The organism is Vibrio scophthalmi, from assembly GCF_040869025.1.
GTDB classification, from domain to species: domain Bacteria; phylum Pseudomonadota; class Gammaproteobacteria; order Enterobacterales; family Vibrionaceae; genus Vibrio; species Vibrio scophthalmi.
In genome coordinates this window covers 3,170,385-3,228,055 of the sequence record NZ_CP134271.1, presented here as the reverse complement: position 1 = coordinate 3,228,055, position 57,671 = coordinate 3,170,385, and the positions used below count along the sequence as shown (strand labels likewise).

Below are 57,671 nucleotides of genomic sequence, written 5' to 3'. Positions count from 1 at the left end.
AGAGATGAATACGTCGCTTGTTTGAAAACACGTTTGAAGTCAGGTGGTCGTATTTTGTTGGTGAGCCTTGATTACCCGCAAGAAGAAATGGTGGGTCCTCCGTTCTCAGTACCGGAGCAAGAAGTGCTGCGTCACTTTAGTGAATTTAAAGTCACTAAGCTGTATCGCGATGAAGCAGGTGATAATCACCCTAAAAGAGCTCAAAAAGGCTTGTCTCGTTTTGCTGAGGAAGTCTTTTTAATCGAGAGTTGATTTCGGGTTGGATTAAAATGAATAACGCTTGCCACTCGGCAAGCGTTTTTTGTTTAAATCGTGGATGGGTGATGAATTAGTAGATCACCTTAACTTTACTGGCTGCCTCAACCGCATCTTCGATCGCTTGCTCGATACTATCACGACGCGTAATCGCCACACCTAAACGGCGGCGGCCGTCGATATCAGGCTTACCAAACAGGCGCAGTTGCGTTTGCGGGGCAGAAAGTGCATCAGCCATGCCTTCAAAACGGAGGTTGTTTGACGTACCTTGACCAAGGATTACCGCAGAAGCAGCTGGGCCTAATTGAGCGATGGTTGAAATCGGCATACCCGTAAAGGCGCGTACATGTAGGGCAAATTCAGACATTTCTTGCGACATCAATGTGACTAAGCCTGTGTCGTGCGGGCGAGGAGAGACTTCATTAAAGATCACCGTATCGCCTTTGATAAACAGTTCAACACCAAAAATACCGTATCCGCCTAAAGCATCGACGACTTTACCTGCTGCATGTTGCGCTGCATTTAATGCCGCAATCGACATCAATTGTGGTTGCCAGGATTCACGGTAATCGCCATCTTCTTGGCGATGACCTATCGGTGCACAAAAATGAATGCCATCAACAGCGCGAACCGTTAAAAGGGTGATTTCATAGTCAAAGTCGATAAAGCCTTCCACGATGACACGGCCAGCACCAGTGCGGCCACCTTCTTGGGCGTAATGCCATGCGGTTTCAACATCTGCGACCGTTTTAATAACGCTCTGGCCTTTGCCTGATGAACTCATTACGGGTTTGCAAACACACGGAATCCCAACCGCTTCAATTGCCGCCACGAAATCATCATAGTTATCAGCAAAACGATAAGGAGATGTGGTCAGTTGTAGCTCTTCAGCGGCAAGACGACGAATGCCTTCGCGGTTCATGGTCAGCTTGGTTGCCTTCGCCGTCGGTACCACGTTAAGACCTTGCGCTTCCAGTTCAACCAGTTTGTCAGTCGCAATGGCTTCAATTTCTGGAACGACATAAGCAGGTTGTTCTTTGGCAATAATCTCAGCCAGCGCGTCGCCATCCAGCATATCCAGCACATAACTACGATGAGCTACCTGCATCGCAGGGGCATTAGGGTAGCGATCACAGGCGATCACTTCTAATCCTAAACGGTGACATTCGATAGCGACTTCTTTACCTAGTTCACCAGAACCAAGCAGAAGAACACGGGTAGAGTTTTCACAAGTAGCGGTGCCAAACATACATAACCTTTCATCTAAAGATATCGAGAACTGGCACGAATCATACTGGATTAAACACAAAAAGCAAACGTTTGCTTTTTGTTGATTACACGGCTAATTACTTGTAAAACAAGACATGAAGCACAGTTTTATGAGTAGGGTATTTTTGAATGAATATTCATTGATCTAAAGCTACGTTTCGCTGCAAAAACAAGCGGATGATACGGGTTCACTATTAAAATCTCAGGAAGAGTTGTGACGTTATGCGTTCTTATTTTAAATATATAATCCCGGTGGTGATCCCACTGTTGATTCTTTTAATGCCGTTAAGTGCGTTCCCGTTTGAAGGGATTACTATTCTCCAGCAGCGCGTGATTGCCATTTTCTTACTCGCAGCTTTATGTTGGGTATTAGAACCCATTCCAATCTATGCCACGTCAGTGCTGATTATTGTGCTTGAGCTATTGATGCTATCGGATAAAGGTTTAATCTTTTTCCGCCTTGCCCAAGACGACCCCCAGTTTGGTGAACTGCTTAAATACAATGAAATAATGGCCACCTTTGCTAGCCCAATTATCATGCTATTTTTAGGTGGTTTTTTCCTTGCAATGGCGGCGACAAAATATCGTCTAGACGTCAACTTAGCACGTGTTCTTCTCAAACCATTTGGTCGTGACCCAAAATACGTCATGCTGGGCTTGATGCTCATCACCGCCATTTTCTCGATGTTTATGTCTAACACGGCAACGACGGCGATGATGCTCTCTATCTTAACGCCGGTGATTGCGGTTTTCGGCCCTAAAGATCCAGGAAGAGTTGCATTTGCATTATGTATTCCAGTTGCCGCAAACATTGGTGGTATCGGTACACCAATCGGCACGCCACCCAATGCGATTGCGCTGAAATACTTGGTCGGAGAGAACTACATTTCGTTCGGAGAATGGATGGCCTTTGGTGTGCCATTTGTGGTCGTGATGATGGCGCTGGCTTGGTTCCTGATTAATCATCTTTACAGTGCGGAACAAAAGACGATTGATCTTGATATTAAAGGTAAATTCCTAAAAACGCCGAAAGCAATCGTGGTTTACATAACCTTCGGCCTAACGATTTTGTTGTGGCTGATGGGATCAAGTCATGGCATGAACTCTTATACAGTGGCGCTAATTCCGGTTGCGGTGTTCTCATTGACGGGCATTATTAATAAAGAAGATTTGAAAAAAATATCGTGGGATGTGTTGTGGCTCGTTTCAGGCGGTATTGCTTTGGGTCTTGCGCTCGATAAAACCGGTCTTGCCCGTGAAGTGGTGCATAGCATCCCATTCGATGAATACTCGCCATATGTTGTGCTATTTGGTGCAGCCTTCTTGTGTTTGTTGATGGCAAACTTTATGTCCCACACTGCAACGGCCAACTTGCTGATGCCGATCATGGCAGCACTTGGTGCTTCAATGACCTCTTTGGCACCACTTGGTGGCGAAGTTACTCTAATTCTTGTGGTGACTTTTGCCGCATCATTAGGGATGTCGTTGCCAATCAGTACACCACCAAATGCTTTGGCTCATGCCACTGGTAATGTACAAAGCAATCAAATGGCACGTGTTGGCGTCGTATTGGGTGTTGTTGGCGTCGCATTGAGTTTTGTGTTGGTTTGGGTGCTTCACTTTGTCGGTCATATTGGCTAAGTGATGTATCAAGCAGATTTAAAGACTCTCATTGAACGCTATTTTAGCCAGCCTGAGCGTATCGTGCTGGTGGAAGCTGGGTGCACCCTGATTGAGCAAGACGGATCCAATGAACGTCTTTTCTATGTGTTAAATGGTGAGTTAGGCGGCTACTTTAGCGAAAATGGTGAAGATCTCACACAAGTGTTTTCTGCCGGACAGGGCGCTTTTATTGGTGTGCACAGTTTTTTCTCTGGTACGTGGACGGCCTCTTCAACGGTCATCGCGAAAAGTGATGTTGAACTGGCATGGATTGATCGAAATACCCAAGCGGTAGAAGAGGAGAACTATGGGCCTTTGACAGCTCAATTCACGCCAGTGATTGTCAACGAGTTATCGAGAAGACAGCGAAGAGTGACACAAGAAGCATTGGCGAAAGAGAAGGCTTTGCAAAAGCTCAATTTGGCTGAGCAGATGACCACTCTAGGTCAATTAGCCGCAGGGATTGCTCATGAGCTAAACAATGCAATTGGTGTGGTGAGCAGCAAATCAGAGCGGCTAGAAAATGTCATCATGTCGCTATTAGAAGAGGTTCACCCAGAAGCAAGTCAGTTCTTTGATTACGGCTTAATGCATGGGCAAAAAGTCTCGTCAAGTGAAGCGCGCAGTCGAGGCAAGCAACTTGAACAACGCTATGGCTTGGACAAGCTTATAGCGAAAGAATTAGCGCGTGCGCTGCCGAATGAGTCGATTTCGTCGCATTGGTTAAAGAACCCTCATGAAGCGATAAAATACTGGCAAATGGGGCGTGATCTGCATGATTTGCGCATTGCTTCGAAGCATACTGTTGGCATTGTAAAGTCGGTGAAGCAGTTAGGTAGAGCCGATGTTGAAACCGTTGAAGAGATCGATATAAACGAAAGCATTAACCGCGCAGTTTCATTATTGCAAAGTGATCTTCGTCGTGTCGCTGTGCGTATCCGGCCAGCCACATTGCCACTTTTTGTAGGTTCGCAAACGGAGTTGGTTCAAGTATGGGTAAACATTATTAAAAATGCCTGTGATGCAATGCTTGATGTTGATGAACCGGAAATAGAGATCCAAACAAGACACAGTAAAAATCGAATCTTAATCACCATTGCCAATAATGGCCCTGAAATAGATTCATCAACAAGACGCAAAATATTTGATCCAAACTTTACCACCAAGAAGGGCGGTTTATCGTTTGGTTTAGGGTTAGGGTTATCCATTGTGAGAAGAATTATTTCAGGCTACGGCGGAAGCATTGCGGTCAAGAGTGATGCAGACCTAACGATATTCAGAATTAAATTACCGATTGAGGATTAATATGGACAAGCTTAATGTGATTTGTGTTGATGACCAACGTGAGGTTCTTAGTGCCGTATTGCAAGATCTTGAGCCATTAACTGCTTGGTTAAATATCGAAGATTGTGAATCGGCTGACGAAGTGCTGCAGCTTATGGATGATCTCGACGCAGAAGGTGAGTACATTGCGCTGATTGTCTCTGATCATGTCATGCCGGGAAAAACGGGGGTTGAATTACTTTCAGAAGTGCAGCAAGACCGTCGTTTTGCTCATACTAAAAAGATATTGCTGACCGGGCAAGCGACACATACCGATACTATCAATGCCATTAATGCGGCGGGTATCAATCAGTATTTTGAAAAACCATGGCAAGCAGACGTATTGGTTGATGCAATTAAACGCTTGGTACTGAGGGATCCCCTCATAATTTCCCCAAAGCACAACCATGTTTGAATAGATTTTGAGCAAGCAGGGTTGCAGCCGCGAGCAAGTCTTCCCTCGTTATTGTGTAGCCAGAATGCCGCAAAACTTCCATCCCTAAGCGCACTGTTGAGAGTACATTTCGATTTTTGACAGTGTTAGCTTGGAAGTGCTTATCCCAACCTTGTTTCTGACCATGAACTCCAGCAAGCCAAAATGTCAGTTGAAGCATTAGGGCGATTAGCAGCATGATATCAAAGCGCTCTGAGCTGCTAGTTCGGCTATGACGGAGGCCTAAACCGTAGGCTGGGCTTTTCAAGTCTCGGAAGGTTTCTTCAATTTGCATACGCTTCGAGTAGAGCCTAACAAGTTGCTTTGGTGTTCGGATTTCAACGGGCAAGTTAGTCGCTAAAACCCATGGTTCTTTTGTCGAAGCGGAGTAGATTTTAGGTGACGGATGATGACAATTAGTCCGTGTCGAACGCTGATTTTTTCGGCCTTTAGGACGTGATTTATACAGTGCAATTTGACATGAAATTGGGTTGCTCTTAGTCAACCTCTTATAGCCTAAAGTCTTTGAGCGACTTGAGGATATGCTATGTAAGTTGCTGATAGGTTGCCAGTTTTCCGCACCTAAATCTGCATATTGCACTTTCCCTCTGACTCGACTTAACCAGTACCAACCTAGCTTTTCAACGGATTTATACCATGGCACTTTAAAGCCAGCATCACTGACAATGAGCGGTGTAGTGTTACTCGGTAGAATGCTTGCAAGGTCGGCTAGAAATTGGTCATGAGCCTTCTTTGAACATTGCTCTGAAAGCGGAAAGGCTTTCTCATAAAGAGTAATAGAACGACCATGTAGTGCCACCGAAGCCCGCAATACCATAAGCCGTTTTTGCTCACGAATATCAGACCAGTCAACAAGAACAATGGGCATCGAATTACCTGAACAGATAAAGCTGGCATGCCAACGGTATACAGCGAGTCGCTCTTTGTGCAAGTGACGATTACCTAACAATCTGTCGATTCGTTTGATGTTATGTTTTGTTCTGGCTTTCGTTGGCAGGTTACGACCAAGTTCGGTAAGAGTGAGCGTTTTACATTCAAGTAATGCGTGGCAAGCCAGCGTTAAACTGTTGAGTCGTTTTAAGTGCAATTCAGGGCAGAATTGGTAAAGAGAGTCGTGTAAAATATCGAGTTCGCACATCTTGTTGTCTGGTTATTGATTTTTCTCAGAACCATTTGATCACATGACAAGATGTGCATCTACCTTAAATTTATGATTTTTATCAAAATCATTAGGGGATTCCTCAGCGCTTGGTAACAATGTATATTTTTGATGTAGGTCTGGATTATACCGAATTGCATAGTCATCTTGATCAGCAAGTGGTATTGGAACGTTTAAGATAATAATGTGACCGCGTTAAATATTTTAACTTTGAAATATAAAGTATGCTTTTTTAGGTGAATGTAGAAACCAAGGGCTTAGTAAGTCCTTGGTTTTATTGCGGGAATTGGAATGGTTTGTGATACACTTTCAATAATCTGCGCAACAGATTTTGTTGTTTTTGCGATATTTGCACAGAAAAGAACCAAATGGACAATAAATTAAGGTAATGTTTGCGCGAGCGTAATATAATTCTCGCCGACTTATAATAATGATTTGAAGAATATTGTCTTGATGAAATACGATCCTAATAAATCAATTAAAATTTCAATAGACACCTTATCTATTGGCATGTTTGTAACAGCAATAGAGCACAGTAAGCGCGTTAATTTAGCCAATGCTGGACGTGTCGCAAGCGATAAGGCGATCGATCAATTAAGACAGAGTAACGTGAAGTTTGCTTGGGTTGACCGCGAGTTATCCGCTGATGGGTGCGAGTTCAAGCCAGTAGACGTTTCAGCCTCCAATCCAATCCCAAATCAAACCGTCTCTCCTGTATCAACGGCACCAAAAAGAAGTAGCCGATTTTCTCAGCAGCAGCGCGCCTCAAAAATTATTCGTGAAGCGAAAGGGCTTGCCCATAAGCTGATTAATCAAACTTTTGAAGGCAAAGTGATTGATGTTGCTGACATCGATAACTGGGCTGATGACCTGATTGAATCGGTGCTAACCGATTCAGATGCCTTGCAGTGTGTTTCTGCCTTACGTAACAAAGACAAATATCTGCTTGAGCACTCGGTTAATGTGGCCTGCTTATTAGTCAGTTTCGGCCAACATTTGAAGTTGCCCAAAGAGACGTTAAAACATATGGCCATCGGCGGTATTATCCATGATGTTGGTAAAATAAAAGTTGACGATGAAGTGCTGCATAAACCAGCTCGCTTGACGCCTGAAGAGTTTGAGCACATGAAATTACATCAGGTTTACGCCAAGCAAATTATTACTAACGTTAAAGGACTGAGTGATATTTCTCGCGATGTTTGTTTGATGCACCATGAAAAGTTAGATGGTAAGGGTTACCCTTCAGGTCTTGCTGGTGAGCAAATTCCAATACATGGTCGTATGAGTTGTATTGTCGATATATACGATGCACTCACATCGGATCGTTGTTATAAAAAGGGCATGAGTTCGGCAGAAGCATTTAAAATTTTGCTGAGTTTAACGCCTCATCATCTGGATAAAGATCTTGTCTATAAGTTTATTAACTGTATCGGCATCTATCCGGTAGGATCGATTGTAGAATTAAGTGATGGTCGTGTTGGGATTGTTTGGACATCCAACTTAGATGAACCGTTAAAACCCGAAGTAAAATGTTTCTATTCACGTAAGTATAAGCGCTATGTTGATGTGGCTTACATCGATCTTAAGCATGCACCGATTAAAATTGAACGTGCGATTGCGCCGCACAATTTAGAAGTCGATGCGACCCCCTTCTTTGATTTGTAATCATTACCGCATTGCTGTAGGCATATAAAACGGTTGATACAGAAAAAGGCGCATAATGCGCCTTTTTGTTGTTTGTTATCGAGGAGTGAACCTTTCTGAAAACAGTGCTTATACTGCTAGGTAAGCCAGTGGAATATCTGGATCAACCGCATCCAATGTTGCCTGAGTATAGGCAAGGTGGCTGATGCTACCGTCAACCAATTCAGCTAATGCTGCCGATTCAATATCCGCTAGTTGTTGTTTGTCTAAAAGTAATTGAACCATCGCGACTTGCAGTGGTGGAAGGCTAGGGTTAAATGCGGCGTTTTCCGCATAAGCACCGATATATTCCTTACCATCTTTCATACGCAGTGCCACACCACTTAGGTTTTGGCTGTATGGAGCATGACTCCGATTCAGTGCTGCAAGTGCTTTAACAACTAAAGGATCCTTTTCATCACTCTGTTTGCCGTGATCGACTGTGGTCATCAGGCCTGATTCAATTCCTAAATCACTTGGGCCAAAAGATTCTGGCAGGTATTCTTGCAAGGTTTTTTCGTCACGTTGTGGTAATTGCACCACCAACTCTTGAGCCGTGCTTAGTTCATTCATAAACTGTCGGCAGTGACCACAAGGGCTAAAGTTGATGGTGATATCTGAAATGCCTTGTTCGCCTTTCATCCATGCGTGACTAATGGCTGATTGTTCAGCGTGAACAGTTTGACCAAGTTGAGCGCCAATAATTTCCATATTTGCACCGAAGTACAACTTACCCGATAGGCCACGAACAATCGCACCGACGTAAAAGTTAGAGATAGGTGCGTAAGAGTAGGCAGCCGCAAAAGGAAGCAGGGCAACACGTAACTCAGCGTCTTCTAATCCTGATAGTTCGAGTAGTTTATCAAATTGCTCACAGCTCAATGTAGCGTCATAGTTGTCCGCTAGTAGGATAGGTGCGAGATATTCGGCAACGTTCGATGGAATATCAGCCAGCGCTTGTTCGATACGGCTTCTCATAGTGAATCCTTGTTAGATCAGTCATTCGCTCTTAGTTAATACAGCTAAGGCGTTGGCTACCCATTTTATGATCGAAAAGAGATATTTCCGAGATTTAAATCACATTAATTAATGCAACAGCGTTTAACATTTCACAATTAGAGTGAGGTCACACTATGCGACCTCACTAATGGGGGCGAACTTCGGATTAACCGTGCAGCCAAACCGCGAAAGCAAAGAACATGGGCGCTAAAACTGAGGTTAAAACGCCGCACAACACCAACGCAAGCGAACTAAACGCAGCATCTTCACCGTCTTTTTCAGCGCAAGTAGCGGTCCCAAGCGCATGGGAAACCGTTCCCATGGTTAAGCCTTTAGCAATAGGGTGAGTGATGTTAAGTAAGTTATAAATTGGATAGGCGAGAATGGCCCCAAACAAGCCAACAATCAGCACTAATATTGCAGCAATTGCAGGTTCGCCGCCCAAATTACGCGAGACTTCCATTGCGATGGGGGTGGTTACAGATTTACCCAATAGGCTAGCAATCAGCGACATGTCTGCTTGCATGTAGACTGCGATAACACTGGCAGTAAACATCGACATCACGGAGCCTACACTACATGCCAACATGATGATGCGCCAATTCGCTCGGATCTGTGGTAACTGTTCGTAAAGTGGGTAAGCTAATGCCACCACAGCAGGTTGCAGTAAAAAACTGATCCATTGATTGTCGGCATAATAAGTTTCAAACGGAATTTTGCAAAATATCAATAGCGGGATCAAAATGCCAATACTGATCAGCAAGGGATTCATCAGGGGTGTATTGCATTTACGGCTTAGCCAACGGGCGAAGAAAAACACCACGACAGTAACAATCAACCACATTATTTGTTCCCCTTCTTAAGTAAGCGATCAAGAAAGAGCCCGAGAGTCACCAGAACGATCAGCGTACCACCAACAGCACTGGCCAAAATTGGCAGCGCGTTATGGATTAGGGTGTCGAAGTGTTCCATTAAGCCAACACTGATAGGAACAAACAGCAAAATCATGTAACGGATAAACAAGTTAGCACTCGGCTTAACCCAATCCGATGAGACAAGGCCACTGGCCATTAAAGCAAAAAGAATTAGCATACCAATGATGCTACCAGGTATTGATGTACCAACCAGTTGTTGGATATTGGTGCCCGCAAGTAAGCAGAGGAATATTAACCCCATGGATACTGCGTATTTTAAAAACGTTTTAGCCATATTTTTAGCCGTAAGCGAAGAACGGTGTTGAAGAGCTTGTCGATTACGAAACAAGCTTCTCTACGTATTGATACACAGATTTTAATAGAGTGATTTTCTTTGTATCACTTTCATGTTCGTGAACTAAGTTTTCAAAATTTAGCATGTACTCGTCCATGCGACTTTGGAAGTAGTCCTGGCAGTGGCTATTCCAACGAAGTTGTTCTTGCTCGGTGAGTGTCCATGGGAAGTTACGCGCACGATAACGGAACAATAGCGGTTCGATACGCGCATCGCTGAAGGTGATATCAAGCGCCGCTAAGTGCTCAGGTTCGGTTTGACGAACAATGTCCATCGCAGCGCGATCCGCGGGTGAAAAGAATCCATCATAAAGTTGAGTATCAACGTCAGCGCTCTTTTCATATTCACGTTCAACAGCGAACAAGCCAATCAATTTTTCTCGGATCTCTGGGTGTTGACGGAGCACTTGTAAGTTTTGTAAGCACTGTTCACGATCGATACCAATCTTGTCGGCATTTTCTGCCGTCAGTGTTTTCGCAGGGGCAAGAATCGGACATTTGTTCAAATGCACCAGCTTCACAGGAACGGGCAACTCATCAGGAGCCAAATCACTGTGTTTGGTATATAGGCGCTCTTTCAACGCATTCTCATCCAGATCGAACAATACTTGCGGATCTTTGGCGAGATCAACCACAATAACTGCATTTTTATTGGTTGGGTGCCAAGCGACAGGCACAATCCAGCTGGTATAGTTGCATTCACGGCCAAGCATTCCCGAGACATGCATCAGCGGGGTCATATTGACGATATCGACCAATTCGTTGAGCTTGCGCTTATGACGCATGGTAAGGAAGTAATCAAACAGTTTTGGTTGTGCGGCTTTGATTTTTTTTGCCAGTTCGATTGTGGCGATAACATCAGCCATCGCATCGTGCGCATTGGCGTGTTCAATGCCGTTTGCCACAGAAAGGTGCTCAAGTTTGAAGCTAATATAGCCTTCGTCGTTTTCTGGCCATTCAATACCTTCAGGGCGTAAAGCATGGCAAGCACGCATCACATCGAGTAAGTCCCAACGTGAGTTACCGTTTTGCCAGCTCCACGCATAAGGGTCAAAGAAATTGCGGTAACAAGTATAGCGCGTTACTTCGTCATCAAAACGAATACTATTGTAACCAAGGCTAATCGTGTTTGGCGTTGCCAATTGTTCATGAATTTGGCGGATAAATTCAGGCTCGATCAGGCCTTTACTTGCAGCCAGTTGGGGAGAAATGCCGGTAATCAGTGCCGCTTCCACTCCTGGCAAATAGTCTGAGGGTGGTTGGCAATAGATGACAAGAGGCTCGCCAATAATATTAAAGTCCATGTCCGTGCGTACTCCCGCAAATTGGCTTGGGCGATCTTTGGCTGGGCTGGTTCCCCACGTTTCATAATCGAAGAAGAAAAACGTCGGTTGGTGCTCTTGTTGCATGCTATCTACCATGGTTTAAAGGCTTTTTTACTATTAGACCACTGAGTGGTGCGCTTAGCAATCAAGTCGCGAGAGTTCGGCTACTTTGTGTGCCTTCTAAGCGTAGCAGCCTGCAGACTTAGCTTCTTGTTATGTTAATGAGTAACAACGAAAGGAAGCCAAATTCAAGATAGGCCGAGGGGAAAAACCACTAACCCCATCAGGGTTAGTGGCAAATGATCACGCTTGAAGCGCTATGGTGGCTTCTATTTCAATATGCAGATCAGAATCAAATAGGTGTGACACTTCGACCAGCGAACAAGCTGGCAAATAGCCTTGGTAAAAATCGGAAAGAATTTCACGAATATGGGGCAGTTTGCTGATATCACGCACGAATACCGTCAATTTAATCAAATCACTGCGAGAGCGTTTTTCTTGCTCTAAAATGGCGCCAAGTTGCGCTAACACTGCTTTGCTTTGTTCAATCAAATTTGCCTTTTGATCGGGAGTACCAAAGGCGGTCAAACCCGAAACATACAGCGTATCATTGTGCTTTGTCGCGTGAACGTAGGGTCCAGCCGCGCTTGGCAAACACTCATAATTAATCCTTTGTACCACTTTATTTCCTTACCTTAGAAAGTTGCCTTACACGTGTGATGATAACGGTCAATGTTCGTGTGAATTCAGCACGTGAAAGAAGCAACAAAAGCCAAATATGCGCTTGATTGTGTCATAGGTGAGATTAAATAAATTTGAGAGCCGTCATGATAACGCGATGAAAAATAGCGATTTTCATACCAAGTTGGCGCAAAGATACCGTTGGCGTGTTGAAAATGATTTCAGATGTGACTCTCAAAGGCACGCGTTATTGTCAACTTATATGCATTTACCAATATGATGGCGGTAGTCGATTTATAAGGATCTATCATGCAACAGTTTAGCGGCATATTTACAATGTTGATGTTGTCTTTTGTCATCCTATCGGGTGACGCAGCAGCAAGAGAGTTCAATAAAAGCAAGTTAGACGATTACCTTTCCTCACTGAATGATGCAAATAAGGTGATGCTTAGCATCGAAATTACGGAGAGAGGCGCAGTAACGTATCGTAATCAAACCGGTTACGTTGATATAAAGAAGCATTTTTTCACCCAAGATGATTACATTCCCGCGAGCCCAAATACACGTTATAAAATCGCCTCAATAACCAAAACCTTTACCGCGACACTCATCTTTCAATTGATCGAGCAGGGAAAACTGCAACTATCAACGCCTTTATCGCAGTTCTATCCGCAAGTACCTAATGCTGAAAACATTACTGTAGATGACTTGCTCTCTCATCACAGCGGAATCGTCAATTTTCTTGATCAGGAAGCGTTTTATAGCAATATCAAAAGTGACTATACGCTTGCTGGATTGGTTGAGTTAATTGCCAGCTATCCGGCCCGTCCTTACGCGATGAGAGATTTTCGCTATTCCAATTCAAATTACATTTTGCTGACGGGGATTATTGAACAGGTAACAGGCAACACATACGAACACGCGCTATACCAGCAGATTATCGACCCACTTAAACTCAGTGATACTCAGTATTGCTCGGGAGCGAAAGGGTGTGAAGGCTACGCACAATCGTATATTCACTACGACCAAGGCATTGTGACTGCAGATGAATGGCCGAAAACAACCTTTATGGGGACCGGTGGGATAACATCGACACCGACAGACCTCAATCGATTCAATCACGCTCTGTATCAAGGTAAGCTAATTTCTGAAGCGTCACTTAAATACATGAAAGGGGAGATGGATTATCGCGGTAAAGGTTTAGAAGAGATCTATTTCCATTCCCGAACACTTGTTGGGCACGGTGGTTTGCTCGAAGGTTTTAGGACACTGCTTGCTTACCTTGAAGACGACGCGTTGAGTATCGCGATTGCGTGTAATTTGAATGATATGGAATTGAGGATCCTACTGATTGAGATACTTGATATCTACTATGAATCAGAGTGAATTTTGCAGCGAACGTGTTTAGCCGATGCGGGATAAACCGCATCGGAGTGGGGACGAGTTCTAATTTACGTCGCTACTTGTACTTGTTAAGCAGTTGTCGCATCGCGACACTATCAATAATCTCAACAGAACGAGCCTGCTGACTGAATGAGGCGTACAGCATTGCTCGGGCAACCAACTCGGCTTTAATGGGAATGAGACGAGCCAAGCGACCAATCATAACGGGACGGAAGATTTTTAAGATGCCTTGCAATAAGGTTTCATCCCACCTTGGTGTATCGCGTAATCCGACTAAAGGGCCGGGCTGGACAAAAGTCAGGTTTTCAAAGCCAAGATTCTCAAGCGCCAGTTCCATCTTACCTTTGCAGCGCAGATAGTGAGAAGAGGAGCGTGGATTCGCACCATAACTTGATACCACGGTGAGATTTTTTACCCCGAGTAGAGCCATGTTTTTCGCCACATCGCAAACAAGATGATAATCGACCGCTTCCAAGGCCGATTTTGAACCTGCTTGTTTACGAGTTGTGCCCAGACAAATATAGCCTTTTTCCGGTGCGGGCTTGCTGTCATCCCAATCGATGACACGCAATTGCGGATCACGCAGTTCTTGCAGTTTAGGGTGAGTAAACGCCAGTCCCTTTCGAGTGAGCGCGTAGATATGATCGATCGCTCGCTCTTCGAGCATCAGCTTGAGTAGTTCGGTGCCAATTAGTCCAGTTGCACCCGCGATGATGACGATCTGTTGTTTTGCCATGACAGATTCTCCAATTTTCTTTTGGGTTAAGAATCGGTCATCTCGGGTGATAAGTCTATGAGGTTGCGCAAAAAGCCAATCTTTCGATTGGCTTTAATTTTAGTTTACTCTTTGTTAATGCAGGCTTTATTTACGTCAATGATAGCGGCACACTGCGTTTTTTGTCCTGCTTTGGCTTGGCAGGCTTAGGTTTGTTGCGGTTTTGATTGGCAAACATATTTGTTTCCTCGCTTCACAGTACATCTCATCACGTTGAGTGCTTTTAAAGAGAGCGTTATCGGCTAAAAGTTTTTTGCTCAGCGCGATGCGAGTTTCACAATCAACGTAATAGAACATGCTTAAATCAAGCCAATAAACTTAGTGAATAAAAACAGTTAGATAGAGTTTTTAGTGCCGTCATTTCTCATTTTGATTCTTAAAATAGATAGATGGGATGGTAAAGATCGAAAGTTGATACCACTACCTTCAATAATTTTGCTGTTCTATTTTGATGGTTCTTGATTTTGTTGGTACTAGAGAGCGGAGAAAAAATGGATTATGAAGGCGACAATACGAATAATCACGCCAAAATGGTGATAACGGATTGATTTGTGGCTGGAACTGATAGGATTCGCTAGAAAACACAGTGATACAAGGAGTACACTGATTTAAGTAACGTATTTTAAATATGTAATAGATAATTCTATTAGTAACAGGGACGTCTATGAATATTGATATGAGTGCGCTTGCGCCATCGCAAGTGTACCATCTGTTGACTCAAACGATCATTCCACGTCCAGTGGCGTGGGTACTGACTGAATCAGACAGTGAAAATTATAACTTGGCGCCATTTTCTTATTTTACCGCTATTTCCAGCCAGCCACCGTTATTGATGTTTTCGGTTGGCAATAAGCCTGATGGTGAAATGAAAGATACAGTTCGCAACGTGCTAGAGACCGGTAAGATGGTCATTCATATTGCTAGCATTGACCTTGCCGAGGCTGTCACGCTAAGTGCGGCGACATTGCCACATGGTGAATCCGAAGTAGAAGCCGGTCGAATCGAATTGTGTGAGATGGAAGATTTTGAACTCCCTCGCGTAAAAGATTGCTCAATTGCCTTCGGCTGCAAACTTTATGAAATAAAAGAAGTTGGCGATTCTCCTCAGCATTTGGTTTTTGCCGAAATTGAACAAGTTTTCGTCGATTCACAAATCATTGCTCAGCGAGAGGACCGTTTAGAAATTGACGCGATGAGCGTAAATCCGCTTTGCCGTCTTGGTGGTACAAATTACGCGATGTTAGAAAAAACATTCTCCATAGCCAGACCGAATTAAGTAGTAGCGAATCATGTTAGATAAATCTCATTCAGATGCCATTTGGCAGAAAATTAACAATAAAACCAAACCTTTGGGTTCATTAGGCAAGTTAGAGCAGGTAGCCCATAAGTTGGCTATGATTCAAGGACAGGGTAAGGGTGACGTTGTCACTAAGATAAAAATCAAGAAACCGACTGTCATCGTATTTGCTGGCGATCATGGGATTGCTCGAGAGGGCGTAAGTATTGCGCCACAGGAAGTGACTCAACAAATGGTGAAAAACTTCCTGGCGGGTGGTGCGGCGGTGAACTGTTTTTGTCGTACCAATGACGTTGACTTGCTAGTGGTTGATGCGGGTATGGTTGAGCCGATTAAAACCGACTCGTCATTGTTGGTTGAGCAGCGTTTAGGGACGTCCACTGAAAACTTTGCTCACAAACCCGCGATGACTAAAGAACAGGTTGAACAGGGCTTAGCGTTTGGTGACAAAATCGTTAAACAAGTGGTCGATTCTGGCTCCAATCTAATTATGTTTGGAGAAATGGGGATCGGTAATACCAGCAGTGCCGCGGCTATCTTAGCAGCGTTGTCACGTCGTAGTGTTGAGAAGTGTGTGGGCTTAGGCACGGGCATTAATGATCAACAAATGCGTAAAAAGCGCCAATTTGTCCAATTAGGCGTGAATCGCTGCCGTGGTCAAAACGTTCAAGAGATTTTGCGCCAAGTTGGTGGTTTTGAAATCGCACAAATGGTCGGCGCGTTCTTGGCGGCGGAAAAATACAACACCCCTGTGATTGTTGATGGTTTCATCGCTACAGCGGCGGCTTATGTGGCTGCTAAGATAAATCCAGCATGTCGTGAGTATATGATTTTTGCTCATCAATCTCATGAGTCAGGACATAAATTTATGTTGCAAGAACTTGCAGCAACCCCATTGTTTGACCTTGCTTTGCGTTTAGGTGAGGGAACGGGTGCAGTATTGGCCGTACCTCTAATTCGCTCTGCTGCTGAGTTTTACAACCACATGGCCAGTTTTGACCAAGCTGGAGTCGAGATGTAATGCGTAAAGCGGCGCAATACCAACTCCAGCTATTTTGGCTGGCGTTGGGGTTCTTTTCTCGTTTACCTATCCCAAGTGATACCCCTTATTCAGAACAACGAATGAATCAAGCTGGACGCTATTTTGGCTTGGTGGGCGTGTTACTTGGTGCGATCTGCGGTCTGATATTCCTATTCTGTACTTTTCTTTTTCCAACTAGTGTGGCCGTCTTACTGACGATGGCGATAAGCCTATTGCTGACTGGCGCTTTCCATGAAGATGGTCTAACTGATATGGCGGATGGCATTGGCGGGGGGATGACTTTAGAGCGTCGGCTCTCCATCATGAAAGACAGTCGTATTGGAACATACGGTGCCGCAACGCTGGTTATGGCGCTGCTAGCCAAGTTCGTATTATTGAATGAACTTGCCTTAGTCAGTCAATTAGTCGTGGTTATTATTGTCGTTTATACGCTTAGTCGCTGCGTGGCCGCATCGCTGATTTATGATATGCCTTACGTTGCCGATCTCGATAGCAGCAAAAGCAAGCCGTTAGCCAATAGACAAAGTAAAGCGGACTTAGCGATTTTGATCGCCACCGGCGTATTGAGTAGCTTGTTGTTAACACTTGGTTTGGCTGCGCTGTTGCTTGTTTCTGCGGTAGTCTTTCGTCATCTATTTAAAGCATGGCTTATCAAACGTATTGGCGGTTTTACCGGAGATTGTTTGGGCGCTGCGCAACAATTGATGGAACTGCTAAGCTATCTACTTATTCTTGCTTGGTTTACCCATACACTATGAGTCTTCATTTAATTTTAGGCGGCGCTCGTTCGGGCAAATCGAGTTATGCTGAATCTTGTGTTCTTGCTGATGTAAAACACCGTCGTCACTATGTCGCCACCGCAACCCAAACAGACCAAGAGATGTCGCAACGAATCGCTCATCATCAAGCAAGACGTGATGAGTCGTGGCAGTTACACGAGTGTCCAATTGCGGTTGCTGACTTAGTCTCGAACTTTACATCGCAAGATATTGTGTTGATTGATTGCCTTACTTTGTGGATGAGTAACATCATTTTTGAGCACGGTAAAACTGCAGAGGAAGCGGCGATCAATCAACATGTAGCGCAACTGGTTGGTGCGTTGAGCAATAGCCCGGCAACGATTATTTTGGTTTCAAATGAAGTTGGCCTAGGGATTATCCCAATGGGTGAAGTTACCCGTTTGTTTGTTGATCATGCCGGATGGATGAACCAAGCGATCGCCAAAGTAGCCGATAAGGTTACCTTTGTTGCGGCAGGCTTACCGATGACACTGAAAGGCTAGCACAATGAAAAGTGTCAATATCTACTTACTGCGACATGGTAAAACGCTTGGCGAAGCCGCGCTCAACGGCCATACCGATGTGTTGGTGGCAAGTTCAGTGCAGCAATCTATCTGCAGCGGTTTACTTAAAATAAATCTACCGTTTGAACATGTCGTTAGCTCGCCGCTGCGCCGCTGCCGAGACTTAGCCATGCGTTTAGTGGTTGAGAAGCCTTGTTTGAGCCTGCAAGTCAGCCCTGAATTTCAAGAGATGGATTTCGGCCAGTTTGATGGTGTGCCATTTGACCAGCTTAGTCAGCAATGGCCAATGCTGGAGCGGTTTTGGCAAGATCCGGTCAGCCATCCATTGCCTGGTTCAGAGTCGATTGACGCGTTTTATCAACGTATATCTGATGGATGGCAAGCATTAGCACAGAGTGCAGAGCAAGACACCTTATTAATCGCCCATGGTGGCTCAATCCGAATGATTTTAGCCAATACCTTGGGCTTGGATTGGCGTAATCCAGCACTATTTTCAACGCTACAGATCGCCAATCAATCCATTTCGCATATAAAAATTACCCACGCAGATAAAATCTACGTTCAAATTTGTTCGATCGGTACACCGCTCTCTGGGTTATCGCACGCTTAAAGGAAAGAATTATGACTGCACCAAGTTGGAATTTATCCATCGCTTATCAAGATTTAAATGATGCTAAGATCACACAAGATATTGAGCTGATTCAGCAGTGTATTCAAGTTCTCAATCAACACGTTGATCGCCGCGATTTAACGGCAGTGATGCAAAATGCGATTCAAACCAAAGAAGCGGCTGGGAAGTTATTAGCCACTATCAACACTTTTGCTCAATGTCATGCTTCGATTGATGCCATCAATCCTGATGCGAAGTCATTAATTGGTAAGTTGGCGAAATTAAGCTCACAGTTATCACAAGCCTATACACCATACCAAGATACCTTGGCGAATGCGCCCTTAGAGTACATCCAAGAAGTGCTCGATCACGATAGTGGTGATGTGTATGGACAGGCCTTTTTAATTGCTTGTGATAGAAAAATTGCCGACACCAAGTTAAGCGTGGCAGAGGAGCAACTGCTTGCCGCGATGCAAGTGGATGGGCGAGATGCTTGGAGTAGGATGTACGACAACATTACTGGCTCGCTACAGATCACACTCGATGATGGCCAAACGATAGGTTTTTCGCAAGCAGCAAGTTTGCTCTATGGTACTGATTTTGAGAAGCAACAATCGGCGTGGCGTGGTATTCAAGAGGCAATGGCGACCCACCAAGAGAGTTTTGCTGCCATTTTAAATGCACTGGCGGGTTGGCGTCTTAGTGAATATCAAAAACGCTCTTCTCAGTACAGCGTCCATTTTCTCGATCCAAGCTTGCATCAAAGCCGTATTCTGCCGGATACCTTAGATGCGATGATGGAGACGACACTCGCTCATCGTGATATCGGGCAAAAAGCTGGGCGCTTAATGGCGAAAGTGCATGGGTTAGAACAAATGCAACCATGGAACCATATGGCTGGTATGCCAAGCTTAGATGGCGATGCGGAGCAAACTTACACATTCGATGCAGCTATTGAAGTGATCAAACAAGCATTCTCGGAAGTCGATCAAGAGATGGCGGACTTTGTTGACTTGATGGTAGAAAATGGTTGGATTGATGCTGAGCCAACACCAAATCGTCGTTTAGGTGCTTATTGTACCAAGTTTGCCGCTACCCGTACGCCACTGGTCTTTATGACTTGGGGTGGCAGTCGTTCAGATCTGATGACGCTTGCTCATGAATTAGGCCATGCGTTCCATAACTGGGTGATGCGCGATATGCCGCTGTGTCAAACTCGTTATCCAATGACGTTGGCTGAAACGGCCTCTATTTTTGCAGAAAACATCGTCCGTGATTCGCTACTAGCTAAGGCTCAAACTCGCGAACAAAAATTGGAAATGTTGTGGGAAGAGCTCTCTTCTTCCTATGCGTTATTGGTCAACATTCCGGTCCGCTATCAATTTGAAAAACGTTTTTACCAACAGCGCCAAGAAGGCGAGCTGAGTGCTGAGCAGCTATGCCAGTTAATGGATGAAACGTGGCGCGAGTGGTATGGCGATTCAATGAGCGAAAGCGATCCGTATTTTTGGGCGAGCAAATTGCATTTCTCTATTTCAGAAGTGAGCTTCTACAATTATCCGTATCTATTTGGTTACTTGTTCAGTAAAGGCGTTTACGCGCAAAGAGAAAGCAAGGGGAGTCGCTTCTATCCTGACTACGTGCAGTTATTACGTGATACCGGCTCAATGATGGCGGAAGACGTGGTTGAGCGTCACTTGGCGATGGATTTAACACAGGCCGATTTTTGGCGTCAGAGCCTGCAAATGGTTGAAGATAAAGTATCGCAATTTGAGGCGTTGCTCGCGCAAGGTGAGTAAACTCGCTAAGGAATCCGCCTTAGATCAACAAATTACCATTTTATCTTATGGTACTATCGTTTAGCCGAGTGATTGCTCGGCTATTTTGTACAGCACTCGCTTTCTTCTCTACGTGTTCCTCGGGCTGCGTAGCGTGGCAATGTTTGTTTTTTCGATGAAGCACGTAATTTCTATCCATAAGTGCGACCGCAGCGACAAAACTTGCTAGAACATTTTATTAACATACCGCTGTGCAATAAAGGAGTAGCGCATGACGAAGAAATTATTTCGGCAATCTTTTCTTTTTGACAGCTTAGACTTAGAAAACGATATGATTCCTGCTGAATCTATCGTGGCTTCGGGTACACGATTTAAACTGCATCAACGTGGTGTGTTGGAAGTGATTCCTGCTCGCCTTGATGTTGATAGTAAGCATATTGTTATCTCGTGTGGTGTTCATGGTGATGAAACCGCCCCGATGGAGTTAGTTGATCGGATTATTGAAGACATCGAGACAGGGTTTCAACCAGTTAAAGAGCGGTTGCTGTTTATTATTGCTCACCCTGAAGCGACCAATGCGCACACTCGTAGTATTGAAACTAATTTGAATCGACTGTTTGATGCCAAGCGCCACGAGCCAAGCAAAGAGCTTGATATTGCTGATATGCTCAAGCAACAGGTGAGTGAGTTTTTCACTGGTACGCAAGATGAGCAGCGTTGGCACTTTGATCTGCACTGCGCCATTCGCCAGTCTAAGCACTATACTTTTGCCGTTAGCCCAAAAGCTCGACATCCTGTTCGTAGTCGAGAGTTGATGGATTTTGTCTGCAGTGCACATCTAGAAGCGCTGCTGTTTTCTAACGCGCCATCAAGTACGTTTAGTTGGTTTAGCGCTGAGAACTTTGCTGCGCAAGCGCTGACGGTTGAACTGGGTAGCGCGGCGAGAATTGGTGACAATGACCTGAAAAAGTTGATTGCTTTTGACCTCGCATTACGTGACTTGATTAGTGCGAGCGAGGCAGAGCATTTACCGCGTAAGCCGGTAATGTATCGTGTCAGTCGTACCATTGTTCGTATTCATGATGATTTTGATTTCTTATTTGGCGATGATGTTGAAAACTTTACCAGCTTTAAGCACGGTGAAGTCTTTGGCCATGATGGGCAAAAACCGTTAATGGCGAAAAACGAAGAGGAAGCGATCGTTTTTCCAAATCGCCATGTTGAAATCGGCCAACGAGCGGCATTAATGATCTGTCCAGTTCAAGTTCGTTATGAAGATGGACAAATCGTCTACGATTAGTCGCTAAACATCTAAAATTTCTTTCTATTTAAATGGCTTAACGGTATCGTTAGGCCATTATTTTTTCTCGATATTTTGTATTCGATACGGATAAGCACCTCTCTACGCTATGGACTTTACTCAACTTCTGGCTCGCAAACATAAACGATGGCAACGCACGATAGGTTGGGTGGTTTTTGCGCTAATTTCTATCAGCTCGCTCTACCTTATGGTGGGAGAACTGTTCATCAATCCGTTCAACTCTCTTTCATCCCTTGAGCAACAATTGATGACACAATTGCGCTTACCACGACTATTGGCGGCGATTGCCATTGGTGCCTCTTTAGCGGTTTCAGGCGCCGTATTGCAAGTTTTGCTTGGTAATGTTTTAGCGGAGCCGGGGGTACTCGGTATCTCTGGCGGCGCCAGTGTGATGATGGTATTGCTGCTGTTTTTTCTGCCAGCATTCGCCACCCCAATCGGGTTTATGTTCGCCGCGATTCTTGGAGCATTAGCGTTTACCTTGTTACTGGTTGTGATGACCAGAGCACTGCGCTTAACCACAACGCGTTTGCTGCTGGTAGGTGTTGCGCTTGGTATTCTCGCTGGGGCAGTTGTCACCTGGGCATTCTATTTTAGTGACGATTTAAGTCTTAGAATTTTGATGTACTGGTTGATGGGTAGCATCGGCGGTACCAGTTGGTATCAACACATTTTGACTTTAGTGATGATCCCAGTTCTAGTATGGCTGTGCTGCAAAGGTGCTTTGCTTGATAAGTTAATGATGGGCGAAACCCACGCCAAGCAACTTGGTATTGATGTTGAAAGCATGCGCTGGAAGTTGATTTTAGCGGTTTCAGTGTTAGTCGGTTGTACTGTTGCATTAGGCGGTGTGATCAGCTTTGTTGGTTTAGTGGTTCCACATTTACTCCGTTTAGCATTAGGCAGTGAAAACCGCTATCTATTGCCGATTTCAGCGTTAACTGGCGCGCTGCTGGTGGTGTTTGCTGATTTGATCGCGCGAACAGCGTTGAGTGCCGGTGAATTGCCATTGGGTGTCGTAACAACCTCAATTGGTGCGCCAATATTTATCTGGATGCTGGTGAAAAATCATGATTCTCGTTAATTCGCTCTGTGTCGGTTCACGACTGCTCCCTTTATCTTTTCATGCTGAACCCGGTGAGATAGTGCATGTGATTGGCCCAAATGGCAGTGGCAAAAGCACACTTTTAGCTGCGGTGGCCGGCCTATTGGAATCGACAGGTGAAACAACCATTGCTGATCTCCCTGTTAATCAAGCATCGATTTCGCAGTTAGCGGATTATCGCGCTTTTCTCGCGCAATCAGACCGTCCGGCTTTCAACTTAGAAGTGTCGCATTATCTGTCGTTATCGATTCCTGCCCACGCGAAATTTAAGCTCAATGAAGTTGAAGAAGCGGTACTTGAGTTAGCGGAGATCTTGCAGCTAGAGGATAAGTTACATCGAAGTATTCACCAGCTATCAGGTGGTGAATGGCAACGGGTAAGACTGTGTGCCATTTGTTTACAAATCTGGCCAACGCTGAATCCCTTTGCCAAGGTGCTGATTTTGGATGAACCAGCAGCGCCGCTCGATATTGGTCAAGAAGCGTTGTTGTATCAACTGATTGATCGGGTTGCAGCGATGGGATTGACTGTTTTGATGTCTAATCACGATTTGAACCGAACCTTAAAACATGCCGATAAAGCCTTGTTGTTAGAACAAGGGGTGATGAATGCATTTGGTCCGGTAAATGAAGTGCTGGGTCCTGAGCGGTTGTCAGCGGTGTTTAACACTCGCGTGGAAAGAGTGGAACTAGAAGATAAGAGCATTTTATTGTTTGATTGATGGTGTACTGCAGCTCACATAGAGGATTAGCGCGTTAATTCAGATCCAAGCGATATTCGATACAGTCCAGAGTTTCGCCCTGTACTTGGGTGAATTTTGCTAGGCGATGATGCGCTTTAAAGCCTTGTGAAGTGAGAACTTTCTGCGAAGCGATATTGGTCACGGAAGCGAGGGCAACCAAACGTTTTAGCTTGAGTATTTTTGCTTGCTCAATCATGAGCTTCACTCCTTTTTTCGCCAGCCCTTTCTTTACCCACGGCTTACCGAGTCGATAACCAAGAAAGGCTTTTCCTTGGTGAATGTTGGCAAGGTTGACCCGCCCAACGAGATTGTTGTGACGATCGAGCAATAACGTTGAATAGGCTCTGTTTAGAGTCTGATCGAGCAGCAGTTCGGCGATATGGGTTTGCACCCCAAGTAGGGTATAGAAATCCTCTTCACGTGGTGTGATGTGCAGTTCAAACCAACCACGATTTTTTTGCTCGAATGCCAGTAATGTCGGAGCGTGTTCCATGGTAAGAGGGATGAGTTTCACGATTAAATCCATGTGACGGGCTTGCTCACTGTCTGTTTACTGCTTTTCATGTCTGCACTTAAAAATAAAGCCACCCGAGGGCAGCTTTAGTCTATCTGTTACTTTGTCAGTTGCGCGAGGTCAGCCGGACGGTAGTAAACCGATTTTAGTACCTTACCTTGACGGATGGTCTTCGCGTCTGAGACGAAGTCTTCTGCACACTTCGCAATGATGTAATCGCCTTTAGTTACGGCCATTAATTTAATACCTTGCTCTGCGTAAAAAGCTTCAGTTTCTGCATACTCTTTTTCGTTACGGCACACTTTGCTCATGTTGCTTGAGTGTACTTCATCCCAACAAGGTAGGAAGTCGATTCCGCGGTTCACCGCAACGTTAAGTAGCAGGTCGATTAGGTAGCTGATCGCAAGGTTGTCTTCAACTTTGTCGTTGCCAAGGTGCACAAGGCGGCCCATCAAAACGTAAACGCTGTCGATGATCGCGTCTGCTTGTTCAGTTTTATTGTCCGCTTCCGCAAGTTCTGTCAATTCTTCGATCGCCAGTGAGGTGTGCAGCGTGTCGGCTTTAGCGTCTAGGCTTTCTGGCGCAGCAACGGGTAGGTCGAAAGTGCTACGGAATTCGTTAATATCACGGTAAAGGTGATCGAAAATTTCTTGAGTCAGTTTTGATAAATACATGCGCTTAAATCCGGCAATAACAAATATCGCGCAATATTAGCAAACGCATGCACTCCTCGCCATGGTTCGACGCGAATTAGCCAATTGATCGAGTAAGAAATCACACATTCGTCAGCACCAAGAGCTGATGCTGACGATAGAGAAGGAATTAACTAAATAAGTAAGGAAAGAGCTGTTTGCGCTCTTCGCTGGTAAGTGCGCCAACACGGGCAATATTGGTTTCTGGAATCGCTTCCGGATCTGGGTAATGTTTGAGTACTTTTGCCATGCTTTCTTCGCGGATCAGGTGGAAAACCGGCACCGGTGATCGATTGGTTAAATTGGAGTCATCGTCAGGCTCACAATCGGCAAAACAGTAATCGGGATGGAAGGTCGCGACTTGGAAAATACCATCCCAACCTTGTTGGCGGATCAAGCCTTCAACCCAATCAATGAACAGGTTGTAGTCCCAAAAGTCCGCGAGCATATTTGGCACGGCGACCAGTGTTGTTTCCAGTTCGTTTACTGGGGTTTGGTCGAGCCTTAAGAGCTGGTTAAAGATGTCTTCCAATAAAGCTTCGTCGGTTGTTGCTTGGCTAACAAAAATTTCAATCTGTTTGTTGCGCTGCGGCTTTGCTGCAAAAGGGCAAAGGTTTAATCCAATAACGACATCGTTGAGCCATTGATTGACTTGCAAAGCAATGTCTGGCTGTTGAGTTGAGTGTGGGCAATTCATCGTGCTTCCTGATATTTGCATGCCTTTTGATTTTTTATAATGGCATGAGGCTAGTTTTACCGCGCAATGATACCAGATTTCGCCAGTTGGTTTTTAGGTTTCGTTTGTAGGCGCAGGCAGAGCCAAAATATCAATAGGTAGAGTACACTACCGGCAAGGATGACTGCTGCCCAGCCGCCATGTTGCCAGCTGTAGATTAAATAGAACCCGCCTAAACTGCCTCCAATGTAATAGTGCACCAAGTAAAGTGCGGTTGCCGTCGCTTTAGCTCGTTTCGCTTTCTGACTCACCCATGCATAAGCAAGAGTATGGGTAAAGAATGCGCCAAAACTGATCAGCAACAATCCCATGACCATCCAGATAAGTTGATCAAAGTAGGCCATGAGCATCCCAAGTAAACTGATGGTGGTTCCAAGCATCATCCCGTGAATGGCTGAATAGTGGCTGTTCCATGTTGCAGTGAGTTTGGAGCTTAATGTACCCGCCAGATAACAGAGAAAGATCATCGAGGCGATACCAATCGGTAATTGATGAGGGGGCGCGACCAAGCGAAACGCCATCACGGAATAGAGGTTAACAAATAGGGCAAAGTTGAGGCCACCAATCAACATCGCCAGCCAGATGGTACGATTGCGAAGGTGGGAAAGTAGTGCGCGATTGTGATAACGAAGCATCCCTTTCTGCGCTTTAAAATGACGCTGATGCGGCAATAAGCCGAACACGATAAAGGCACCGATTATGGTTAAAATAGCCATAGTAATGACGGCTGATTGCCAACCTAGATGTTCGGTTAACATCCCACCTAGGATTCGACCACTAATACCGCCCAGTGAATTGGCTGCGATGTAAGTGCCAATCGCTTGACTAAAGGCTTTTGGGCTGAGCTCTTCTACCATGTAAGCCACTGCCACAGAAGCGAAAGCGGCTAATGCGATGCCCATTACTGCACGCAGTAATACCAAACCGATCAATGAATCAGTAAACAACATAGCAAGGCTGATAACAGGCAAAACGAGTAGCCCAAACAACATCACATTTCGTCGCCCAAAGCGCTCAGAGCCCACCGCCCAAGGAACTAATGAAATTGAAAGGGCGAGGGTGGTCGCAGCAAAAATCCAATTGACCTGAGTTTCAGATACGGCAAAGTGGTTAGCCATATAGGGCAGCATGGGCTGAAACAGGTATAAGTTACAGAAAATCAAAAATGAGCCAAGTGCTAGACTTAGCGTGACTTTTTGATACTGCGGTGTGCGACATTCGATCATGGGACTTCTGATTTATCGTTGTGGTTGTGATCAAATTAGCAGCGAGATGGGAATAAATAAAATATATTAAAAATATCACCTTAATATAATTTGTATATCATGAATTCAAAACAGCTCAAGCATTTTGTTACCGTAGCGGAATTTGGTCATTTTACTCATGCCGCCAAAGCGTTACATATTGCCCAACCCGCTCTGAGTATCTCGATCAAAAAGTTTGAGCAAACACTTGGCATGGAATTGTTTCGTCGAGAAGAAAGGCGCGTCGAACTCACCGATGAAGGGCGTGTGTTATTGGAGCATGCTAAACGGGTATTGCAACAAATCGAAGATGCAAAGCTGGCAATGGATGAATTGAAAGGGTTGGAGAAAGGGGAAGTAAGATTAGGTGCACCCAGTATGATGGGGTCCTATTTTTTTCCGCAGGTGTTAATGGCGTTTAAAAGCCGTTACCCCAATTTAAAGTTGGTGCTGATTGATGCAGGTACTAGCTCCATTCGCCAAATGTTATTGGATGGGGAACTTGATATTGGTGTGATCAATCAAGATAACGTACCCGACGATCTAGAAACCGATCACCTGCTCAGCTCGGAAATGGTGGCGGTGGTTGGCCGGGAGCATCCTTTTGCTGACTATAGTTCGCTACGCTTTGATGATTTTTTCCAACAAGAACTGGTGATGTTTAAAGATGGCTACTTTCACCGTGACTATATCGAAGCAAAGGCAAAGGAGCACAATCATCAACTACAGTGTGCGTTTGAAACCAACCTATTACCTCTGATCTTGAGTATCGTGCGGCGTGAATTTGCGATTACCGCTTTGCTAGAATTAGTTACCCATCATGAATCTGACGTGGTGGGTATTCCTTTTGAGCAACCCGTAAAACTCGACTTAGCGTTGGCGTGGCGCAAAGATGGCTATCTCTCGATTGCCGATCGCACCTTTATCGAATTTGTAAAAAGTTTTACTTTGAATGAGCCGATAGCGGTTGGTGAATAGATAAAAGAGCCGCGAGCGGCTCTTTTGTCGTTGGAATGTATGATCTGTTTTGGAGCGAGGTTAGCCCATAAACTTGCTTGCGAAGTTGCCAATGTTGGTCACGCTTGAAGCGGCCATCACCACCACAATCGTTACACCAATCGCCGTTAGGTACATTGGGTGTTTGTAGTCACCAATGATGTCTTTGCGGCGTGTTGCAGCTAGTACCATGCCAAGAACGATAGGCAGGATGATACTGTTCACCAGACCGGCTAGCATCAGCAGTAAAATTGGCATGTTCATCGTTACTGTGCCAAGGCTAGTGACTAGGATAAATGCCACACACCATGCTTTTTCATTGCGAGCAACCGTTGGGAATAAGGTTTTGATCAGTGAGATAGCCATGTAAGAGTTGCCGACTACCGAAGTAATTGACGCGACAAACAGTACCAAACCAAAGATGAAGTAACCTGTTTCACCGGCACCTTGACGGAAAGCATCTGCTGCTGGGTTTGAGCTATCAAGTACCGCTCCTGCTGAGATAACGCCAAACACGGCCAAGAACAGTAAAATACGAATCACAACCGCGATTGAAATACCTGCCCAAGCCGCCGTTTTGATTGAAGGAATGTTTTCTTTACCTTGCAAGCCTATATCAACTAGGCGTTGTGCGCCCGTGTAGTAACCGCCGACCGCGCCACCAACGATGGTAAGCGTTGGCAAAAGAAGGCTACTAAAATCAGAAGGCATCACCGCGGCTGTTAGCGTTTCACCCATTGGTGGAAGGCTGGTCATAGCGACGTAAGCGATAAGGATAATCATGAATAGGCCAAGGTAGCGCGCCATTTGGTCCATGCGTTTCGACGCGTTGTGCACGACGAAAAGTAAGCTACCAACCAGACCGGTAAACAATGCTCCCCAAGTCGTATCAATGCCGGTTAGCACATTAATGCCTAGAGCCGCACCACTGACGTTACCAAAGTTGAATGCGACTGCACCAAGTGCCAGTAGAATACCAACAGCGTAACCCATACCCGGAGCCACTTTGTTCGCAATATCTTGGATGCGTAGACCAGATACGCCAACAATGCGCCACAAGTTCATCACAATACCAAAAGTGATAAACATTGAAGCGAAAACAGGGAAGGCCATGTCGACTTTGTAGATGTTGGTAAATACAGCCGTTTGCGTAAGGAAACCTGGACCCACAGAAGTGGTTGCCATTAAGAATGCTACGCTAAGAATTGCTTTAGATTGCCAAGATGTTTGGCTGTCGTTTGACGCTGGAGCTGAGGTAGTTTGTGTAGTCATGCCGAATCTCAAATTTGTTGTCTCTCTACTTTTAAAAAATAGAAACACAACTGACCGAGATCAGCTGAATCTGTGCTGGTAATACTTTGTAAAACAAGTGGTTTTTTCAAACCCTTTACTTGCTGGCGGCGGATATTAAAGAGCTAAGTGACACTTGTCAACACTTGTTTTGTTGTTTAAGAAGATAAATTTACGATCGTATTTAAACTTCAATTATTGCTATTACGCTGGGTGCATATTGACCTTGCCTAAGATGATAATGCTTATGCTACCGAGTGAGTAAAGAACGATAGCATGTGAAGTGGCTCTCTAACTCAGGTCTTTCTAGTAGCTCAATAGTCGAGAGCGAGTTATCAAGCTTTAAGGTGTTAAATCAACCACCAAATCAAACAGAGCATATTAAGGAGTTTATCTATGCCAAGAACCTTCGATGTTATCGGTGCCCCCTTTAATCAACTGGGTTGTTACCCAACGAGTGAAAATACGGTAGAGGGGCTACGACGATTGAATGAAGGTTCATGGATGGGGCTAACGGAGTGGATGGCGGTGAGGAATCAGCGTTGGGGGGCTGATATACGCGACCTCGGAGATGTACAACCGACGCAAAAAGTCCTTGATATGATCGCGCAGGCGCAAAAAGAGTTGGCCCTCAAACATTATTGTGATGAGCTAAAAAATAAAGTGATAGCGTCGTATCAGAACCAGCGTGTGCCAATCACTCTGGGTGGCGATCATTCTATCGCCGTGGGCACTGTTCAAGCGGCATTAGAGTATTATCAAAAACAACAGGGTAAGCGAGTGGCGGTGATCTGGGTGGATGCTCACGCCGATTGTAATAACAGTCTGGCCAGCAATTTACATGGTAAGCCTTTGGCGCTATTGATGGACCAATATTCTCACAATGGTTGGCAAGTAGAGCCAGCATTGGCACTCAACCCTCGTGATGTGTATTACGTGGCGGTCCGTGATTTAATGCCTAACGAGCATCAATTGATGCAGCGCTATGACATGGTCAATTTCGATATGGCGATGATTGAATCGTTGGGTATTGATTGGGTGCTGAAACAATTGCTCGCTAAGGTTGAACAAGAGTATGACCATGTTTATTTGTCGTTTGATTACGACGCGTTAGATGGCAGCGTATTCCGATCCTGTGCGACGCCAAATGTGGGGGGCTTGAGCGCAAGGGAAGCGTTGCATTTAGTCTATGGAATCGCTCAGCACCCTAAGTTTATCGGCGCGGATTTTGTTGAATACTTACCAGAAAAAGAGGGTGAAGAGGTTTCAAAAGAGCTGATGATTAAGCTGATTGATGCGGTATGGGGGTTTAGAGCGTAGGTAACGAGTTGCGTTGGCTAAAACAAAAATGGGTGGAAATTCCACCCATTTAAATTCCTGAAATAACACTAACTTTGATACATCTTCTCAAAGTTCTTCTGATTCCATCCGACCATAATTTGATCACCGATCTTCAATACAGGGATAGAGCGAGCACCCATGGCTTGTAGTTCTTTGCGTCCGCGTTGCATTTTTGCGTTGGTCAAACGGTATGGGTAGCCTTTTGAGTCAAGATAGCGCTGCGCATCTTTACAGTGTGGACATTTGTCGGCGACATATAAAACCAGTCTTTTCATACTGAGCCTTTTTTAAATCAGGAGATGAAGAAATTGGCTGGAGTATAGGCGAATAGCGCGCATGCGACAATGATTCGAGTGATGAGTGCGGGTAATTGGGGTAAACTTAGGCCGTTATTGATTATGTTGTCGAGTCACTATGAATCCTGCGTTGCGTTATATCCAAGGGTATCCTGAACATATCCTTACGCCAGTGTCACAAATGCTTGAGTCTGGCCGTTTCTGTGCTTGGTTTGAAAAACGCTATCCAGAGCGTCATAAGATTCAAAGTGAAAAAGCGTTGTATGAATATACCATCGCGCTGAAAAACCAATATATGAAGAAAACGTCACCACTGAGTAAGGTGGTGTATGACAATAAGATCCACCTAATTAATAACGCGTTAGGGCTACACACTTATACTGCGAAGGTGCACGGCGGAAAAATAAAATCGAAGAACGAGATTCGTATCGCTAGCATGTTTAAAGATGCACCAGAACCCTTATTGCGTATGCTCGTGGTTCATGAGCTTGCCCATTTAAAAGAGAAAGATCATAACAAATCGTTCTATCAACTTTGCTGTCATATGGAACCGGAATATCATCAATTGGAGCTGGATGCTCGTTTGTTTATGATTTATCGAGAACAGAAGTAACCAATTCGCTATGAGTACAAATGATGCGCCGCGCGACAAGCGCGCCCCACGATCCGCTAAAAAAAACAAAGGGTCGTCAACCAAGCGTCCGGCCAATAAAAACGGTGTAAAACGTGGCATGAGCGCTAAGAGCGACAAATTGTCATCGAGTAGTGTGACAAACATTACTCAACTGAAAGGTCAGCAAGGGCTGCACAAACGTAATGTTCATCAAGGGCGTTACGATTTTGCTCGCTTGGTGAAAGCGCTTCCTGAGCTTGCAAAACATGTGGTTAAAAACCCAGTTGGTGAAGCGACGATCCGTTTTGATGATCCTATTGCGGTGAAGCTATTAAACAAAGCGTTATTGGCTGAACATTACAGTGTCACGCAGTGGAATATACCTGAGGGGTATTTGTGTCCGCCTATCCCTGGCCGTGCAGATTACATTCATCGTTTAGCAGATTTGCTCTCATCAGAAGCGCCAAAGCTTAACCACAAACTTATCAGGGCGCTGGATATAGGTGTTGGCGCTAACTGTATTTATCCGATTGTCGGCGCGACGCAATACGGCTGGCACTATGTGGGCAGCGATGTTGATTCGGTGTCAGTGGACAACTCAAATCGTATCGCCACGGAGAACGACGTATTAGTCGGTAATGTTGAGTGTCGCTTGCAAAGTGACAGTCGTCATTTCTTCCAAGGCATCATACAGCCGGGTGAATACTATGATGTGACCACGTGTAATCCACCCTTTCATAGTTCGTTAGAAGAAGCACAGAAAGGCACCGAGCGTAAAATCGCCAACCTTAATGCACATAAGGCAAAGCGCGGCAATGTGAAAGCTGAGAAGGCAACGTCCACACCAGTAAAAACCTCATCAAAACAAAGCACTACGCTCAATTTTGGCGGTCAAAAAGCCGAGTTATGGTGCCCGGGGGGCGAAGCCACTTTTGTTAAAAATCTCGCGTATGAGAGTGAAAAGTTTGCCACACAGGTGCTATGGTTTACGACCTTGATTTCAAAAAAAGATAACGTGCGTTGGTTGTGCAAAAACTTGGAAAAAGTGGCTGCCAAGCAAGTGACGATTGTCGAGATGAGCCAAGGGCAGAAGATCAGTCGATTTGTTGCGTGGAGCTTTAAAGACCAAGCTCAGCGAGCAGCATGGTTAGCGCTCAAATCTCGCTAATACTCGTAAAACCCTGTTTAAGCCCGCTGCTAATGCGGGCTTTTTTGTGACCGTGATTGATGTTGATGGTTTGAAACGCGGCTTTATAGTTATCCCAGATCATGTGTTGATTGCGGCCAGTTGCTGCTGATAGCGTTCGACAAGGGTTGCGTTGTCGGCTTTGGTTTCTAGTGCAATCATTAACGTAAGTACCTTACGCTTCACTGGCAAATTTAACTCTTCGGTCTGCATTAATCGAAACAATCGCAAGCGAGCCTCATTCAGTTGGCTCTGGCTAATTTCAAGCTTTGCTAAGTTCAATATTGCACGATGGCGCGTCGGCTCATAATCAATCGCTCTTGAGAAATAGATCATGGCTTTATCGATGTCTCCTGATTTGATGGCGCAAAAGGCGGCATTTTCATAACTAGCCGAAATGGAATAATACCTCGGCTGTTTGATAGCTTGTTTGAAATAACCTTCAGCCGCGGTGAAGTTACCTTGTTTACAAAGAAAGGTACCGTAGTTATTGAGTACGTTGCCATTGTTGGGGTGTAAAGCGAGTGTTTTGCGATACAAGTTTTCCGCGTATTGGTATTCACCCACTTGTTGGTGATAGTGGGCGAGTGAGAGTTGAGCGCGATAGTAATCAGGTGTGTGTTGTAGGGCTTTTTCAAAATTCTCCCGCGCTTTTGCTAGGTTACCTTGTTGCAGATAGCCAATCCCAAGTTCAATCCGTGCTTCGGCTTTTTCTTGGGATGAGATATTGAGTGTTACACGTTCATCGGTGTGAATGGTGACACAGGCGGAAAGTAATAACAGACAGTTGGTGGCGATAAGTGTCTGTTTGTTTATGATAAATTTGCTAATGCAAGATGTCATGACCAACCCCTTGGTTATGAGAGGATTATAATCACGGCAAAGCGCGGAAAGCCCTGTAGAGCGAGTGAGTATATGGTTAACATGCGAGTTGAACGGCAGCAAATAATGTAAAAAAAGGCCATGCGTGATGGCCTTTTGGGAGTGTTGTCGTGGTTCGAGAGTGGTTTACTCTTGTCTTTCCGATTAGTCGTCTTTAGTAAAGTTCGCTTCACTAAAGTGCTCAAGGTCAAACGGTGTTTGTTGATAAACACAGTAGTTGAGCCAGTTTGAAAACAATAGGTGACCATGGCTACGCCAACTGGCGCGTGGATTGTTCTGTGGGTCGTTATTTGGGTAGTAGTTTACCGGAACAACGGGTTCCATCCCTTCATTACTATCTCGCACATATTCATTGTGTAAGGTATGGGCATCGTATTCAGGGTGTCCTGTAACAAACACATTGCGCTTGTCTTTCGTTGACGCTAAGTAAACACCAGCCACATCGGATGTGGCTAGAATATCCAGATCAGTGTGTTCGCTTAAATACTCTGACGAGAAATCAGCATAACGAGAATGGGGCGCTAGAAACTCATCATCAAAACCACGTAGTAGAGCATGGAAAGGTTGCTGCACTTGATGGCGATATACGCCAGACAGCTTCTCTTTACGAGTTCGTTTCGGTAAATCGTAGAGCAGTTTTAAGCCCGCTTGCGCCGCCCAGCACACATACAGCGTCGAGGTGACATGTTCTTTGGCCCAGCTCATAATATTCTTTAAGTGATCCCAATAAATCACATCCTCAAATTGCACCAAACCCAGAGGGGCACCGGTGATGATCATGCCATCAAAATTACGTTGCTTGACCATTTCAAATTGACGATAGAAGGTATCAAGATGTTGAGTGGGTGTATTCTTACTTGGACGGTTATCAATGCGCAGCAATTCAATATCTACTTGCAGCGGGCTATTTGATAACAGGCGCAAAAACTGAGTTTCCGTCTCGATTTTTTTCGGCATTAGATTGAGGATTAACACCTTCAGTGGACGAATGTTCTGTGTCGCAGCACGAGTTTCGGGCATAACGAAGATATTTTCTTCGCGTAGCACATCTGAAGCGGGTAATTGATCGGGGATCCTAATCGGCACAGCTTTCTCCCTAAAGCAGCTTTGGACGTCTATACATCCAAACTTACCTGAATCAATTTGAGATGTCGATAACAAATTTAAGTATAATCAACAGCAATTGTTCAATATTCCCTAAGCCCCATTAGCAGTATGCCTAAATTAACACTTATTCGTGGTTTACCCGGTTCGGGAAAGAGCACTCTGGCAAGCACTTATCAAACTGCTCATTTTGAAGCGGATATGTATTTTGCTCTCACAACCGGTGAGTATCATTTTGATCCGTTGCAATTGGAAGATGCCCATCAGTGGTGCCAAGCGCAGACGGAAGCGGCCCTTAAAAATGGTCAAGATGTAGTGGTTTCCAATACGTTCGTTCGCCGTTGGGAAATCAAACCCTATTATCAGATGGCGAAGAAGTTAGGGGCTGAATTTGAAGTGATTGAATGTCTCGGTCAGTATCAAAATATTCATGGGGTATCGCAAGCGGTGATTGAGAAAATGCGCAGTCGCTGGCAGTCATGGCAATAGGCTTCATCACTGCTGGTGAAAAACGGCTAAATATATGAGTAAAAAATAAAGCGTGGTTGATTGACCACGCTTTATTTTTATCGATAACAGCTAATAAGCAAGCTCACTATTTATGGTGAGCTTTCTGCTTGCCTCGATGTACTGACCAAAGCGCCAAGCTAAACCAAGCGATGGCTTGTAGCCAAAGCTGGGTGTAATGTGGTGCGACTTGTTGCCAATCAGCCCCCATTTGATTCAGCGCCAAGAATCCTTGTATCGCGGCGGTACTTGGGAAGAGATTCGCTAGCCAAAGCACAATGTTAGGAATGGATTGTGTCGGCCAAATAAAACCCGCACTGAATATGAGTGGCATGGAGCTTATCAGTACCACCAGAGTGACTAATTCTCGGCGTGGTAATATTTGCCCAAGCCATATTCCGATCGCGCTGGTAGCGATTAAAAACGGCAGTAGCATGGTGAGCAACTGGCTGATAGGGGCGAGTTGGTTAACACTGTACATCGTAAAGCTAGCACCGAAGTAATACATGCTAAGTAGGTAATAGATTATCACCAAGATACAGGTGCGAACCGTGATGAGCTGGAGCGCTGGCGTGCGGCTCCAATACCCTTTACCGTGTTTTTGTGTCCCGCCAAGCAATCCTGCTGCCATTGCAAGAGTTTGCTGCAGAATTAAAACAAAAACCGCCGGAACAACATAATCTAGATAGCCCATGCGAGGATTAAAAGTAGGCTTCATATTGAGCTGACTTGGTGCGTATTGATTCACCGCTTGTTCAATCGGAGTTCCTTCAATCACCAATTTACTGACGGTTGATTTGGCCGCTAGTGTGCCGCCTGCGTGGGCTAAGCCTTCGACAATAGTGCCGTAAACCAAGAAATAAGAGGCATCACCTGCGTAAGCCAGCGTGGGGCTTTTACCCATTAACAAATCTTTGTAGAAGTGTTCTGGAATCACTAATATGCCGCTCACATCGCCGTTTAAGAACGCCTCTTTTGCGCCGATGATTGAGCTATCTCTACGGACAATATTGACTTGTGGTGTTGCATCAACCATACGTTCGAGCTGGTAACTGGTTTGACTCAAGTCCAAGTTCACAACAGTAATTTTTTGCTCTAGCGGGGTTTGATTGCTATACGGCAATGGGTATAGAAAAGAGTAGAAAACCACGCCGCCAAATACCGTGAGCATGACGACTGGATTGGTTAACAGGGCTTTTAATTCAGCTTTAATTAACGACCACAAACTCATGCTAATCGCTCCTGTTTTAAGTGCTTTTTCACCAGCACAAGAGTGAGCAACAATGGCAGGGCATAGCCCAGCATCGGTAACAGTTCATTGAGCGCAACGGGCCAGGGTTCGCCGTAGCTGACTTGGTTAACTTGCAGTTCGATGTAGTGGCTGATGGGTAATAAACTCCGCCAAAATTGCGCCAAGCTGTTCATATCGGTCACTGGAAAGGTGATACCCATAAAAGCAAAACTAGGCGCGGTGAATGCGCCAGCAAAGCTCATCGCCCGCGCAGGATCGAGTGTCATAAAAAAGAAGAAACTTCCCATGATCATGCAGGCAATCGCAGTAACAAATTGGCCAACAACAAGCAGGAATAAGCTGCCATTCATCGGCCATTTCAAACCGATATAGAACCAACACAAAAACGCAAAACCTTGTAGAACAAAAATAGGCAAGTAGGGCGCTAATGTATTTAGGATCTGTTTTGCGGGTCTTTCACCTAGCCAAGATCGTAAACCTCGCATGCGGTGATTGGCCGTTAAAATTAAAATCGTACTCACAACTACAACGATTTGCCATAATGCAGGCACGACCGCTGACACTAAAAACTGCGCATAGTTGCTGTTTTTATTAAACAGTGGGGTTATTTGAGTACGAATTGGGACGGCGTTTGCCATCGCACTGGTGATGGTTTGGTTACCCAGAGTAAGATTCTTCATCGTGGTAACTTGAGCGTTAAACGTCCCTTGTGCTTGCAAAAAGGCGGAATTGACTAATTTACCGATCAGGATGGTTTGGCTGTTATAAAAGACTGAGACTCGCGGCATTAAGCCTTTGTTTACATCGCTGTCAAAGTTACTTGGGATTATCGCATAAGCGTAGATTTTACCCTCAACCAGTGCTTGTTTCGCCTGTTCAACGCTTTGCAATTGCTGGATCACAGCCATGCTTGACGTCGCATCGTAGTAGCGCGTTAAGGTTTGAGACATTTCGCTATGAGAAAAGTCCACCACGGCAATGGGAAGGTCACGAGCGATTCCGTGTGAGAAGACGGCCCAAATCGACAGCGCCAAGGCGACCGGCAACCAGGTTAGGCTGGAAAGCAACCAGCCGTCTCGTCGAACTATCTGCCATTGACTAATAGTGTGTGAATCGCTTGCCATTACAATTCAACCGCTACGCTCATGCCCATACGCAATTCTGGTTCTGCCTTGGTTGGGCGAGCTTCGACCTCAAAAGTTCGTAAATCAAAGCCTTGAGAAGCATCAGTTGAACGCCATGTTGCAAAGTCACCCATCACAGCAATGTGAGTCACGGTAAACTCAACCGTTTTGTCCAAAGCGGGTAGGTAAGCGTTAAATGTTGCTCCTTTTTGGAAGTGTTTCAGCCAATCTTCACGCACATTCAACACCGCCCACGAATCTTGTCTATCAACCACGGTAACCACAGGGAAACCTTGAGGTGCTAGCTCGCCACTTTGCAGTAGAACTTGAGAAACTTCGCCATCAAACCAACTCATGACTTGTGTATCGGCGGCGAAAGCCTCCACTTCGGCGACTGCGCCTGCGGCCATACGCGCTTTTTCAGCTGCCGCGACTTTGGTCTCATCACGAGCGCCTTCTTTGGCCATTTGATACATTTGGAAAGCGGCACTTTGTGTATATTTTGCTGCTTGCCACTGAGTTAGGGCCTCATCGCGCTTTTGCTCTGCAACAACGCCATCTTGATAGAGGTTGTTGACGCGAAGATAGGTTTTTTCGGCTAACTCTTCAGCCGCGCTTGCTTTCTGCCACTGATCTTTCGCCGCTTGAATTTGTTGGCTACGTGCGCCTTTCTCTGCTTCTTTCGCTAGTGCATCCGCCGCTTTTTCACCCGCTTTTGCTTGCTCTAATTTTGCTTCAATTTCAGGGCTGTGAATGGTGAAGATAAGTTGATCTTTGGTGACCACGTCACCTTTACGAACCAGAACTTGGTCGATACGTCCCGCTACTTTGGACGAAATGCTGTATTGCTGAGATTCAATCTGACCTTGTAGGTGAATAGGCTTAGGCTGGTAAGCTTGATAAAAGCTGTAACCTACCCATGAAGCTAGAGCAATTGCTGCCGCAGAAAGCGCGAGTGTTTTTTTATTTTTCATGTCCGTTCCTTACAGGCTCTTAGTTGCGATGGCAGTTTGCTGGTATTGGGGAAAACTGTTCATTTGATTCGATAGTGCCAATAGCTTCGCCAGCGAAATAAGATAGTTAAAACTCGCGGCTGCACGCTGTGTTTGAATACTGGCTAGGTAAAGTTGCGCATCAACCACATCGGTTGAAGTTGATAAGCCTTGTGAAAAGCCTTTGTTACGCAGTTTAAGATTTTCATGTGCTAATTCGAGACTCGATCCAAGGCCGACCACTTCTTCTTGTGCCTGTTGGGCTTCAAGGTAGGTCTTTTTAACCAGTACGGAGAGATCTTGCTTAGCTTGAGCTTTGAGATACTTGACTTGATTCACCGCACTATGTGCCGCTTTTACTTGCTCGCTACGACCGCTGTTATCGATGAGCGGAATGCTCACTCCAACACCGACTAACCAGTCTGGTTTCATTTGGCTTGCCAGTGAATCGTCCTCATGCAGACTGTAGTCACCATAGAGATATACTTCTGGGTAGTATTTGCCCTGTTCCGCTTTGATCAAGCTATTGGCTTGCTTTTCTTTGGCATCGAGCAGATCGAGGCCGGGGTAGGTGGCGAGTGTTTGATCAACAAAAGCGCTGAGCGGCGGTAAATTTGAGTTGATAAATAGCGGATCGCGCGGCTCGACTTGTGTTGTTTGGTTGAGTATTTCGCTTAATGCTGATTGGGCGATAACCAGTGTTTTTTGTGCTTTCTTACGCTCAACGGTTGCTTTATCAAGCGCAGCTTCAGCTTGTAAACGCTCGACGCGGGCAATTTGACCTTGTTGTTCAAGTTTGAGGGCATTGTTGCGATGTTTGGTGAGTCCTTGTTCGACTAACTGGCGTGTATGCACGACTTCTTCTGCTAATAAAACACTGAAATAGTATTTACTGAGATCTTCATAGCGAGCTTGTGTCTCCATCGCCAGTTGGCTGACCGCTTCGTCGGTTTTGCCTTCTGCGGCACTTTGCGCTGCGCTGATTCGTCCGCTAGTGAAAATTGGCCAGATGGCACGAATAGATGAGCTAAAGATATCTCGCTCAGAGATGGTTGAGGTGACCGAGCCGAGTTGAGAAATGAGTTGGCCTGCAACTGGACCTAGTGATGGTAGGTGCGCCCCAGTGCTATCAAATAATTGTTTTCCCGATACTGTCACATCTTGGTCAAGTCGGGTGTAATTCGCGCCTACCGTAACTTTAGGCAAATTGAGGCTATCGCTAGCCTCTTGCAGGTGTTGATAGCGTTCAAGGTTGGCTCGTTGTGCGGCAATCGAGTTATTGTCTTTTTGCAGTAGCAGCCATGCTTCATCAAAACTGATTTCGGCGCTATGTGCTGAGGGATCCCCTCATAATTTCCCCAAAGCACAACCATGTTTGAATAGATTTTGAGCAAGCAGGGTTGCAGCCGCGAGCAAGTCTTCCCTCGTTATTGTGTAGCCAGAATGCCGCAAAACTTCCATCCCTAAGCGCACTGTTGAGAGTACATTTCGATTTTTGACAGTGTTAGCTTGGAAGTGCTTATCCCAACCTTGTTTCTGACCATGAACTCCAGCAAGCCAAAATGTCAGTTGAAGCATTAGGGCGATTAGCAGCATGATATCAAAGCGCTCTGAGCTGCTAGTTCGGCTATGACGGAGGCCTAAACCGTAGGCTGGGCTTTTCAAGTCTCGGAAGGTTTCTTCAATTTGCATACGCTTCGAGTAGAGCCTAACAAGTTGCTTTGGTGTTCGGATTTCAACGGGCAAGTTAGTCGCTAAAACCCATGGTTCTTTTGTCGAAGCGGAGTAGATTTTAGGTGACGGATGATGACAATTAGTCCGTGTCGAACGCTGATTTTTTCGGCCTTTAGGACGTGATTTATACAGTGCAATTTGACATGAAATTGGGTTGCTCTTAGTCAACCTCTTATAGCCTAAAGTCTTTGAGCGACTTGAGGATATGCTATGTAAGTTGCTGATAGGTTGCCAGTTTTCCGCACCTAAATCTGCATATTGCACTTTCCCTCTGACTCGACTTAACCAGTACCAACCTAGCTTTTCAACGGATTTATACCATGGCACTTTAAAGCCAGCATCACTGACAATGAGCGGTGTAGTGTTACTCGGTAGAATGCTTGCAAGGTCGGCTAGAAATTGGTCATGAGCCTTCTTTGAACATTGCTCTGAAAGCGGAAAGGCTTTCTCATAAAGAGTAATAGAACGACCATGTAGTGCCACCGAAGCCCGCAATACCATAAGCCGTTTTTGCTCACGAATATCAGACCAGTCAACAAGAACAATGGGCATCGAATTACCTGAACAGATAAAGCTGGCATGCCAACGGTATACAGCGAGTCGCTCTTTGTGCAAGTGACGATTACCTAACAATCTGTCGATTCGTTTGATGTTATGTTTTGTTCTGGCTTTCGTTGGCAGGTTACGACCAAGTTCGGTAAGAGTGAGCGTTTTACATTCAAGTAATGCGTGGCAAGCCAGCGTTAAACTGTTGAGTCGTTTTAAGTGCAATTCAGGGCAGAATTGGTAAAGAGAGTCGTGTAAAATATCGAGTTCGCACATCTTGTTGTCTGGTTATTGATTTTTCTCAGAACCATTTGATCACATGACAAGATGTGCATCTACCTTAAATTTATGATTTTTATCAAAATCATTAGGGGATTCCTCAGCGCTATGTGCCATCGGTGCCAAGGCGACACAACTGAATATTACTGAAAGGGAACGCAATTTCATGACAAATACTCAAGAAAATAATTTAGAGTATATACTCTAAATTGTCTCTCATCAATGTGTATGGAGAAGGTGATTTGCATAAATGTGAGCTATTTGTTGCACTTATGCAAGAATTATAACGAATGGAATGTTGAACTTTTGTGCAGTTAATTGAATACTAGATTAGTATTATATATTGGGTCACAGCTCTAACTAGGATGATTAGATGTGTGCCACGGGCTTAGGATTATAAAAAAGAAATAATAAGCATAATAACAATGACTTACCTGATTGATGCCAAAGGAGGGCAAAGATCACGATGAAGAGTTCGTCAAAAAAGGCTAGAAAATTTTCAATTCGCTTCACTGTCGGTAGCATGTTTCTATTTGCCACTGTACTTACCGCTATATTTGCTATTAGTTTACAATATTACTTTAGTCGGCAAATGACCGAAGAGCACGTGCTGTCTAAATTGACCATGGCTAGCTCAGAGATCAGTGATTATATTCAACAAATCGATGTCAATGCGACCAGTAGCGCGCAAATTTTACGTACCGTTTCTACTGCTGCGGAAAAGCAGTTTAGTGAGAAAGAAATCCGCGATATTTTCGTTCAGGTCTTAAAAGATAATCCATTGTTCTATAGTCTCTATTATGGCAATAGAGCGGAAGACTTTTATCAAATAATTAACTTAGAATCGTCACCTATCGTTCGAGAAAGAATCGATGCGGTTGAGCAAGATCGCTGGGTCATTATTAAGATCAAAGGTTCAGGCGATGAACGAATTCGTACCACCGAGTATTACACTGATTCGTTAAAACGAACTCGAATTATTTCGCAACACAGTAACTACTTCCCCTCACAACGGCCTTGGTTCCACTCTGCAACGCAAAGCACGGTATATAAAACGGATCCATACTTGTTTAAGCACCTCAAAATCACCGGTCAAACCTATTCTATTCGCAGTAAAAAATCGGTGATCGGTGTCGATATCGTATTGTCATCATTGAGCTCAAAAATCAGTTCCGATGCAAAAGGAATATATGGTGGTGACGGGGTTGAAGCGTTTTTGTTTAACCATAACGGTGAAGTTATTGCTTCAAATTTAGCGCAAAATGCGACGATGAGTATTCCCAATGGTGTACCAATGAAGTTGACGGATGATCAAATTCGCAATGTACAATATGCACCTCCGCTTAAAGTGTCTAATCAAAACAATTGGGGCCCCTATGACTTTGCACAAGCAGGCGAGCCAAAAGGTTACTCGATCGATCAGTTAAAACTTGTGTCACAAATGACAGGTTTGCAATTTGAGTTCGTCAATGGTTTTACTACCCAAGATTTAACGCACAAATTCAATCAAGGTGAATTGGATATTATTCACTCTCTTACTGACAAGCACCCACTGAATGGCTCAGGAAAGAGCGTCAAGATGTACACCGCCCGACTTGGTGTGGCGATGCGACAAGAGGGGCGCTTACCCACGACTGTGACTGAGTTACAACAAGGCGTAATTGCAGTAATTGAAGGGCGCGGGATCGAGCAGGTTCTTCACCATCTTGCACCCACCTTGAATATTAAGCCAGTATTGCGTTTTGAGCAGGCAAAAGCCTTGTTGCTAGAAGGTAAGGTTGATTTTGTTATCGATAGCTCTTTTGCCCTAAATGAGATTAGAGGCGCGGCCAATTCCGATGCGATCACGGTTGGCGATTTAAATGACTTTAATCATGTTCCTTTTCACCTCTATGCCTCAAAAGAGCATGCGCATTTATTGCCACTAATTGAGCAGGCTATCAAGCAATTTACGCCGTTGCAAAAGAGAGCGCTGGAGCTTAAATGGCTTGATGACAGCGTGTCTAAAGCGGGATTCTTACCTTATCCGGAACTGTTCAATCTTTCGCTTCAACAAGCACAACATAACCAGATGATTTCTGCAGAGAGTGGGGAGCAATTTTTATATGTTACCCCTGTGTCCAATAGCGGCGCACAAGAATATTTTGCCGTGGTTGTGCCAACTAATGTGATTACTAAGCAAGTGGTTGAGCGTTTAGTCACTTCGATTAGTATCACCATTTGTGCCATGTTGATACTGCTGCCGATCGCCTGGATTTTTGGCTCGCCGATTGTACAGCCGATTAGTCAATTAAGGCGTGAAACATTACGGATTAAGCAGCGACAGTTCAATCAAGTCCGTTTGGTTGATACAAGGATTAAAGAAGTGCACGAGTTGTCTTTATCTGTGGTAGAGATGGCGAGCGAAATTGAACGACATCAGAAAGAGCGAGAGGCATTTATTGATGCCTTCATCTGTCTTATCGCCCAAGCAATCGATGATAAATCACCGTACACGGCTGGTCATTGTAATCGCGTGCCGGAGCTAGGCATGATGCTGGCAAAAATAGCCGAGGATACGGATACAGGTAAGTACAAAGATTTTCGTTTTAACAATGATGATGAAAGGCGAGAATTTAGAATCGCAGCATGGTTGCATGATTGCGGTAAGATCACCACGCCTGAGCATGTGGTTGATAAAGGCACCAAACTTGAAGCGAACTATAACCGTATTCATGAAGTTCGTACCCGTTTTGAAGTGTTGTGGCGTGATGCAGAAATTGAATATCTACGCTCATTGTTAGATGAGAGCATTGATAAAGGCAGTGCGTTTGAGAAGCTACATAACCGTCAATCTGAACTTAAACAGGACTTTGAATTTGTTGCCAAAGCCAACGTGGGCGGCGAATTTATGAGTGAAGACAAGATTGAAAGGGTGAAAAGCATCGCCCAACAAACGTGGTTACGTCATTTTGATAACCGCCTCGGCTTGTCGCCATTCGAAGAGCTGAGTAAAGTACCGCCGCAAGGCTCATTGCCAGTAAAAGAAAACTTATTGGCAGATAAACCCGAACATATTATTCATCGTGTACGTCAAATTGAGTTCGAAGAAAAACACGGTATTCAGATGGAGGTTCCTGAGCATCAATATAATTATGGTGAAGTTTATAATTTAACCATTTCACGCGGCACTTTAACTCCGGAAGACCGTTTCAAAATCAACGAACATATGATTAGCGGTATTAAAATGCTGGAAGCGTTGCCATTCCCACCTGAATTATCGAATGTGCCGCGCTTTGCTTCTACGCATCACGAGACGATGGATGGCAGAGGTTATCCAAGGAAACTCAGCGGCGCTGATTTGTCGATCCCAGAGCGAATTTTGGTTATAGCCGACATTTTTGAAGCACTTACAGCGGCAGACCGACCTTACAAAAAAGCCAAGCCATTTAGTGTTGCGATAGACATTATGCATAAGATGGCCTTGGATAAACACATTGATGAAGATTTGTTCTTACTATTCTTAACCAATGGCGGATTTCAGCAGTATGCAGAGCAGTTTTTACCGGCCACGCAAATTGATTATGTTGACGTTGCCAAGTATATAAAGCGACCAGATTTTGCCTGATGTTATTACGGCTAAATAGTTTATAGAAGGTGAGAAAGGAGCGATTAACGCTCCTTTTTTTCATCGGTTCAAATAGAAGTCATCACAGAAAATTATAGAGGCAGGTGACCGTTTAAGTTTATCGGTGGAGTTGATTGTAAAATTTGATGTGAATATTGGCAGTTTTCATTGATTGTCTAGCCGCTTCCGAGCAAACTGAGGCTACTTATAACCCATTAATTAGTCTATCAGTGATCACGATAACCCCAGCTCGCGAAAGCGATCTATATGCGCTGAATGAATTGATGTATCAGCTTCATCATGAGCATCATATCCAAGCACCAGACAGTTTTAAAACAGCAGAAGAAATTGAGCAAGAGAAGAGCATAGCGCGCTATTTGGATAATCCAGACTGTTTAGTGTTTGTTGCAACCGTGGAGAGTAAAGTGGTTGGTTTTATCACTGGTCATTTTTGTGAATTGATTTCAACGGTGAGTAAGCCAGTGCAAATGGGCAGTATTGACGAATTATATGTATTGCCCGAATTTCGTAAGCAAAACATTGCTCAGCAGCTCTATTCGACCCTGGAGAAAAGGTTGTTTGAATATGGCGTGAAGGAAGTGTTCGTTGAAGTTTGGGACTTCAATTCCAGTGCTTGTCAGTTTTACTTTAAATCTGGTTTCGCGCACCATATCCACTGGCTAAGAAAGTCGATTCAATGATGAATAAAGCATACGTAAGAATATTCAGCTTAATGGCTGGTGTGATCTTTTCTGTTTTTTGTAGTGCACAGGTTTTCGCGCAGCCTAAAGGCGCTGTTTGTATTATCAATGCCGACAATCAAATCGTGGTTGTTGATGAAATCCTTACGGGTAAAGTGTCGTTACCGGCCGGTACGATTGGTGCGGATGAATTACCCCAAGTCGCCGCTCAAAGAGAGGCGTGGGAAGAGACAGGCTTAGTCGTGACGGTCGGTGAAGAACTGGCGCGAAATCAAAAGGCGATATTTTATCACTGTGTGTCCGATTCAGAGATTATCGCCTTTCAACAGCAAGATAAACGGGAAGGGCGAGTATTACCCAACTGGTTTGCACCTCATTATGGTATTGAAGTCTCATCGGCACGTTTAATTGATCCAAAGCAACTGAATGTTGCCGATTATCGTTATCCACAGCAATGGCCGTTGGTACAAGACTTGTTTGCGAAAACAGCGCCTCAGTCAGTCAATTATGTGAATAATCTCTTCGAGGCCGCACCGGGATACAATCAGGTAGAGTTGCAATGGATTGCCTCGTTGCAATCGTGGGTCGCTCATTTAGATAGCCGTGTCTCGAGTTTTGTCGATAGCTTTTTGCTTACAGGGTTAGTGTTTACGTCAAGCTGGTGGCTATTGCTATTACTGCCTATTTGCTATGGCTATTTTGAGCGTAATTTTACGCTCAAGTTACTCTTTACCTTGATCATCACCACCTTATTGGTTCAAGTCGGTCAACTTGGTTTTGCTCAACCAAGGCCATATGTCTATCTGCCATTATTGGAGAAAGGTACGCAAGTTGGCTTTGGTTTGCCAAATCTTGCTATTGCCCTGTGGGCTGTCGTGATTACGATGCTTCTAAAGCGTACCCGTCTATGGGGCTTTAACAAAGGCTCAATGGTTTGTATCGCTCTGTTAGGTTGGCTATCCATCGCCTTGGTTTACAGTGGAAGTGCCTTTGTCCTTGATTGCTTGGCTGGGTTATTGCTTGGTTGGCTGTGCGCTTGGCATATGACGCGTTTAGACCGACAAATTGGTGTTGAGAGTGAACAGTTATTCCAACAAAAAGGTGTCTGGCTTCTGGCGATGACAGCAAGTGGTATTTTACTGTTGTGGTGGCAAACCCCGATGTTACTTACATTGGCACTAATGACCACGGTGATATTATTGATCATGATGTGCGTGCGTTTGCCTGAGCGAGTGAGTATGCGTTCAATGATGGTCTTAATACTGTTACTGGTTGCTTGTTCATTGGCATTAGTAGGGCTTCATAAACAAGTAGATAGTAGCAATCTATACGCACTGCTTGTTGATGGGCTGCATTGGCCGCTATTACTGCTTATATCCGCAAGTTATCTGATGATGAATAAAACAAAGGCCTAGCGATGCTAGGCCTTTGGCTATTTAGTGGCAGGATCGGAATCCTCGTGAATTGTTAGCATTTAAACTGGGCAACCAGTTGGTCTAGCTGTTCACATTGTTGATTCAAACTGTCGATTTTATGTTCTGCTTGGCCAACTATGTCGACAACTTCTGAACTGTTGGTCGCAATACGAACGATGTTTTCCGTTACCTGTTCGCTCACTTCGCTCTGCTGAACCGCTGCTGCTGCGATGTGTGTGTTCATATCGCTCATGCTTGAAATCGCTGTCAGGATAGCTTGTAGTGATTGACTGGCTTGACCCGCTGATTCGATAGTACTTTCGCTACTATGGCGGCTTGATTCCATTACACTAACCGCTTGTTGCGCACCTTGCTGCAACTTTTCAATCATGTTGTGAATTTCACCCGTACTCTGTTGCGTACGACTTGCAAGAGAGCGAACCTCATCGGCGACAACAGCAAAGCCGCGACCTTGCTCACCAGCGCGAGCAGCTTCGATAGCGGCGTTCAGTGCCAATAGGTTGGTTTGCTCTGCAATGCCGCGAATGACATCTAATACAGAAGCGATGTTGCCAACATCCGCATCGAGATCGTGAATAACACCGCTTGCTTTTTCAATATCAGCGGCGAGATCACGGATAGAGCTGACGGTTTTATCCAGAGTTTGATTGGTCGATTGCACTTCAAGGTTGGCATTTTGACTCGCGTTAGCCGCTTCATTGGCATTATCACTCACGACACCGCTGGTCGCTTGCATTTCGCTCACAGCGGTTGAAACGAGCTCACTCTCTTGTTGTTGCTGGGTGGTTTGTGAGGCGATAGTTTGAGAAATGGCAACTAGGCCGCTTAGTTCCGTTCTAACCGAAGAGTTTGTCGCAACAACCTGCTGAATTGTCGCACGAATTTTCGATACAAACTGGTTAAAGCTTTTTGCTAATTGGCCAATCTCATCATTAGATTTTGATTCGATGGTCTGGTTAAGGTCACCTTCGCCAGAGGCAATTTCACGCATCGCGAGTTGAATATCTTCGATTGGACGAACAATGGCACGAATCAGAACAAGGCAGGTTGCAATTGCGAGTAGAATCACGACAAGCGTACCAAGTTGTAACCACAACTCACCTTTCTCGGCTGCTATGTTGACGTCGTTTTGAATTTCAACTTTTTTTGCATCAACTTGGTCTTTTACCACGTTTAGTTGTTTACGTGCAGCAACAAACTGCTGTTCATATAGTTGTTTGTTTTGCTGGTAAATAGGAATCCAATCTGATTGAGGGTTGGCAAGAAGAGCCTCATAGCTGCTTAGCCATTGGTTGCCTAAATCCACCAATTTATCAATCTCTTTTGCTGAGGAGAGGGGCAATATGCCTTCATCGACAACTTGGTGAATTTTCTCCATGCGTGGAATGGCTTTGTACGCGTTATCCTCATATTCAAAACGGTTAAAATCGATGGCCTCTTGGTTGTTTTCCGCCAGTGCAATACCTTGAATTGCGGACGTTGCTTGATACAAATCACGGTAAGCATCTTCAATGGTAAACAATGTCGGCATTATGACTCGGTTTAAATCATCAGTCAGTTTGCTTTGTTGGTGAGAAATGGTGACATTGAAAACCGAACTAGCGGTAAAAAGAGCAATGATGCCGATGAGAGGTAGGGTGATTTTTTGTTTTACGGTTAAATTGCGCAGCATTTTTTGTCCTTTAATAAAATGAGCGTGAGCCCGCATATGATAACTGTTTTAAAAAGTTGAATCTTGTAGGAAAAAAAACTTAATGGACAAATAATTCTAATCATGTCAATTATATATTTTAATCAAATAGCTAATATTATGATGGGTGTCGTATTTCGTACTGTATGTTGTTGTGTGATGCTAATTTTTATAGTTACGACATTGGTTGTTTATTGATAAATAATCTAAGCGATTAAAAAGTAGGAACATGCGATTGGGTCATTTGACCTAGGCGAATGAGTGCTATATCGTCACGACCCAAGATAATTATGTGTAGCATAGGTGACGTGCGGTTTGTACAAATTAAATGAGATGTTTGAAACGATTCAAGGTGAAGGGGCATTCACCGGAACGCCTTCGGTTTTTATCCGTCTGCAAGAGTGTGCGGTCGGTTGTGCTTGGTGTGATACCCAGCAGACGTGGAGTGCGGACCCTGAAGATGAAGTGAAGTTAGTTGATATACTCGCTAAACGAGGGGATTCACCAACATGGTGTCGGGTTTCGAGCACTGAGATCGTCGCGTTATATCAACAAAAATACGGTGCTAAACATATCGTGATCACTGGTGGTGAGCCTTGTATCTATGATTTACGACCTTTAACCGAGGCGTTTGAAAGTATTGGTTGTGTTTGTCAGGTTGAGACTAGTGGTACTGCGGATATTAGAGTGTCCGAACAGACGTGGGTGACAGTGTCACCAAAAGTTGCAATGAAAGGGCGTCTTGAAGTACTTGAAGGTTCATTAATCCGCGCTAACGAGATCAAGCATCCAGTTGGAACACAAAAAGATATCCAGCAGTTAGATGATTTACTTGCAGGGGTTGCCATCAAGCCTTCAACCGTGATTGCTTTACAACCGATAAGCCAAAAGAACAGAGCTACGCAATTATGCATTGATACCTGTATTGCTCGGAACTGGCGTCTTTCAATCCAAACGCACAAATACCTTGAAATTGCTTAATAAGGAAAACTCAATGAAAAAAGCAGTGGTTGTTTATAGTGGTGGTCAAGATTCCACAACCTGCCTTGTGCAAGCATTGAAAGAGTATGATGAGGTTCACGCGATTACCTTTGATTATGGTCAGCGTCATAAGTTAGAAATTGAGGTAGCACAACAGCTGGCCATTGAACTTGGTGTTGCAGCACATAAAGTGATGGATGTCGGTTTATTAAATGAACTCGCCATTAGCTCGTTAACTCGAGATGACATTCCCGTGTCTCACGAACTGCAAGAAAACGGCTTGCCAAACTCATTTGTGCCAGGGCGCAACATTCTTTTCTTAACTTTAGCGGGTATTTACGCGTATCAAATTGGCGCTCAGAGCGTTATTACAGGTGTGTGTGAAACAGATTTTTCAGGCTATCCTGATTGCCGTGATGAGTTTGTAAAGGCGATGAACAGTGCATTAGTTAAAGGCATGGATCGTCAATTCACTATTAAAACACCACTGATGTGGCTCAATAAAGCTGAAACATGGGCCTTGGCCGATCAATATGACGCGTTATGCTTGATTCAAGAAAAAACACTCACATGTTATAACGGGATTATAGGTAGTGGTTGTGGTGATTGCCCAGCTTGCGAACTTCGCAAAGTGGGCCTCAATCAGTATTTAGAGGATAAACAGACCATTATGCAGCAATTAGTGCAGAAGCAAGCGACTGATAGCTGATTTTTGCCTACTGATATGCATCGATAATGCGATTCTTACCCTCGGTTTTTGATTTGTAAAGCGTGTGGTCGAGAATCGCATATAGCTCGTCAAAATCACTCAGCGCTTTCGAGGTGGCTAAATAACAGAAGCTCGTTGATATAGAAAGCGACTCGCCAGTGTCTGATTTAAAGCCAGCTTCGGCAATGGCTTGACGAAGGCGTTCAATTCTCTCATTTACATCCAGTTCATCGACTTCGGTCAATAGAACAATGAATTCTTCTCCGCCAAGACGACCCACGATATCTGAGTTCTGCAATTGACTTTGAATCTTGGTACTGACGTGCTGCAAAGCACGATCACCGCATGAATAGCCGTATTGATCGTTAAAACTCTTAAAATCATTTAGATCGATAATAACCAACACGTGTTTCAAAGTACTGTTGCTGGCGATTTTTTGCTGTTTAATTTGTCTTATAGCAGCAGAACGAGTTAAAGCCTCGGTTAAGTTATCTTTTTCACATCGTGCAGTTTCATTACGGCGGTAGTAGATATAGCCGATGAAACTCAATGCTAGTAATACGATTCCAAATAACGCCAAATGATTTTTCTCTTCTAGACTGGCTAATTGTGCACGCAAAGCTGCATTATCAATCGTCAGTTCAGAGACTCTGCTTTCGTTGTCAAAATTTCGTCTCGCGGTGTCAAGAGCTATAAATGCTGAACGATGTTCTTTATCGCGCTTGCTTAGTTCAGAACGGGCGTATGAGCGATAATAGGAGAGAGCGAGGCTAAAGTTACCTTGTAACTCAGAGAGTTCTGCGAGTAGCTTGAGTGATTTGGTATTGAGTCGCTCACTACTCACCGACTCAGCGAGATCAAGAGCCTGAAGCGCAAAATCCCTTGCTGCGAGAAGTTTATTTTGTTGTTTATGAGCTAACGCGAGGGTTAGGTAGATATCACCACGAATTTGAGGGTTATCCTGTTTGGTTGCGCTATCTAGTGCGCTGAGTAGATAACGAGTGCCTTGCTCGAACTTGCCTAAACCAATGTATGACTGACCTAAACCGAGTTTTGCAAAAGTGAGCCCAATGAGGTGGTTATACTGTTCAACGATTTGTTTCGACTGCGTAAAGTGGTCGATTGCGGTTCGATAGTCTCCCTGTTTGAGGGTAACCTTTCCCATGCTGTGATGCGATTGTGCCAGTTTTAATGGCGACATTTGCTTATCGCGCATGGTTAACGCGATATTGATATATTGCTTCGCTTTTTCAAAATGGCCCAGAGTCGATAGTAATAACCCTGCATCATTATAAATTCCGGATGAGTCAACGTAGTCCGGGATATAAGCCAACAATTTTTGATAAGTATCGAGGGCTGCTTGATAGTTACCGAGAAACTCTTGATTGTTTGCGATGACGCGGTGAGCCATGTGTTTGGGCAATAAAGAGCTTGATGTATCTTCAATATGGGTGTTTAACGACGAGCAGTAAACATTAGCTTGTTGATATTGCGCCTGACGATTTAATGCTCGGCAAAGGTGGTATTCAAAAATAATCTTTCCATTGAGTGAGTCCTTTTTCTCTGCATATTTCAATAATGATCGATAGCGTTGATTTGCGGACGCAAAGTCGAGTTGTTCTTCATCATTTAATGCGTCAATGAAGTTTTTTTCATGTGCGGTGAACTCAGCATCAAATAAGGTTTTTTTACTATGGTAAGGCTGACCGTTCAGGATCATGAAACCGTGTAGTTTACTGCTGATGTATAACTTTTCAATGCTTGGCTCTAATGCATTGTAACGATCTTGCAGTAGTGATAATGCACGCGACTTGTCACTTTTTAATGCGTTCGCGTACGTCTCTTCCCATTGAGAATGTAAATCTTGGCTATTTGATGGAAAGGTAGCAAACAAAGCGAAAGAGCAAGCGAGGTTAACCAGAATTCGGCTCATGAATCTCAGTGAATCATTAGTTATTGATTTAACAGACTATAATAGGTGAGCGTCAATTAAGGAACAACGTATTGGTTATTGATAGTATTAGTGGTGATGGTAAATGGGATGGAGGTCTCATTAGAATGTTGCTTGTGGGGATAATCCTGCAATAAAAAGCAAAAAAACGCCAGCGTTGGCGTTTTTTCTAAAGAGCATATTTATAGATATAGCTTAGCAAGGTCGCTAGGCTCAAGCTCTTTACCCTCTAATGTCGCGTTCCAGTTAGTACCTACAAGAACCCCATCTTCTGCAAGAGTCAGCAACCAATCCTCAACAAAGATGTCGAGTGGGATTTCGAGAACTTCAAAATCTGCCCATTCTTCAACGTTATGCGTTTGCGCATCTTCCTTCGTTGACCAAAATGGCATCACTTCACTTTCTTCAAACTCAGTCGAGTCACAAGATAACCAACCTTCTTCGTTACGCAAGCCCCAAACAAGTTGAGTTGACTTTGTCTCTTCAACAAAAAGTGCCAAGTTTGCTTCGATATCAGCCGTTAATTTGCTCATAGTTATACTCTCATAGATAGAATTGCCGTAAGGTTAGCACCGCATTGCGTGGATACCAATAAAAAAGGGAGCAATTGCTCCCTAAATTTAATAATTGGTTGTTATTTGGGTAACCGGGTGAAAATAGTCCATTCTTTAACGACATCTCCCTTGTAACCTATCACGTTTGCAATCACTTTGCGGTTGCGTGCGTGACTGATTTCATCGTCACCAAAGTCTTCAAGATGGGTTTCACCATAACCGACAATTGTTACACGATCTGCTGGTATGCCATAGGACTCAATTCTTTCGTCAACGGCGATAGCACGCTGTTTTGACAAGGCAAGATTATACTCTGCATTGCCCACCTTGCTCGCATAGCCTTGTATCTCGATAGAAGTTTCGGGATATTGCTTAAGAAATTCAGCCATTTGACGGATTTGGTTGTTAAACAACGGTTGGATGTCGCTTGAATCATTAGCAAACAAGATATGTAAGCCAAACTGCTCACTTGAAGTGACGACCAAACCACAGCCATCGTTATCGATCTTTGAACTTAATGGTGTCTCGGTACACAGATCTCGCGCGTTAATGACGCCATCGTTGTCATCATCTTGAAGATCAGCGACTTGGGTTGGTATTGGTGTTGCTATGTAGTCGTATTGACTGTCTCGATTGACACAAGCAGTCAGGCTTAAGCTAATGATTGATAAAGTAAGGATATTTTTCATCATATTAGTACTCTGCTGCTTGATTCCATGCTGTTGGTGTATCGACGCGTAGTGACTCGAGTAATCGACCAGTCGCATTTAATACTCGATATTTTGCAAATTGCTCTTGATATTTTGCATCTAGGTAGCCTTTACGAGCTTCAAACAATTCATTTTCGGTATTGAGAACATCTAACAGGGTTCGCTTTCCGAGCTTGTATTGTTTTTCGTAGGCAATCACTGTTTCTGATGCAGAATCTACGTGGTCCGCTAAAAACTCTTTCTGCTGTACGGTGAGATCGAGAGCGCTCCAGGACAAGCGAAGTCCTTCTTCTACTGAGCGGTAAGTTCTATCACGCAGATCTTTTGCTTTATTCAGTTGATATGCCGCACTTTCAGTTCGGTCAGCATCAGAACCACCATTGAAAAGGTTGTAGCGCAATCTTAGCATGGCTGAAAATTCGTCACTTTCGCCGACAATTCCACCAGCATCATCACGCCATGTTTGTGCCGCTTCGACTGAAAGGGTCGGGTAGTTAACCCCTTTGCTTTGATCGTATTGAAATCTGGCTGAATCAACATCTACGAGGGCAATTTTAATCACTGGATGATATTCAGTGGCGAGATCAAGCGCTTCGCCTAATGTGTAGGGTAGTGCCGCTTCATCGGCTTGGGGGAACACAAGGCCAAGTGGCGCTTGTCCAACTAGACGTTTGAATTGAGTGTGTGTATCAAACATATTGTTTTGTGCCGCAATCAAATTGCCATGGGCTTTTGCGATACGAGCCTCGACTTGTGAAAGGTCGGCGGTTGAGCCAATGCCTGATTCAACTCGCTTTTTGATATCAGTATGAATTTTCTTGTGAACCGCTAAGTTAGCCTCTGAAAGCTTTAGCACATCGTAGGCTTTGGTTGCATCTAAGTAGATTTTAGACACATCAAGCGCCATGTCTGATGCATCAGCAAGTAGCTGAAAGCGTACCGATTCAGCATCAGCCGCGGTTCTGTCCATGTCGTTTAATGTCGCGTTACCGTCCCACAATAGCTGCGTTAGGCTTAAGCTCGCCTCTTTACGGGTCAGTTCGTTATCAATTCCAGATGCTAGATCGACACTTTCATAGCCAATACCTGCATCCAAGTCGATCTTAGGTAGATACGCACCACCAGAAGCTTCTGCGTCATAAAATTTACTTTGGTACTCGTTGTAGGCCGCCTTTATCTCTGGATTGTTATTTAGAGTGAGGGAAACGGCTTGTTCTAAAGTTTGGCCATTAACATTCAAGCTAGCAGCAACAAGTAAACTGAGCGTGCTGAGTTGTCTTATTTTCACCATTATTCTCCTAGAAATGCTCCTTGGTGAAGGATACTACTCAAAAGTGGGTCTTAAATTTGAGAATGACCCACCTATTATCAACTAAATTAACATTGAGAACAGCAGAGCGCCATTTAAATAAATAACAAAATCACAACACTGAATGAGATTATTACATTTGAGAAAATAGTAATGACGTTTTATAAGGAGAATGAGCTCAATCTAAAGTTATAACCAAATACTAATATCTATTGCTAGCTCAAAGTTTTTTATTACATGGCCTCGATATTCTCAATCATGGTAATCCGAGTTAATTAGCTTGATAACATCTTTTTTCTTTGTGATGAGGGTGTTAATTTGCGTCGGGATATGGATAAGGTTTGATTACTTCGGTGACGATTCTTGTGACGCAAATAGCATTTACTTTAGTTGAGGCTTAATTTATGGGTATTGGTGGCTTTTTATCATTAGCGAATTTGGTTAGTGGGCAAATTCTCGTAATCGATATTAATGGTGATGTCAGAATTCTTAATCGCGGTGAGACTCCTCTCCCGGGAGAGCTTGTACTTGAATTTCCTAATGGGGAACAAATTGCACAGATTGAGGATATTACCGCTCAGCAACTTGATGCTTCTGGTCAGCTAAATGACGTCTCACAAGATATTGCCGGTATCATTTCAGCGATAGAGCAGGGAGAAGACCCAACATTATCCGATCCTGAGCTTGCGCCTGCAGCAGGAGGGCCTCAAGGTTCAAGCCTTGGGTTATCAGGTACCGTTGGTCGTGATGGCAATGAATTGTTAGCGGAAACAGAGTTTCAGACTCAAGCTAGTAGCCTTCTGAGTTTATCTCGAACACAAAGTCAAAGTTTAACTCAATTATTGAATTCAGCAGAAGATTCATTGCCCGGTATCATAGATCCGACGGACCCAACCGATCCGACGGACCCAACCGACCCGACCGACCCGACGGACCCGACGGACCCAACCGATCCGACGGACCCGACCGATCGCAGACCCGGCCGATCCGGCCGATCCGGCAGACCCGGCCGATCCGACAGACCCGGCAGACCGGCCGATCCGGCAGACCCAGCAATCCGACGGGCCAACCGACCCGACAGACCCGGCAGGCCAACGTCGAGCAGACGGCCAATCCGACAGACCCGGCCGACCCGACGGACCCGGCAGACCCAACCGATCCGACGGGCCGGTAGCCGATCCGACGGGCCGACCGATCCGGCAGACCCGGCAGACCCGACCGATCCGACGGGGCCCAACTGACCCGACAGACCCAACCGACCCGGCAGACCCAACCGGCCGACAGACCCAACCGACCCGACGGGCCAACCGATCACGACCACGATCCGACGGGCCGGCGGGCCCGACGGACCCAACCGTCAAGCGGACCCAACCGATCCGGCGGACCCGGCCATCCGGCGGACCCGGCCGTCCGACGGGCCCGGCCGTCCGACAGACCCGACCGATCCGACAGACCCAACTGACCCGGCAGACCCAACCGGCCGACGGGCCCAACCGGCCCGACGGACCCAACCGGCCGGCCGGGCCGGCCGATCCCGACGGGCCGACGAACCCGACAGTTGACGGGCCAACAAGATCCGGCGGACGGCAAATCGGCGGACGCCGGCCGACGGACCCAACCCGTCCGACGGGCCCAGCAGGCCGACAGACCCGGCCGATCACGACGGACCCGGCCGATCAAGCGGACGGCCGATCCGGCAGACCCGACCGATCCGACGGACCCGACCGATCGACGGACCCGGCCGTCAACCTGGGCCCGACCGATCCGACGGACCCGACCGATCCGACGGACCCGACCGATCCGACGGACCCGACCGATCCGACGGACCCGACCGATCCGACGGACCCGACCGATCCGACGGACCCAACCGATCCGACGGACCCAACTGATCCGACGGACCCAACAGACCCTTCAAATCCCCCCTCTGCAGTTGATGACCCAGTAGGTTTTAAATTAATTCAGGGAGATATGTCGCAAGGTAGTGGGTCAAGCATCGGCTGGAATGACGTGATCTTATCGAGTAATTTTGATGGCGCAGATAGTAACGTTAATATCATAGATGATGATCGTATCGGCGTGACCAACGGTGCGCCTTGGGCAGGGCCTACAGGACAGTTGCAATATGACCGAGAGTCAGGCCATTCAGAGACGCTTAGTATTAAATTTGATCAGCCAGCCACTGAGGGGCGATTTGCTGTCACGAACCTGTATGCAAATGAAGGTGAAGGCAAAAATAATCATGAAACTGGAACATGGGTTGCCTATTTGAATGGTGTTGCTGTAGCGAGTGGGGTTATAGACTTTGAGGGGCAACGCGAAGATCAAGCACCAGATAAAAATGGAGGCAAGGCCTTTTTCGATATTGATACTGGGGACTATGCCTTTGACGAAATTGTGTTTCACGCTAATGAATACACAAATGGTTTGGTTGATGATACCCAAAACGACTCTTCAGACTTTTATATTGCCGGTATTGAAGTGAGTTCAAAAGATACTTATGCCACCAATCAAGGTGAAGAGTTACGAATTCCAATTAGTGAGATTCTGGCCAATGATAGCGATCTTGATGGTGATACGCTTACCATCACTTTTGTCAATGCGGACGGGACAAGAGGAGAAGCTCGTATTGAAGGTGATGAAATCGTATTTCAACCAAACGGCGCTACGTTTGGTTCTACTCATTTAGAGTATCAAATTACCGATGGTAATGGCGGTTTTGATGAAGCAATCATTAATGTCATTGTTAATCCTAAACCTGAAGATTCACTCGTCAGCGGCGTGTTCTTACGTGACTCTGATGGCGTAGAGCAGGACACCAATCAAGTCAATGAAGGTGAGTCGTTGATTTATACCGTCGTATTGGATAAACCAACATTTGGCCCAACAACCTTTGATGCCTTGTTTTCTGGAAGTGCAGATGGCAGTGATGTGGATTACTCAAGTTTAACCTTTACTAACGGTGTGACACTGGTGGCAGGCGCTAATCCAGGCGAATTTCAATTTGTTGTTCCTGAGGGCGTTAAAGAGTTTGATGTTTACGTCCCAACTATCGTTGATGGTCAGCAAGAAGATCCTGAGCAGTTAACATTGACCGTTGGTTCGACTAACAGTGATGGCGCTTTAGTTGAATCGTCAGGAAGCGGAACGATTATTGACAATAGCGCCCCAAGCTTTGATTCAGACCCATTTGCTTACCAATTGAGCCAAGGTGACATGCGCACCGAAGATAACGGAAAAGAT

51 protein-coding genes and 2 pseudogenes (2 of these 53 cut by a window edge) are annotated in these 57,671 nt (G+C 44.9%); 27 read left to right on the top strand and 26 right to left on the bottom strand.

Annotation, left to right across the window (positions count from 1 at the left end; genetic code table 11):
* Positions 1-252: the final stretch of a thiopurine S-methyltransferase gene (locus RJD38_RS14615; RefSeq protein ID WP_065431090.1), read on the top strand. 396 nt of this gene lie to the left of the window's left edge; the window shows 252 of its 648 coding nt (coding positions 397-648); the start codon falls outside the window, past its left edge; its stop codon occupies positions 250-252.
* A gap of 76 nt (positions 253-328) precedes the next feature.
* Here RJD38_RS14615 and purT read toward each other — a convergent pair whose 3' ends face one another.
* Positions 329-1,504: a formate-dependent phosphoribosylglycinamide formyltransferase gene (purT, locus tag RJD38_RS14610; protein ID WP_065430321.1), complete on the bottom strand. Its 1,176-nt coding sequence runs from the start codon at positions 1,502-1,504 to the stop codon at positions 329-331.
* A gap of 242 nt (positions 1,505-1,746) precedes the next feature.
* Between purT and RJD38_RS14605 the strand changes: the two genes are divergently transcribed.
* From RJD38_RS14605 to RJD38_RS14595, 3 genes and pseudogenes are all read left to right on the top strand, one after another.
* Complete coding sequence (locus tag RJD38_RS14605; RefSeq protein WP_065430322.1) at positions 1,747-3,165, top strand: SLC13 family permease; 1,419 nt, start codon at positions 1,747-1,749, stop codon at positions 3,163-3,165.
* A 3-nt stretch (positions 3,166-3,168) separates the two neighbouring features.
* The gene (locus RJD38_RS14600; RefSeq protein ID WP_005597571.1) at positions 3,169-4,491 is read left to right on the top strand and encodes an ATP-binding protein; all 1,323 of its coding nucleotides are present in this window, start codon (positions 3,169-3,171) and stop codon (positions 4,489-4,491) included.
* A gap of 1 nt (position 4,492) precedes the next feature.
* Positions 4,493-4,879: pseudogene (locus RJD38_RS14595) on the top strand (response regulator); the annotation flags it as partial.
* Between the two features lie 13 nt (positions 4,880-4,892).
* Here RJD38_RS14595 and RJD38_RS14590 read toward each other — a convergent pair.
* Positions 4,893-6,101 carry an IS4 family transposase gene (locus RJD38_RS14590; RefSeq protein WP_032073033.1) on the bottom strand — a complete coding sequence of 403 codons (1,209 nt, stop codon included), beginning with the start codon at positions 6,099-6,101 and terminating at the stop codon, positions 4,893-4,895.
* 110 nt (positions 6,102-6,211) lie between these two features.
* Between RJD38_RS14590 and RJD38_RS14585 the strand changes: the two are divergent.
* Positions 6,212-6,304, top strand: a pseudogene (locus RJD38_RS14585) (response regulator); the annotation flags it as partial.
* Positions 6,305-6,575: 271 nt separating this feature from the next.
* Positions 6,576-7,787 carry an HD-GYP domain-containing protein gene (locus RJD38_RS14580; protein WP_065430323.1) on the top strand — a complete coding sequence of 404 codons (1,212 nt, stop codon included), beginning with the start codon at positions 6,576-6,578 and terminating at the stop codon, positions 7,785-7,787.
* A 108-nt stretch (positions 7,788-7,895) separates the two neighbouring features.
* Here RJD38_RS14580 and cdd read toward each other — a convergent pair whose 3' ends face one another.
* From cdd to RJD38_RS14555, 5 genes are all read right to left on the bottom strand, one after another.
* Positions 7,896-8,783: a cytidine deaminase gene (cdd, locus tag RJD38_RS14575; protein WP_065430324.1), complete on the bottom strand. Its 888-nt coding sequence runs from the start codon at positions 8,781-8,783 to the stop codon at positions 7,896-7,898.
* A 187-nt stretch (positions 8,784-8,970) separates the two neighbouring features.
* Complete coding sequence (locus RJD38_RS14570; RefSeq protein WP_005597565.1) at positions 8,971-9,648, bottom strand: CidB/LrgB family autolysis modulator; 678 nt, start codon at positions 9,646-9,648, stop codon at positions 8,971-8,973.
* On the bottom strand, positions 9,648-10,013 hold the full coding sequence (locus RJD38_RS14565; protein WP_005597563.1) for a CidA/LrgA family protein: 366 nt from the start codon (positions 10,011-10,013) through the stop codon (positions 9,648-9,650). Before RJD38_RS14565 ends, RJD38_RS14570 begins: the two co-directional genes overlap by 1 nt.
* 43 nt (positions 10,014-10,056) lie before the next feature.
* Positions 10,057-11,481: an exodeoxyribonuclease I gene (gene sbcB, locus RJD38_RS14560; RefSeq protein WP_005597561.1), complete on the bottom strand. Its 1,425-nt coding sequence runs from the start codon at positions 11,479-11,481 to the stop codon at positions 10,057-10,059.
* Positions 11,482-11,700: 219 nt separating this feature from the next.
* The gene (locus RJD38_RS14555; protein ID WP_005597559.1) at positions 11,701-12,078 is read right to left on the bottom strand and encodes a RidA family protein; all 378 of its coding nucleotides are present in this window, start codon (positions 12,076-12,078) and stop codon (positions 11,701-11,703) included.
* Between the two features lie 309 nt (positions 12,079-12,387).
* Between RJD38_RS14555 and RJD38_RS14550 the strand changes: the two genes are divergently transcribed.
* The gene (locus tag RJD38_RS14550; protein ID WP_065430325.1) at positions 12,388-13,464 is read left to right on the top strand and encodes a serine hydrolase domain-containing protein; all 1,077 of its coding nucleotides are present in this window, start codon (positions 12,388-12,390) and stop codon (positions 13,462-13,464) included.
* Positions 13,465-13,537: 73 nt separating this feature from the next.
* On the opposite strand, the gene RJD38_RS14545 is transcribed toward RJD38_RS14550, so the two are convergent.
* Positions 13,538-14,218, bottom strand: a complete 681-nt coding sequence (locus RJD38_RS14545) for a nucleoside-diphosphate sugar epimerase (RefSeq protein ID WP_005597547.1) — start codon at positions 14,216-14,218, stop codon at positions 13,538-13,540.
* A gap of 703 nt (positions 14,219-14,921) precedes the next feature.
* On the opposite strand from RJD38_RS14545, the gene RJD38_RS14540 reads away from it, so the two are divergent.
* From RJD38_RS14540 to btuD, 9 genes are all read left to right on the top strand, one after another.
* Positions 14,922-15,533, top strand: coding sequence for a flavin reductase family protein (locus tag RJD38_RS14540; RefSeq protein WP_005597544.1), 612 nt, complete (start codon positions 14,922-14,924; stop codon positions 15,531-15,533).
* 13 nt (positions 15,534-15,546) lie between these two features.
* On the top strand, positions 15,547-16,575 hold the full coding sequence (cobT, locus tag RJD38_RS14535) for a nicotinate-nucleotide--dimethylbenzimidazole phosphoribosyltransferase (protein WP_065430326.1): 1,029 nt from the start codon (positions 15,547-15,549) through the stop codon (positions 16,573-16,575).
* Entirely contained in the window at positions 16,575-17,354 is a 780-nt protein-coding gene (locus tag RJD38_RS14530) for an adenosylcobinamide-GDP ribazoletransferase (RefSeq protein WP_065430327.1), read from the top strand. The genes cobT and RJD38_RS14530 overlap by 1 nt, the downstream gene beginning before the upstream one ends.
* Entirely contained in the window at positions 17,351-17,878 is a 528-nt protein-coding gene (gene cobU / locus RJD38_RS14525) for a bifunctional adenosylcobinamide kinase/adenosylcobinamide-phosphate guanylyltransferase (RefSeq protein WP_065430328.1), read from the top strand. The genes RJD38_RS14530 and cobU overlap by 4 nt, the downstream gene beginning before the upstream one ends.
* A 4-nt stretch (positions 17,879-17,882) precedes the next feature.
* On the top strand, positions 17,883-18,509 hold the full coding sequence (locus RJD38_RS14520; RefSeq protein ID WP_065430329.1) for a histidine phosphatase family protein: 627 nt from the start codon (positions 17,883-17,885) through the stop codon (positions 18,507-18,509).
* An 11-nt stretch (positions 18,510-18,520) separates the two neighbouring features.
* Positions 18,521-20,308, top strand: coding sequence for a M3 family oligoendopeptidase (locus RJD38_RS14515; RefSeq protein WP_065545283.1), 1,788 nt, complete (start codon positions 18,521-18,523; stop codon positions 20,306-20,308).
* A gap of 250 nt (positions 20,309-20,558) precedes the next feature.
* The gene (locus RJD38_RS14510; RefSeq protein ID WP_065430331.1) at positions 20,559-21,587 is read left to right on the top strand and encodes a succinylglutamate desuccinylase; all 1,029 of its coding nucleotides are present in this window, start codon (positions 20,559-20,561) and stop codon (positions 21,585-21,587) included.
* A gap of 109 nt (positions 21,588-21,696) precedes the next feature.
* Positions 21,697-22,692, top strand: a complete 996-nt coding sequence (btuC, locus tag RJD38_RS14505; RefSeq protein WP_009387281.1) for a vitamin B12 ABC transporter permease BtuC — start codon at positions 21,697-21,699, stop codon at positions 22,690-22,692.
* On the top strand, positions 22,679-23,434 hold the full coding sequence (gene btuD, locus RJD38_RS14500) for a vitamin B12 ABC transporter ATP-binding protein BtuD (RefSeq protein ID WP_065430332.1): 756 nt from the start codon (positions 22,679-22,681) through the stop codon (positions 23,432-23,434). The genes btuC and btuD overlap by 14 nt, the downstream gene beginning before the upstream one ends.
* A 34-nt stretch (positions 23,435-23,468) precedes the next feature.
* Here the strand turns inward: btuD and RJD38_RS14495 are convergent, their stop codons facing one another.
* The 4 genes from RJD38_RS14495 to RJD38_RS14480 form a co-directional block, all read right to left on the bottom strand.
* The gene (locus RJD38_RS14495; protein WP_065430333.1) at positions 23,469-23,981 is read right to left on the bottom strand and encodes a GNAT family N-acetyltransferase; all 513 of its coding nucleotides are present in this window, start codon (positions 23,979-23,981) and stop codon (positions 23,469-23,471) included.
* An 86-nt stretch (positions 23,982-24,067) separates the two neighbouring features.
* Positions 24,068-24,643, bottom strand: coding sequence for a nucleoside triphosphate pyrophosphohydrolase family protein (locus RJD38_RS14490; protein WP_005597526.1), 576 nt, complete (start codon positions 24,641-24,643; stop codon positions 24,068-24,070).
* Between the two features lie 148 nt (positions 24,644-24,791).
* Positions 24,792-25,358, bottom strand: coding sequence for a DUF1415 domain-containing protein (locus tag RJD38_RS14485; RefSeq protein WP_065430334.1), 567 nt, complete (start codon positions 25,356-25,358; stop codon positions 24,792-24,794).
* A 56-nt stretch (positions 25,359-25,414) separates the two neighbouring features.
* Positions 25,415-26,623 carry an MFS transporter gene (locus RJD38_RS14480; protein WP_065430335.1) on the bottom strand — a complete coding sequence of 403 codons (1,209 nt, stop codon included), beginning with the start codon at positions 26,621-26,623 and terminating at the stop codon, positions 25,415-25,417.
* A 99-nt stretch (positions 26,624-26,722) separates the two neighbouring features.
* Between RJD38_RS14480 and RJD38_RS14475 the strand changes: the two genes are divergently transcribed.
* A complete protein-coding gene (locus tag RJD38_RS14475) occupies positions 26,723-27,619 on the top strand; it encodes a LysR family transcriptional regulator (RefSeq protein WP_005597520.1) in 897 nt (298 codons plus the stop codon).
* A 60-nt stretch (positions 27,620-27,679) separates the two neighbouring features.
* Here RJD38_RS14475 and RJD38_RS14470 read toward each other — a convergent pair whose 3' ends face one another.
* A complete protein-coding gene (locus RJD38_RS14470) occupies positions 27,680-28,909 on the bottom strand; it encodes an NRAMP family divalent metal transporter (RefSeq protein WP_065430336.1) in 1,230 nt (409 codons plus the stop codon).
* Positions 28,910-29,323: 414 nt separating this feature from the next.
* Here RJD38_RS14470 and RJD38_RS14465 point away from each other — a divergent pair, with 414 nt between their 5' ends.
* On the top strand, positions 29,324-30,247 hold the full coding sequence (locus RJD38_RS14465) for an arginase family protein (protein ID WP_065430337.1): 924 nt from the start codon (positions 29,324-29,326) through the stop codon (positions 30,245-30,247).
* A 68-nt stretch (positions 30,248-30,315) separates the two neighbouring features.
* Here the strand turns inward: RJD38_RS14465 and RJD38_RS14460 are convergent, their stop codons facing one another.
* Positions 30,316-30,543, bottom strand: coding sequence for a glutaredoxin family protein (locus RJD38_RS14460; protein ID WP_005597514.1), 228 nt, complete (start codon positions 30,541-30,543; stop codon positions 30,316-30,318).
* A gap of 139 nt (positions 30,544-30,682) precedes the next feature.
* Between RJD38_RS14460 and RJD38_RS14455 the strand changes: the two genes are divergently transcribed.
* Together RJD38_RS14455 and rlmF are read left to right on the top strand one after the other, a co-directional pair.
* On the top strand, positions 30,683-31,177 hold the full coding sequence (locus RJD38_RS14455; RefSeq protein WP_005597512.1) for a M48 family metallopeptidase: 495 nt from the start codon (positions 30,683-30,685) through the stop codon (positions 31,175-31,177).
* Positions 31,178-31,187: 10 nt separating this feature from the next.
* A complete protein-coding gene (gene rlmF, locus RJD38_RS14450) occupies positions 31,188-32,345 on the top strand; it encodes a 23S rRNA (adenine(1618)-N(6))-methyltransferase RlmF (RefSeq protein ID WP_065545284.1) in 1,158 nt (385 codons plus the stop codon).
* 99 nt (positions 32,346-32,444) lie between these two features.
* Here the strand turns inward: rlmF and pilW are convergent, their stop codons facing one another.
* Both pilW and metA read right to left on the bottom strand, forming a co-directional pair.
* Positions 32,445-33,206, bottom strand: a complete 762-nt coding sequence (gene pilW, locus RJD38_RS14445) for a type IV pilus biogenesis/stability protein PilW (RefSeq protein WP_083163366.1) — start codon at positions 33,204-33,206, stop codon at positions 32,445-32,447.
* 183 nt (positions 33,207-33,389) lie between these two features.
* On the bottom strand, positions 33,390-34,331 hold the full coding sequence (gene metA / locus RJD38_RS14440) for a homoserine O-acetyltransferase MetA (protein ID WP_005597507.1): 942 nt from the start codon (positions 34,329-34,331) through the stop codon (positions 33,390-33,392).
* A 129-nt stretch (positions 34,332-34,460) separates the two neighbouring features.
* Between metA and RJD38_RS14435 the strand changes: the two genes are divergently transcribed.
* Positions 34,461-34,838, top strand: coding sequence for an ATP-binding protein (locus RJD38_RS14435; RefSeq protein WP_005597505.1), 378 nt, complete (start codon positions 34,461-34,463; stop codon positions 34,836-34,838).
* Positions 34,839-34,944: 106 nt separating this feature from the next.
* Here RJD38_RS14435 and RJD38_RS14430 read toward each other — a convergent pair whose 3' ends face one another.
* From RJD38_RS14430 to RJD38_RS14410, 5 genes are read right to left on the bottom strand one after another with little or no spacing between them, the layout of a single operon-like run.
* Positions 34,945-36,087 (bottom strand): ABC transporter permease, encoded by a 1,143-nt coding sequence (locus tag RJD38_RS14430; RefSeq protein ID WP_065430339.1) that lies wholly within the window; start codon positions 36,085-36,087, stop codon positions 34,945-34,947.
* A complete protein-coding gene (locus RJD38_RS14425) occupies positions 36,084-37,232 on the bottom strand; it encodes an ABC transporter permease (protein WP_065430340.1) in 1,149 nt (382 codons plus the stop codon). The genes RJD38_RS14430 and RJD38_RS14425 overlap by 4 nt, the downstream gene beginning before the upstream one ends.
* Positions 37,232-38,206, bottom strand: coding sequence for an HlyD family secretion protein (locus RJD38_RS14420; protein WP_065430341.1), 975 nt, complete (start codon positions 38,204-38,206; stop codon positions 37,232-37,234). The genes RJD38_RS14425 and RJD38_RS14420 overlap by 1 nt, the downstream gene beginning before the upstream one ends.
* Before the next feature lie 9 nt (positions 38,207-38,215).
* Complete coding sequence (locus RJD38_RS14415) at positions 38,216-39,544, bottom strand: TolC family protein (protein ID WP_367971454.1); 1,329 nt, start codon at positions 39,542-39,544, stop codon at positions 38,216-38,218.
* 27 nt (positions 39,545-39,571) lie between these two features.
* Positions 39,572-40,780 carry an IS4 family transposase gene (locus RJD38_RS14410; protein ID WP_032073033.1) on the bottom strand — a complete coding sequence of 403 codons (1,209 nt, stop codon included), beginning with the start codon at positions 40,778-40,780 and terminating at the stop codon, positions 39,572-39,574.
* A 469-nt stretch (positions 40,781-41,249) separates the two neighbouring features.
* On the opposite strand from RJD38_RS14410, the gene RJD38_RS14405 reads away from it, so the two are divergent.
* The 3 genes from RJD38_RS14405 (at position 41,250) to RJD38_RS14395 (ending at position 46,506) form a co-directional block, all read left to right on the top strand.
* Positions 41,250-44,390: an HD domain-containing phosphohydrolase gene (locus tag RJD38_RS14405; protein WP_065430343.1), complete on the top strand. Its 3,141-nt coding sequence runs from the start codon at positions 41,250-41,252 to the stop codon at positions 44,388-44,390.
* A gap of 230 nt (positions 44,391-44,620) precedes the next feature.
* Entirely contained in the window at positions 44,621-45,091 is a 471-nt protein-coding gene (locus RJD38_RS14400) for a GNAT family N-acetyltransferase (RefSeq protein WP_257784175.1), read from the top strand.
* Positions 45,091-46,506, top strand: coding sequence for an NUDIX domain-containing protein (locus tag RJD38_RS14395; protein ID WP_367971373.1), 1,416 nt, complete (start codon positions 45,091-45,093; stop codon positions 46,504-46,506). Before RJD38_RS14400 ends, RJD38_RS14395 begins: the two co-directional genes overlap by 1 nt.
* A gap of 52 nt (positions 46,507-46,558) precedes the next feature.
* Here RJD38_RS14395 and RJD38_RS14390 read toward each other — a convergent pair whose 3' ends face one another.
* Entirely contained in the window at positions 46,559-48,199 is a 1,641-nt protein-coding gene (locus RJD38_RS14390; protein ID WP_065430346.1) for a methyl-accepting chemotaxis protein, read from the bottom strand.
* A 333-nt stretch (positions 48,200-48,532) separates the two neighbouring features.
* Between RJD38_RS14390 and queE the strand changes: the two genes are divergently transcribed.
* A complete protein-coding gene (gene queE, locus RJD38_RS14385) occupies positions 48,533-49,198 on the top strand; it encodes a 7-carboxy-7-deazaguanine synthase QueE (protein ID WP_065430347.1) in 666 nt (221 codons plus the stop codon).
* 13 nt (positions 49,199-49,211) lie between these two features.
* Positions 49,212-49,907, top strand: coding sequence for a 7-cyano-7-deazaguanine synthase QueC (gene queC / locus RJD38_RS14380; protein ID WP_065430348.1), 696 nt, complete (start codon positions 49,212-49,214; stop codon positions 49,905-49,907).
* A 7-nt stretch (positions 49,908-49,914) separates the two neighbouring features.
* Here queC and RJD38_RS14375 read toward each other — a convergent pair whose 3' ends face one another.
* The 4 genes from RJD38_RS14375 to RJD38_RS14360 all read right to left on the bottom strand — a co-directional run bounded on the left by RJD38_RS14375 (position 49,915) and on the right by RJD38_RS14360 (position 54,413).
* The gene (locus RJD38_RS14375) at positions 49,915-51,840 is read right to left on the bottom strand and encodes a GGDEF domain-containing protein (protein ID WP_065430349.1); all 1,926 of its coding nucleotides are present in this window, start codon (positions 51,838-51,840) and stop codon (positions 49,915-49,917) included.
* Between the two features lie 200 nt (positions 51,841-52,040).
* Entirely contained in the window at positions 52,041-52,391 is a 351-nt protein-coding gene (locus RJD38_RS14370; RefSeq protein WP_005597481.1) for a DUF2750 domain-containing protein, read from the bottom strand.
* A gap of 101 nt (positions 52,392-52,492) precedes the next feature.
* Complete coding sequence (locus tag RJD38_RS14365) at positions 52,493-53,104, bottom strand: OmpA family protein (protein ID WP_065430350.1); 612 nt, start codon at positions 53,102-53,104, stop codon at positions 52,493-52,495.
* 1 nt (position 53,105) lies between these two features.
* Positions 53,106-54,413 (bottom strand): TolC family outer membrane protein, encoded by a 1,308-nt coding sequence (locus RJD38_RS14360; protein WP_065430351.1) that lies wholly within the window; start codon positions 54,411-54,413, stop codon positions 53,106-53,108.
* Positions 54,414-56,399: 1,986 nt separating this feature from the next.
* Here RJD38_RS14360 and RJD38_RS14355 point away from each other — a divergent pair.
* A protein-coding gene (locus RJD38_RS14355) for a cadherin-like domain-containing protein (protein WP_367971372.1) crosses the window boundary here: on the top strand, positions 56,400-57,671 show its start. Its footprint extends 1,596 nt past the window's final position; 1,272 of the gene's 2,868 nt are visible here — the first part of the coding sequence; its start codon is at positions 56,400-56,402; the stop codon falls past the right edge of the window.

Excerpts from the sequence above, each read along its gene's own strand:
- RJD38_RS14410 (WP_032073033.1), bottom strand. The coding sequence starts at position 40,780 with ATGTGCGAACTCGATATTTTACACGACTCTCTTTACCAATTCTGCCCT.
- RJD38_RS14360 (WP_065430351.1), bottom strand. The coding sequence starts at position 54,413 with ATGGTGAAAATAAGACAACTCAGCACGCTCAGTTTACTTGTTGCTGCT.
- RJD38_RS14470 (WP_065430336.1), bottom strand. The coding sequence starts at position 28,909 with ATGACTACACAAACTACCTCAGCTCCAGCGTCAAACGACAGCCAAACA.
- RJD38_RS14600 (WP_005597571.1), top strand. The coding sequence starts at position 3,169 with ATGTATCAAGCAGATTTAAAGACTCTCATTGAACGCTATTTTAGCCAG.
- RJD38_RS14520 (WP_065430329.1), top strand. The coding sequence starts at position 17,883 with ATGAAAAGTGTCAATATCTACTTACTGCGACATGGTAAAACGCTTGGC.
- RJD38_RS14580 (WP_065430323.1), top strand. The coding sequence starts at position 6,576 with ATGAAATACGATCCTAATAAATCAATTAAAATTTCAATAGACACCTTA.
- RJD38_RS14605 (WP_065430322.1), top strand. The coding sequence starts at position 1,747 with ATGCGTTCTTATTTTAAATATATAATCCCGGTGGTGATCCCACTGTTG.
- RJD38_RS14435 (WP_005597505.1), top strand. The coding sequence starts at position 34,461 with ATGCCTAAATTAACACTTATTCGTGGTTTACCCGGTTCGGGAAAGAGC.
- RJD38_RS14425 (WP_065430340.1), bottom strand. The coding sequence starts at position 37,232 with ATGGCAAGCGATTCACACACTATTAGTCAATGGCAGATAGTTCGACGA.
- purT (WP_065430321.1), bottom strand. The coding sequence starts at position 1,504 with ATGTTTGGCACCGCTACTTGTGAAAACTCTACCCGTGTTCTTCTGCTT.
- cobT (WP_065430326.1), top strand. The coding sequence starts at position 15,547 with ATGTTAGATAAATCTCATTCAGATGCCATTTGGCAGAAAATTAACAAT.
- cobU (WP_065430328.1), top strand. The coding sequence starts at position 17,351 with ATGAGTCTTCATTTAATTTTAGGCGGCGCTCGTTCGGGCAAATCGAGT.
- RJD38_RS14375 (WP_065430349.1), bottom strand. The coding sequence starts at position 51,840 with ATGAGCCGAATTCTGGTTAACCTCGCTTGCTCTTTCGCTTTGTTTGCT.
- btuC (WP_009387281.1), top strand. The coding sequence starts at position 21,697 with ATGGACTTTACTCAACTTCTGGCTCGCAAACATAAACGATGGCAACGC.
- RJD38_RS14455 (WP_005597512.1), top strand. The coding sequence starts at position 30,683 with ATGAATCCTGCGTTGCGTTATATCCAAGGGTATCCTGAACATATCCTT.
- RJD38_RS14530 (WP_065430327.1), top strand. The coding sequence starts at position 16,575 with ATGCGTAAAGCGGCGCAATACCAACTCCAGCTATTTTGGCTGGCGTTG.
- RJD38_RS14550 (WP_065430325.1), top strand. The coding sequence starts at position 12,388 with ATGCAACAGTTTAGCGGCATATTTACAATGTTGATGTTGTCTTTTGTC.
- RJD38_RS14540 (WP_005597544.1), top strand. The coding sequence starts at position 14,922 with ATGAATATTGATATGAGTGCGCTTGCGCCATCGCAAGTGTACCATCTG.
- pilW (WP_083163366.1), bottom strand. The coding sequence starts at position 33,206 with ATGACATCTTGCATTAGCAAATTTATCATAAACAAACAGACACTTATC.
- sbcB (WP_005597561.1), bottom strand. The coding sequence starts at position 11,481 with ATGCAACAAGAGCACCAACCGACGTTTTTCTTCTTCGATTATGAAACG.
- RJD38_RS14515 (WP_065545283.1), top strand. The coding sequence starts at position 18,521 with ATGACTGCACCAAGTTGGAATTTATCCATCGCTTATCAAGATTTAAAT.
- RJD38_RS14460 (WP_005597514.1), bottom strand. The coding sequence starts at position 30,543 with ATGAAAAGACTGGTTTTATATGTCGCCGACAAATGTCCACACTGTAAA.
- RJD38_RS14395 (WP_367971373.1), top strand. The coding sequence starts at position 45,091 with ATGAATAAAGCATACGTAAGAATATTCAGCTTAATGGCTGGTGTGATC.
- RJD38_RS14570 (WP_005597565.1), bottom strand. The coding sequence starts at position 9,648 with ATGTGGTTGATTGTTACTGTCGTGGTGTTTTTCTTCGCCCGTTGGCTA.
- RJD38_RS14405 (WP_065430343.1), top strand. The coding sequence starts at position 41,250 with ATGAAGAGTTCGTCAAAAAAGGCTAGAAAATTTTCAATTCGCTTCACT.
- RJD38_RS14590 (WP_032073033.1), bottom strand. The coding sequence starts at position 6,101 with ATGTGCGAACTCGATATTTTACACGACTCTCTTTACCAATTCTGCCCT.
- RJD38_RS14495 (WP_065430333.1), bottom strand. The coding sequence starts at position 23,981 with ATGGATTTAATCGTGAAACTCATCCCTCTTACCATGGAACACGCTCCG.
- RJD38_RS14475 (WP_005597520.1), top strand. The coding sequence starts at position 26,723 with ATGAATTCAAAACAGCTCAAGCATTTTGTTACCGTAGCGGAATTTGGT.
- RJD38_RS14365 (WP_065430350.1), bottom strand. The coding sequence starts at position 53,104 with ATGATGAAAAATATCCTTACTTTATCAATCATTAGCTTAAGCCTGACT.
- RJD38_RS14480 (WP_065430335.1), bottom strand. The coding sequence starts at position 26,623 with ATGATCGAATGTCGCACACCGCAGTATCAAAAAGTCACGCTAAGTCTA.
- RJD38_RS14565 (WP_005597563.1), bottom strand. The coding sequence starts at position 10,013 with ATGGCTAAAACGTTTTTAAAATACGCAGTATCCATGGGGTTAATATTC.
- btuD (WP_065430332.1), top strand. The coding sequence starts at position 22,679 with ATGATTCTCGTTAATTCGCTCTGTGTCGGTTCACGACTGCTCCCTTTA.
- RJD38_RS14545 (WP_005597547.1), bottom strand. The coding sequence starts at position 14,218 with ATGGCAAAACAACAGATCGTCATCATCGCGGGTGCAACTGGACTAATT.
- RJD38_RS14490 (WP_005597526.1), bottom strand. The coding sequence starts at position 24,643 with ATGTATTTATCAAAACTGACTCAAGAAATTTTCGATCACCTTTACCGT.
- RJD38_RS14390 (WP_065430346.1), bottom strand. The coding sequence starts at position 48,199 with ATGCTGCGCAATTTAACCGTAAAACAAAAAATCACCCTACCTCTCATC.
- cdd (WP_065430324.1), bottom strand. The coding sequence starts at position 8,783 with ATGAGAAGCCGTATCGAACAAGCGCTGGCTGATATTCCATCGAACGTT.
- RJD38_RS14420 (WP_065430341.1), bottom strand. The coding sequence starts at position 38,206 with ATGAAAAATAAAAAAACACTCGCGCTTTCTGCGGCAGCAATTGCTCTA.
- RJD38_RS14510 (WP_065430331.1), top strand. The coding sequence starts at position 20,559 with ATGACGAAGAAATTATTTCGGCAATCTTTTCTTTTTGACAGCTTAGAC.
- RJD38_RS14465 (WP_065430337.1), top strand. The coding sequence starts at position 29,324 with ATGCCAAGAACCTTCGATGTTATCGGTGCCCCCTTTAATCAACTGGGT.
- queC (WP_065430348.1), top strand. The coding sequence starts at position 49,212 with ATGAAAAAAGCAGTGGTTGTTTATAGTGGTGGTCAAGATTCCACAACC.
- RJD38_RS14430 (WP_065430339.1), bottom strand. The coding sequence starts at position 36,087 with ATGAGTTTGTGGTCGTTAATTAAAGCTGAATTAAAAGCCCTGTTAACC.
- rlmF (WP_065545284.1), top strand. The coding sequence starts at position 31,188 with ATGAGTACAAATGATGCGCCGCGCGACAAGCGCGCCCCACGATCCGCT.
- RJD38_RS14485 (WP_065430334.1), bottom strand. The coding sequence starts at position 25,358 with ATGAATTGCCCACACTCAACTCAACAGCCAGACATTGCTTTGCAAGTC.
- RJD38_RS14370 (WP_005597481.1), bottom strand. The coding sequence starts at position 52,391 with ATGAGCAAATTAACGGCTGATATCGAAGCAAACTTGGCACTTTTTGTT.